General features: G+C 65.2%; 49 protein-coding genes and 3 pseudogenes (1 of these 52 cut by a window edge). 26 read left to right on the top strand and 26 right to left on the bottom strand.

Annotated features, from left to right (window positions below):
- Together proC and A6723_RS28035 are read right to left on the bottom strand one after the other, a co-directional pair.
- Positions 1-221, bottom strand: partial view of a pyrroline-5-carboxylate reductase gene (gene proC, locus A6723_RS28040; protein ID WP_054907820.1) — the 5' portion only. The gene continues 610 nt to the left of window position 1, outside the view; the window shows 221 of its 831 coding nt (coding positions 1-221); the start codon lies at positions 219-221; its stop codon lies off the left edge, out of view.
- 17 nt (positions 222-238) lie between these two features.
- Positions 239-928, bottom strand: a complete 690-nt coding sequence (locus tag A6723_RS28035; RefSeq protein WP_054907834.1) for a YggS family pyridoxal phosphate-dependent enzyme — start codon at positions 926-928, stop codon at positions 239-241.
- A gap of 73 nt (positions 929-1,001) precedes the next feature.
- Here A6723_RS28035 and pilT point away from each other — a divergent pair, with 73 nt between their 5' ends.
- From pilT to A6723_RS28010, 5 genes are all read left to right on the top strand, one after another.
- A complete protein-coding gene (pilT, locus tag A6723_RS28030; protein ID WP_024766758.1) occupies positions 1,002-2,036 on the top strand; it encodes a type IV pilus twitching motility protein PilT in 1,035 nt (344 codons plus the stop codon).
- A 104-nt stretch (positions 2,037-2,140) separates the two neighbouring features.
- A complete protein-coding gene (gene pilU, locus A6723_RS28025) occupies positions 2,141-3,286 on the top strand; it encodes a type IV pilus ATPase PilU (protein WP_024766757.1) in 1,146 nt (381 codons plus the stop codon).
- A gap of 69 nt (positions 3,287-3,355) precedes the next feature.
- Entirely contained in the window at positions 3,356-3,760 is a 405-nt protein-coding gene (locus A6723_RS28020) for a TM2 domain-containing protein (RefSeq protein ID WP_054907821.1), read from the top strand.
- A 224-nt stretch (positions 3,761-3,984) separates the two neighbouring features.
- Complete coding sequence (locus tag A6723_RS28015) at positions 3,985-5,358, top strand: cystathionine beta-synthase (protein WP_054907822.1); 1,374 nt, start codon at positions 3,985-3,987, stop codon at positions 5,356-5,358.
- Complete coding sequence (locus A6723_RS28010; RefSeq protein WP_054907823.1) at positions 5,355-6,524, top strand: PLP-dependent aspartate aminotransferase family protein; 1,170 nt, start codon at positions 5,355-5,357, stop codon at positions 6,522-6,524. The genes A6723_RS28015 and A6723_RS28010 overlap by 4 nt, the downstream gene beginning before the upstream one ends.
- Before the next feature lie 179 nt (positions 6,525-6,703).
- Here A6723_RS28010 and A6723_RS28005 read toward each other — a convergent pair whose 3' ends face one another.
- From A6723_RS28005 to gshB, 7 genes are all read right to left on the bottom strand, one after another.
- Positions 6,704-7,975 carry a dihydroorotase gene (locus tag A6723_RS28005; RefSeq protein ID WP_054907824.1) on the bottom strand — a complete coding sequence of 424 codons (1,272 nt, stop codon included), beginning with the start codon at positions 7,973-7,975 and terminating at the stop codon, positions 6,704-6,706.
- Positions 7,972-8,976: an aspartate carbamoyltransferase catalytic subunit gene (locus A6723_RS28000; protein WP_037013504.1), complete on the bottom strand. Its 1,005-nt coding sequence runs from the start codon at positions 8,974-8,976 to the stop codon at positions 7,972-7,974. The genes A6723_RS28005 and A6723_RS28000 overlap by 4 nt, the downstream gene beginning before the upstream one ends.
- A gap of 45 nt (positions 8,977-9,021) precedes the next feature.
- A complete protein-coding gene (pyrR, locus tag A6723_RS27995) occupies positions 9,022-9,534 on the bottom strand; it encodes a bifunctional pyr operon transcriptional regulator/uracil phosphoribosyltransferase PyrR (RefSeq protein WP_024766241.1) in 513 nt (170 codons plus the stop codon).
- A 118-nt stretch (positions 9,535-9,652) separates the two neighbouring features.
- The gene (gene ruvX, locus A6723_RS27990; protein ID WP_139093088.1) at positions 9,653-10,090 is read right to left on the bottom strand and encodes a Holliday junction resolvase RuvX; all 438 of its coding nucleotides are present in this window, start codon (positions 10,088-10,090) and stop codon (positions 9,653-9,655) included.
- Positions 10,087-10,656 (bottom strand): YqgE/AlgH family protein, encoded by a 570-nt coding sequence (locus A6723_RS27985; RefSeq protein WP_054907826.1) that lies wholly within the window; start codon positions 10,654-10,656, stop codon positions 10,087-10,089. Before A6723_RS27985 ends, ruvX begins: the two co-directional genes overlap by 4 nt.
- Before the next feature lie 75 nt (positions 10,657-10,731).
- A complete protein-coding gene (locus tag A6723_RS27980) occupies positions 10,732-11,625 on the bottom strand; it encodes an energy transducer TonB (protein WP_024766239.1) in 894 nt (297 codons plus the stop codon).
- A gap of 56 nt (positions 11,626-11,681) precedes the next feature.
- Positions 11,682-12,644, bottom strand: coding sequence for a glutathione synthase (gene gshB, locus A6723_RS27975; RefSeq protein WP_054907827.1), 963 nt, complete (start codon positions 12,642-12,644; stop codon positions 11,682-11,684).
- 282 nt (positions 12,645-12,926) lie between these two features.
- Between gshB and pilG the strand changes: the two genes are divergently transcribed.
- From pilG to A6723_RS32760, 13 genes are all read left to right on the top strand, one after another.
- Positions 12,927-13,334 carry a twitching motility response regulator PilG gene (pilG, locus tag A6723_RS27970; protein WP_015475142.1) on the top strand — a complete coding sequence of 136 codons (408 nt, stop codon included), beginning with the start codon at positions 12,927-12,929 and terminating at the stop codon, positions 13,332-13,334.
- A 46-nt stretch (positions 13,335-13,380) separates the two neighbouring features.
- Positions 13,381-13,746, top strand: coding sequence for a twitching motility response regulator PilH (gene pilH / locus A6723_RS27965; protein ID WP_024766237.1), 366 nt, complete (start codon positions 13,381-13,383; stop codon positions 13,744-13,746).
- 54 nt (positions 13,747-13,800) lie between these two features.
- A complete protein-coding gene (locus A6723_RS27960) occupies positions 13,801-14,337 on the top strand; it encodes a chemotaxis protein CheW (protein ID WP_017520132.1) in 537 nt (178 codons plus the stop codon).
- 83 nt (positions 14,338-14,420) lie between these two features.
- A complete protein-coding gene (locus A6723_RS27955) occupies positions 14,421-16,469 on the top strand; it encodes a methyl-accepting chemotaxis protein (protein ID WP_054907828.1) in 2,049 nt (682 codons plus the stop codon).
- A gap of 62 nt (positions 16,470-16,531) precedes the next feature.
- The gene (locus A6723_RS27950; protein WP_054907835.1) at positions 16,532-17,395 is read left to right on the top strand and encodes a CheR family methyltransferase; all 864 of its coding nucleotides are present in this window, start codon (positions 16,532-16,534) and stop codon (positions 17,393-17,395) included.
- A 24-nt stretch (positions 17,396-17,419) separates the two neighbouring features.
- A complete protein-coding gene (locus A6723_RS27945; RefSeq protein WP_065348213.1) occupies positions 17,420-25,849 on the top strand; it encodes an Hpt domain-containing protein in 8,430 nt (2,809 codons plus the stop codon).
- Positions 25,842-26,876, top strand: a complete 1,035-nt coding sequence (locus tag A6723_RS27940) for a chemotaxis protein CheB (protein WP_054907836.1) — start codon at positions 25,842-25,844, stop codon at positions 26,874-26,876. Before A6723_RS27945 ends, A6723_RS27940 begins: the two co-directional genes overlap by 8 nt.
- A gap of 11 nt (positions 26,877-26,887) precedes the next feature.
- Entirely contained in the window at positions 26,888-27,373 is a 486-nt protein-coding gene (locus A6723_RS27935) for a chemotaxis protein CheW (protein WP_054907837.1), read from the top strand.
- Between the two features lie 7 nt (positions 27,374-27,380).
- Positions 27,381-28,181: an AraC family transcriptional regulator gene (locus A6723_RS27930; RefSeq protein WP_054907838.1), complete on the top strand. Its 801-nt coding sequence runs from the start codon at positions 27,381-27,383 to the stop codon at positions 28,179-28,181.
- 74 nt (positions 28,182-28,255) lie between these two features.
- A complete protein-coding gene (locus A6723_RS27925) occupies positions 28,256-28,867 on the top strand; it encodes a LysE family translocator (RefSeq protein ID WP_054907839.1) in 612 nt (203 codons plus the stop codon).
- 95 nt (positions 28,868-28,962) lie between these two features.
- Complete coding sequence (locus A6723_RS27920; RefSeq protein WP_054907840.1) at positions 28,963-31,728, top strand: hypothetical protein; 2,766 nt, start codon at positions 28,963-28,965, stop codon at positions 31,726-31,728.
- A complete protein-coding gene (locus A6723_RS31930; protein ID WP_139093087.1) occupies positions 31,715-32,461 on the top strand; it encodes a hypothetical protein in 747 nt (248 codons plus the stop codon). The genes A6723_RS27920 and A6723_RS31930 overlap by 14 nt, the downstream gene beginning before the upstream one ends.
- Positions 32,462-32,656: 195 nt before the next feature.
- Positions 32,657-33,010, top strand: a complete 354-nt coding sequence (locus tag A6723_RS32760; RefSeq protein ID WP_371914082.1) for a hypothetical protein — start codon at positions 32,657-32,659, stop codon at positions 33,008-33,010.
- Positions 33,011-33,145: 135 nt separating this feature from the next.
- On the opposite strand, the gene A6723_RS27915 is transcribed toward A6723_RS32760, so the two are convergent.
- Positions 33,146-33,865, bottom strand: a complete 720-nt coding sequence (locus A6723_RS27915; protein ID WP_054907841.1) for a 16S rRNA (uracil(1498)-N(3))-methyltransferase — start codon at positions 33,863-33,865, stop codon at positions 33,146-33,148.
- Between the two features lie 67 nt (positions 33,866-33,932).
- Positions 33,933-35,336 (bottom strand): adenosylmethionine--8-amino-7-oxononanoate transaminase, encoded by a 1,404-nt coding sequence (locus tag A6723_RS27910; RefSeq protein WP_024766228.1) that lies wholly within the window; start codon positions 35,334-35,336, stop codon positions 33,933-33,935.
- A gap of 191 nt (positions 35,337-35,527) precedes the next feature.
- Here A6723_RS27910 and A6723_RS27905 point away from each other — a divergent pair, with 191 nt between their 5' ends.
- The 3 genes from A6723_RS27905 (at position 35,528) to A6723_RS27895 (ending at position 38,350) form a co-directional block, all read left to right on the top strand.
- Positions 35,528-37,015, top strand: a complete 1,488-nt coding sequence (locus tag A6723_RS27905) for a flavin monoamine oxidase family protein (protein WP_024766227.1) — start codon at positions 35,528-35,530, stop codon at positions 37,013-37,015.
- A 176-nt stretch (positions 37,016-37,191) separates the two neighbouring features.
- The gene (locus A6723_RS27900; RefSeq protein ID WP_037013760.1) at positions 37,192-37,746 is read left to right on the top strand and encodes a cytochrome b; all 555 of its coding nucleotides are present in this window, start codon (positions 37,192-37,194) and stop codon (positions 37,744-37,746) included.
- Positions 37,747-37,774: 28 nt separating this feature from the next.
- Positions 37,775-38,350 (top strand): YceI family protein, encoded by a 576-nt coding sequence (locus A6723_RS27895; RefSeq protein WP_017520144.1) that lies wholly within the window; start codon positions 37,775-37,777, stop codon positions 38,348-38,350.
- Between the two features lie 51 nt (positions 38,351-38,401).
- On the opposite strand, the gene A6723_RS27890 is transcribed toward A6723_RS27895, so the two are convergent.
- Positions 38,402-38,836 (bottom strand): MarR family winged helix-turn-helix transcriptional regulator, encoded by a 435-nt coding sequence (locus tag A6723_RS27890; protein ID WP_037013774.1) that lies wholly within the window; start codon positions 38,834-38,836, stop codon positions 38,402-38,404.
- Between the two features lie 270 nt (positions 38,837-39,106).
- Between A6723_RS27890 and mexA the strand changes: the two genes are divergently transcribed.
- The 3 genes from mexA to A6723_RS27875 are packed head-to-tail and all read left to right on the top strand — an operon-like array spanning position 39,107 to position 44,894.
- Positions 39,107-40,264, top strand: a complete 1,158-nt coding sequence (gene mexA / locus A6723_RS27885) for a multidrug efflux RND transporter periplasmic adaptor subunit MexA (protein WP_054907842.1) — start codon at positions 39,107-39,109, stop codon at positions 40,262-40,264.
- A gap of 15 nt (positions 40,265-40,279) precedes the next feature.
- Complete coding sequence (locus tag A6723_RS27880) at positions 40,280-43,423, top strand: efflux RND transporter permease subunit (protein WP_054907843.1); 3,144 nt, start codon at positions 40,280-40,282, stop codon at positions 43,421-43,423.
- A gap of 1 nt (position 43,424) precedes the next feature.
- Positions 43,425-44,894 carry an AdeC/AdeK/OprM family multidrug efflux complex outer membrane factor gene (locus tag A6723_RS27875; RefSeq protein ID WP_054907844.1) on the top strand — a complete coding sequence of 490 codons (1,470 nt, stop codon included), beginning with the start codon at positions 43,425-43,427 and terminating at the stop codon, positions 44,892-44,894.
- Positions 44,895-45,143: 249 nt separating this feature from the next.
- Here A6723_RS27875 and A6723_RS27870 read toward each other — a convergent pair whose 3' ends face one another.
- The 14 genes and pseudogenes from A6723_RS27870 to ubiE all read right to left on the bottom strand — a co-directional run bounded on the left by A6723_RS27870 (position 45,144) and on the right by ubiE (position 56,306).
- Positions 45,144-45,572 carry a UPF0158 family protein gene (locus tag A6723_RS27870; protein WP_054907845.1) on the bottom strand — a complete coding sequence of 143 codons (429 nt, stop codon included), beginning with the start codon at positions 45,570-45,572 and terminating at the stop codon, positions 45,144-45,146.
- Positions 45,573-45,666: 94 nt separating this feature from the next.
- Complete coding sequence (locus tag A6723_RS32755) at positions 45,667-46,530, bottom strand: methyl-accepting chemotaxis protein (RefSeq protein WP_371914084.1); 864 nt, start codon at positions 46,528-46,530, stop codon at positions 45,667-45,669.
- Positions 46,525-47,613, bottom strand: a pseudogene (locus A6723_RS32750) (methyl-accepting chemotaxis protein); the annotation flags it as partial. The pseudogene A6723_RS32750 and the gene A6723_RS32755, both read right to left, overlap by 6 nt.
- Before the next feature lie 462 nt (positions 47,614-48,075).
- The gene (locus A6723_RS32745; RefSeq protein ID WP_371914083.1) at positions 48,076-48,789 is read right to left on the bottom strand and encodes a methyl-accepting chemotaxis protein; all 714 of its coding nucleotides are present in this window, start codon (positions 48,787-48,789) and stop codon (positions 48,076-48,078) included.
- 159 nt (positions 48,790-48,948) lie between these two features.
- Positions 48,949-49,989: pseudogene (locus A6723_RS32740) on the bottom strand (methyl-accepting chemotaxis protein); the annotation flags it as partial.
- 186 nt (positions 49,990-50,175) lie between these two features.
- Positions 50,176-50,883 carry a 16S rRNA (uracil(1498)-N(3))-methyltransferase gene (locus A6723_RS27855; protein WP_054907848.1) on the bottom strand — a complete coding sequence of 236 codons (708 nt, stop codon included), beginning with the start codon at positions 50,881-50,883 and terminating at the stop codon, positions 50,176-50,178.
- Positions 50,880-51,674: a twin-arginine translocase subunit TatC gene (gene tatC, locus A6723_RS27850; RefSeq protein ID WP_054907849.1), complete on the bottom strand. Its 795-nt coding sequence runs from the start codon at positions 51,672-51,674 to the stop codon at positions 50,880-50,882. The genes A6723_RS27855 and tatC overlap by 4 nt, the downstream gene beginning before the upstream one ends.
- Entirely contained in the window at positions 51,671-52,183 is a 513-nt protein-coding gene (gene tatB, locus A6723_RS27845) for a Sec-independent protein translocase protein TatB (protein WP_054907850.1), read from the bottom strand. Before tatB ends, tatC begins: the two co-directional genes overlap by 4 nt.
- 3 nt (positions 52,184-52,186) lie before the next feature.
- Positions 52,187-52,435: a twin-arginine translocase TatA/TatE family subunit gene (locus A6723_RS27840; RefSeq protein WP_024766217.1), complete on the bottom strand. Its 249-nt coding sequence runs from the start codon at positions 52,433-52,435 to the stop codon at positions 52,187-52,189.
- Positions 52,436-52,459: 24 nt separating this feature from the next.
- The gene (locus A6723_RS27835) at positions 52,460-52,798 is read right to left on the bottom strand and encodes a phosphoribosyl-ATP diphosphatase (RefSeq protein ID WP_045212901.1); all 339 of its coding nucleotides are present in this window, start codon (positions 52,796-52,798) and stop codon (positions 52,460-52,462) included.
- Entirely contained in the window at positions 52,788-53,201 is a 414-nt protein-coding gene (gene hisI / locus A6723_RS27830; protein ID WP_024766215.1) for a phosphoribosyl-AMP cyclohydrolase, read from the bottom strand. Before hisI ends, A6723_RS27835 begins: the two co-directional genes overlap by 11 nt.
- Before the next feature lie 95 nt (positions 53,202-53,296).
- Entirely contained in the window at positions 53,297-54,904 is a 1,608-nt protein-coding gene (ubiB, locus tag A6723_RS27825; RefSeq protein ID WP_054907851.1) for a ubiquinone biosynthesis regulatory protein kinase UbiB, read from the bottom strand.
- Complete coding sequence (locus A6723_RS27820; protein WP_256233665.1) at positions 54,901-55,527, bottom strand: SCP2 domain-containing protein; 627 nt, start codon at positions 55,525-55,527, stop codon at positions 54,901-54,903. Before A6723_RS27820 ends, ubiB begins: the two co-directional genes overlap by 4 nt.
- The gene (ubiE, locus tag A6723_RS27815) at positions 55,524-56,306 is read right to left on the bottom strand and encodes a bifunctional demethylmenaquinone methyltransferase/2-methoxy-6-polyprenyl-1,4-benzoquinol methylase UbiE (protein WP_054907853.1); all 783 of its coding nucleotides are present in this window, start codon (positions 56,304-56,306) and stop codon (positions 55,524-55,526) included. Before ubiE ends, A6723_RS27820 begins: the two co-directional genes overlap by 4 nt.
- A 150-nt stretch (positions 56,307-56,456) precedes the next feature.
- Between ubiE and A6723_RS27810 the strand changes: the two genes are divergently transcribed.
- A complete protein-coding gene (locus A6723_RS27810) occupies positions 56,457-56,732 on the top strand; it encodes a polyhydroxyalkanoic acid system family protein (protein ID WP_054907854.1) in 276 nt (91 codons plus the stop codon).
- A gap of 169 nt (positions 56,733-56,901) precedes the next feature.
- Positions 56,902-57,033 (top strand): annotated as a pseudogene (locus A6723_RS31925) (phasin family protein); the annotation flags it as partial.
- Between the last annotated feature and the right edge of the window lie 154 nt (positions 57,034-57,187).

Here is a 57,187-nt window from a genome sequence, read left to right as displayed (position 1 = left end):
ACCTGCGGCTTGACCGCCAGGACCACCACGTCGGCGCCGGCCACGGCGCTGGCGTTGTCGCCGACCACGTCGATGCCGTGCTCGGCAGCGATCTTCGCGCGCTGCTCGGCACCCGGGTCGCTGGCGCGGATGCGGCTGGCTTCGACGCCCTTGGCGCGCAGGCCGCCGATGAGACTGGCGGCCATGTTGCCGGCGCCGATGAAGGCAATGCGGGTGCTCATTACGTCTCTTCCTTTATTCAGTGCGAGGCGCCGTAGTCGCGGGCGCCGAACAGGGCGGTACCGATCCGTACCCAGGTGGCGCCTTCGCCGATGGCGGCTTCGAGGTCGTGGCTCATGCCCATGGACAGGGTGTCCAGGCCGAGGTTCAGGGCGTGCATCAGTTCGCGCAGGCGGGCAAATGCAGCGTGCTGCGCGGCAACGTCTTCGGTTGGCTCAGGTATGGCCATCAGACCGCGCAGTTTCAAGTGGGGCAGTTGCGAAATTGCCTGGGCAAGGGCAGGCAGTTCTTCGGGAGAACAGCCGGATTTGCTGTCTTCGCCGCTGACATTCACCTGCAGCAGCACGTTCAGCGGCGGCAGGTTTGCCGGGCGCTGTTCGGAAAGGCGCTGGGCGACCTTCAGGCGGTCCACCGAATGCACCCAGTGGAAGTGCTCGGCGATGGGCCGGGTCTTGTTCGACTGGATAGGGCCGATGAAGTGCCAGGTCAGCGGCAGGTCGGCCAGCTCGACCTGCTTGAGCAGCGCTTCCTGCAGGTAGTTTTCGCCGAAATCGGCCAGGCCTTCGGCATACGCTTCGCGGATGGCGGCGGCGGGTTTGGTCTTGCTCACGGCGAGCAACTGCACCGAGCCAGGCGTGCGATTTTTCGCTTGTTCCGCCTCACGGATTCGTACGCGAACCTTTGCAATATTCTCTGCTATCGTGGACATTACCGTCGCTTTTCCGCCCGGCTGCTGCGAGTTCTGCGGCATTCTACCTGCTTGCTCTTGATTGGGGAGTCCCATGGATATTACCGAGCTGCTCGCCTTCAGCGCCAAGCAGGGCGCTTCGGACCTGCACCTCTCGGCCGGCCTGCCGCCGATGATCCGCGTCGACGGCGATGTTCGCCGCATCAACCTGCCGCCGCTTGAGCACAAGCAGGTTCACGCGCTGATCTACGACATCATGAACGACAAGCAGCGCAAGGATTACGAAGAGTTCCTGGAAACCGACTTTTCCTTCGAAGTGCCGGGCGTGGCGCGCTTCCGGGTCAACGCCTTCAACCAGAACCGCGGCGCCGGCGCCGTGTTCCGGACCATTCCCTCCAAGGTACTCACGATGGAGGACCTGGGAATGGGAGAAGTGTTCAAACGTGTTTCAGACGTGCCGCGCGGCCTGGTGCTGGTCACCGGCCCGACCGGTTCGGGCAAGTCCACCTCGCTGGCGGCGATGCTCGACTACCTGAACAACACCAAGTACAGCCACATCCTCACCGTCGAAGACCCGATCGAATTCGTCCATGAGTCGAAGAAATGCCTGGTCAACCAGCGTGAGGTGCACCGCGACACCCTGGGCTTCAACGAGGCACTGCGCTCGGCCCTGCGTGAGGACCCGGACATCATCCTGGTGGGCGAGATGCGTGACCTGGAGACCATCCGCCTGGCGCTGACCGCCGCGGAAACCGGCCACCTGGTCTTCGGCACCCTGCACACCACCTCCGCGGCCAAGACCATCGACCGTATCGTCGACGTGTTCCCTGCCGAAGAGAAGTCCATGGTCCGCTCCATGCTCTCCGAATCCCTGCAGGCGGTGATCTCCCAGACCCTGCTGAAGAAGATCGGCGGCGGCCGTGTCGCGGCCCACGAGATCATGATCGGCACCCCGGCGATCCGTAACCTGATCCGCGAGGACAAGGTCGCGCAGATGTACTCTGCCATCCAGACCGGCGGCGCGCTCGGCATGCAGACCCTCGACATGTGCCTGAAAGGCTTGGTCGCCAAGGGCCTGGTCACCCGCGATTCGGCGAAAGAAAAAGCCAAGATCCCGGAAAACTTCTAATCCCACCGGGCCGTTCCCGGCCCGGCGCACGGAGCGCGCCACACGCACCCGCTTCGTGATCCGACAGCCCCGTCGTAGTCAGCGTGAACCTGGCGAGAAAGATCATGGAATTCGAGAAGCTGTTGCGCCTGATGGTGGAAAAGGGTGCCTCCGACCTGTTCATCACAGCGGGCGTACCACCGTCGATGAAGGTCAACGGCAAGGTGTTGCCGGTGACCAAGACCGCGCTGTCGCCGGAGCAGACCCGCGAAACCGTGCTGTCAGTGATGAACGAGCAGCAGCGTCGTGACTTCGCCGAGAACCACGAGTGCAACTTCGCCATCAGCGCCCGCGGCGTCGGTCGTTTCCGCGTCAGCGCTTTCTACCAGCGCAACCTGGTGGGCATGGTGCTGCGTCGCATCGAGACCAACATCCCGACCATCGATGACCTGAAGCTGCCGGAAATCCTCAAGAAGCTGGCAATGACCAAGCGCGGCCTGGTGATCTTCGTCGGCGCCACCGGTACCGGTAAGTCCACCTCGCTGGCGGCGATGATCGGCTACCGCAACAAGAACTCCACCGGCCACATCATCTCCATCGAAGACCCCATCGAGTACATCCACCAGCACCAGGGCTGCATCGTCACCCAGCGCGAAGTGGGCCTGGATACCGATACCTTCGAGGTCGCCCTGAAGAACACCCTGCGCCAGGCGCCGGACGTGATCATGATCGGCGAGGTGCGCTCGCGCGAGACCATGGACCACGCCGTGGCCTTCGCCGAAACCGGCCACCTGTGCCTGGCGACCCTGCACGCCAACAACGCCAACCAGGCGCTGGAGCGGATCATCCACTTCTTCCCCGCTGACCGTCATGGCCAGGTGTGGATGGATCTGTCGCTCAACCTCAAGGCCATCGTCGCCCAGCAACTGGTGCCGACCCCGGACGGGAAGGGCCGCCGCGCGGTGATCGAGGTGCTGCTGAACACCCCGCTGGCCGCCGACCTGATCCGCAAGGGCGAGGTCCACGAACTCAAGCCGCTGATGAAGCGCTCCACCGAGCAGGGCATGCAGACCTTCGACCAGGCGCTGTACCAGCTCTATACTCAGGGCGAGATCACCTACGAAGATGCGCTGGCCTACGCCGACTCGGCGAACGACCTGCGCCTGATGATCAAGCTGGGATCGGAAACCGATGCCGACCACCTGACCACCATGACCCAGGGCCTGACCCTGGAGATGAGCGACGACGATCCCAATCGCCGCTTCCGCTGACCTGAAGAGCCCGCCTAGTGCGGGCTTTTCGTTTATTCTGGCTGCCACGCAACGCAACGGGAGAAAGGCATGTCCGCCAACCCTGATACTCACAGCAAGGTCATCGGCTATCTGCTGTGGATCTTCGGCTTCACCGGCTCGCACCGCTTCTATTACGGCAAGCCGATCACCGGCACCATCTGGTTCTTCACCCTTGGCCTGTTCTTCATCGGCTGGATCATCGACCTGTTCCTCATCCCCTCCATGGATGATGCGGCGGACCAGCGCTACCGCGCCGGCGGTATCGACTACAACGTCGCCTGGATCCTACTGACCTTCCTCGGTGTGTTCGGCGTGCACCGCATGTACATGGGCAAGTGGATCACCGGGATCATCTACCTGTTCACCGGCGGCCTGTTCCTGGTCGGCGTGCTGTACGACTTCTGGACGCTGAACAGCCAGATTTCCGAGCGCAACGGGCCGCAGCGCATCTGATCCTTCTTTTTATGTAGGAGCGAGCTTGCTCGCGAACCGCCCCAGCCTCGGTGCTCGGGATGTTCGCGAGCAAGGACTGGGCGTTCCCCTCGCTCCTGCGAAAAGCCAATGCCGCTCTCTTTCGTCGCGCCGCCTGGCGCGAGCTGTGCCTCCCGCCTAAGGTCAGGAGGACAGTAGCAGGCGCCGCCGGGCGATCCCCATGGCGCCCAGAAGGAGTGGCTGCCATGAGCAACGAATCCCGCCCCGCCGTACTCGACCTGATCGGCAATACCCCCATGGTCCGCGTCACGCGCTTCGATACCGGACCCTGCACCCTGTTCCTCAAACTCGAATCGCAGAACCCCGGCGGCTCCATCAAGGACCGCATCGGCGTCGCCATGATCGAGGCCGCCGAGCGCGATGGCCGGCTCAAGCCCGGTGGTGTGATCGTCGAAGCCACCGCCGGCAACACCGGCCTGGGCCTGGCGCTGGTGGGTCGCGCCAAGGGCTACCGGGTGGTGCTGGTGGTGCCGGACAAGATGTCCACCGAGAAGGTCCTGCACCTGCGCGCCATGGGCGCCGAGGTGCACATCACCCGCTCCGACGTCGGCAAGGGCCACCCCGAGTACTACCAGGACGTTGCTGCGCGGCTGGCCAAGGACCTGCCGAACGCGTTCTTCGCCGACCAGTTCAACAACCCCGCCAACCCGCTAGCGCACGAAACCGGCACCGCCCCGGAAATCTGGGCGCAGGCCGGTCACGACCTCGACGCCGTGGTGGTCGGCGTCGGCTCCGCCGGCACCCTGACCGGCCTGACCCGGTTCTTCCAGAAGGTCCAGCCGGACCTGGAAATGGTCCTGGCCGACCCGGTGGGCTCGATCATGGCCGAGTACTCGCGCTCCGGCGCCATCGGCACGCCCGGTTCCTGGGCGGTGGAAGGCATCGGCGAAGACTTCGTGCCCTCGATCGCCGACCTCTCCAGCGTGCGCCACGCCTACTCCATCAGCGACGAGGAAAGCTTCAGCACTGCCCGCGAGCTGCTGCGCAACGAAGGTATTGCCGCCGGTTCGTCCACCGGCACGCTGCTGGCCGCTGCACTGCGTTTCTGTCGCGAGCAGAAGGAGCCCAAGCGCGTGGTCAGCCTGGTCTGTGACACCGGCACGCGCTACCTCTCGAAGATCTACAACGACCAGTGGATGACCGACCAGGGGCTGCTGCAGCGCAAGCGCTACGGCGACCTGCGCGACATCGTCGCGCGGCGCTTCGAGGAGGGCAGGGTGGTCGCCGTCGGCCCCGGCGACACCCTGCTTACCGCCTTCCAGCGCATGCGCCTGGCGGACATTTCACAGCTCCCCGTGCTCGACGGCCAGCGCCTGGTCGGCGTCATCGACGAGTCCGACATCCTGCTGGGCGTACATGACGACCCGGCGCATTTCCGCAGCGATGTCGCCAGCGCCATGAGCACCGCCCCGGAAACCCTGGCGCCCGGCGCCAGCCTCAAGGAACTCGAAGCCGTGCTGGCACGCGGGCTGGTGGCGATCATCGCCGACGCCTCGAGCTTCCACGGCCTGATCACCCGATTCGACCTGCTCAACCATCTACGGAGGACCCTCGCATGAGCCAGCACGACGACCGCCTCGGTTTCGCCACCCGCGTGATCCACGCCGGGCAGGAGCCGGACCCTTCCACCGGGGCGATCATGCCGCCGATCTACGCCAACTCCACCTACCGCCAGGATAGCCCCGGCGTGCACAAGGGCCTGGACTACGGGCGCTCGCACAATCCCACGCGCTGGGCGCTGGAGCGCTGCGTGGCGGACCTGGAAGGCGGCAGCAAGGCGTTCGCCTTCGCCTCGGGGCTGGCGGCCATCTCGGCGGTGCTGGAGCTGCTCGACGCCGGCTCGCACATCGTCTCCGGCAATGACCTGTATGGCGGCACCTTCCGCCTGTTCGAGCGGGTACGGCGGCGCAGCGCCGGGCACGATTTCCACTTCGCCGACCTTTCCCAGCCCGGCGCGCTGGAGGCGGCACTCACCGACAAGACGCGCATGGTCTGGGTGGAAACCCCGAGCAACCCGCTGCTGCGCCTGACCGACCTGGCCGCTATTGCCCGCACCTGCCGCGAGCGCGGCATCCTCTGCGTGGCCGACAACACCTTCGCCAGTCCGTGGATCCAGCGGCCGCTCGACCTGGGCTTCGACATCGTCGTGCACTCGACCACCAAGTACCTCAATGGCCACTCCGACGTCATCGGTGGCATCGCCATCGTCGGCGACAACCCCGATCTCGCCGAGCGCGTGGGCTTCCTGCAGAACTCCGTCGGCGCCATTGCCGGGCCGTTCGACGCGTTTCTCACCCTGCGCGGCGTGAAGACCCTGGCGCTGCGCATGGAGCGGCACTGCGCCAATGCCCTCGACCTGGCGAAGTGGCTGGAACAGCAGCCGCAGGTGAAGCGCGTGTATTACCCCGGACTGGCCTCGCACCCGCAGCATGAGCTGGCGCGCCGGCAGATGAAGGGCTTCGGCGGGATGATCTCGCTGGACCTGGATACCGACCTGGCCGGCTCGCGGCGCTTCCTGGAGAACGTCCAGTTGTTCGCCCTGGCAGAGAGCCTGGGCGGCGTGGAAAGCCTGATCGAGCACCCGGCGATCATGACCCATGCCAGCATCCCGGCGGAGAACCGCGCGGCGCTGGGGATCGGGGACTCGCTGATTCGGCTATCGGTGGGTGTGGAAGACGTGGAAGACCTGCGCGCCGACCTGGCCAGGGCGCTGGCGATGATCTGACGCGGCGGTCAATCGGCGTATAACGCGAAGCGTTATACGCCCTACGTCTGATTCTCCGCTCCGGAGTGCTTTTCGTAGGAGCGAAGCCGCGCACGCCTGCTCCACCCATCCTACGTTCTGCTGACATACCAAAGGGAAAGCCCGCCAATCGGCGGGCTTTTTCATGGAGCAGTGGAGCTTTACACCGCGTGGACGATATGCCCGTCCACCAGTGTGCAGCGCACCACGCCCGGCAGGCAGTGGCCGAGGAATGGGCAGTTCTGGCCGCGGGAGTGCCAGGTTTCGCCCGCCAGGGTCTGGCCGTCGGCTTCGAACAGCACCACGTCGGCGGCGGCGCCGATCGCCAGCTTGCCGGCCGGCAGGCGCAAGGCGGCGGCCGGGCCGCTGGACAGGCGCGCCAGCAGGGTCGGCAGGTCGAGCAGGCCGTCCTGTACCAGGGTCATGGCCAGCGGCAGCAGCAGTTCGACGCTGCTGATGCCCGGATCGGTCGCGGCGAACGGGGCGTTCTTCGCGTCCTGCTCGTGGGGCTGGTGGTGGCTGGCGATGGCCTGGATCACGCCGCTCTTAACCGCTTCGCGCAGGGCTTCGCGGTCCTTGTGCGAGCGCAGCGGCGGCTGCACGTGGTAGAGGCTGGAGAAGTCCGCCAGTGCTTCGTCAGTCAGGATCAACTGGTACAGCGCCACGTCGGCGGTCACCGGCAGGCCGCGGGCCTGGGCCTGGGCGATCAGCTCAACGCCGCGGGCGCTGGTCAGCTGGCTGAAGTGCGCGCGTACGCCGGACTGTTCGACCAGCAGCAGGTTGCGCGCCAGGGCCACGGTCTCGGCGGTTTCCGGGATGCCGGCCAGGCCGCGGAAGCTGGCGGTCGGGCCTTCGTGGGCGATGCCGCCTTCGGCCAGGTCGTGGTCCTGGGAGGTGAAGATCACCGTGAGGTCGAAGGTCGCCGCGTACTCCAGCGAGCGCAGCAGCACGCGGTTGCTCGCCATCGGCGCCAGGCCGTTGGTGAAGGCCACGCAGCCGGCATCGCGCAGTGCGACCAGCTCGGACAGCTGCTCGCCGGCGAGGCCTTTGGTCAGCGCGCCGATGGGGAAGACCTTGGCATTGCCGGCTTCACGGGCGCGATCGAGGATCAGCTCGGCGACCGCGGAGGTGTCCAGCACCGGCTTGGTCTGTGGCGGGAAGCACAGGCTGGTGACGCCACCGGCGGCGGCGGCGCGGGTTTCGCTTTCGATGTTGCCCTTGCGGCTGTAGCCCGGCTCGCGCAGGGCGACGCTCAGGTCGACCAGGCCGGGCGCGGCGATCAGGCCGGCGGCGTCGATTTCCTGGGCGGCGTGGAAGCCTTCGGGCGCGTCGCCGATGGCGATGATGCGGCCGGCCTCGATGTGCAGGTCGCAGACCTTGTTCAGGCCGCTGGCCGGGTCGATCAGGTGGGCGCCACGAATACTGACGGTCATTGCGCGTCCTCCTGTTCCAGCTGGCGTTGGGCGTTCTGGCCGCTCATGGCCATGGACAGCACGGCCATGCGGATGGCGATGCCGTAGGTGACCTGGTTGAGGATCACCGACTGTTCACCGTCGGCCACGGCGGAGTCGATCTCCACGCCGCGGTTGATCGGGCCGGGGTGCATGACGATGGCATCGGGCTTGGCCAGCTTCAGGCGCTTCTGGGTCAGGCCGTAGAGCTTGAAGAACTCGCCTTCGCTGGGCAGCAGGCCGCCGGCCATGCGCTCGCGCTGCAGGCGCAGCATGATCACCACGTCGACGTCCTTCAGGCCTTCGTCGGCGTTGGTGAAGACCTTCACCCCGTACTGCTCTTCCAGGCCCACCGGCAGCAGGGTGCGCGGGGCGATCACACGGATGTCCGGGCAGCCGAGGGTCTTCAGCGCCAGCATGTCGGAGCGCGCCACCCGCGAGTGCAGGATGTCGCCGACGATAGCCACCGAGAGGTTTTCGAAGTCTCCCTTGTGGCGGCGGATGGTGAGCATGTCGAGCATGCCCTGGGTCGGGTGGCCGTGGCGGCCGTCGCCACCGTTGATCACGGCGACGTTGGGGCTGACGTGCTCGGCGATGAAATGTGCGGCGCCCGAGTCGCTGTGGCGCACGACGAACATGTCGGCAGCCATGGCCTCGAGGTTGCGCAGGGTGTCGGTGAGCGTCTCGCCCTTGCTGGTCGATGAGGTCGACACGTTCAGCGAGATGACGTCGGCGGACAGGCGCTGCGCGGCCAGTTCGAAGGTGGTGCGGGTGCGCGTGGAGTTCTCGAAGAACACGTTGCACACGGTCTTGCCGCGCAGCAGCGGGACCTTCTTCACCGCGCGGGCGCCGACTTCGAGGAAGGAGTCGGCAGTATCGAGGATTTCAGTCAGCAGTTCGCGGGACAACCCGTCGAGCGAGAGGAAGTGGCGCAGCTGGCCCAGGTCGTTGAGCTGCAGCGGGCGCTTGGCGTCGGTCGGCATGTGGCAGGCCCTGAAAGTTGGGGGTGGATGTCCGGGCGCGCGGGGTTACAGCGCGGGGCTGAGAAGCGTGCGCTCGAGGACGAGTGGTGCGGGACCGCGCAATTTTACCCGCTCGTTGGGTGCCAATGACAGGGTTTCGCCGACGACATCCGGGCGAATCGGCAGTTCGCGCTTGTTCAGGTCCACCAGGCTGACCAGGGTCACGCTGGCCGGGCGGCCGTAGTCGAACAGCTCGTTCAGCGCGGCGCGGATGGTCCGGCCGCTCATCAGCACGTCGTCCACCAGGATCAGGTGCTGGCCGTCGATCTCGAAGGGCAGTTCCGACGGACGGACCTGCGGGTGCAGGCCGCTGCGGGTGAAGTCGTCGCGGTAGAAGGAGACGTCGAGGATGCCGAGGATCTCGTCGCTGCCCAGTGCCTTGAGCAGTTCCTGGGCGACCCAGATGCCGCCGGTGTGGATGCCGACGAAGCGTGGCGAGTCGATGCCGCGCTGCGCGAGGTAGTTGCGCAGGTCGGTGGCCATGCGGGGAATGAGTTCGGCGGGGCTTGGCAGGGTCATGACGTCTCCGGTTCGGTTGGCGAGGCCACCCGGCACGGGCGGCCATCGGGGCGGACCGTTCCGGGAAGGAGTGGTCCGGCAAGCTTAGCGGCTTTGGCCCAAGGAGCTCTGCCGCAGGTCAAGCAGGGGTGTTCTCCGCCAGCCAGCCCTCCAGCAGCAGGGCGGCGGCCAGGGCGTCGACCGGGCGCTCGCGGTAGCCGCCCGTCTGGCCCTGGGCCAGGCGTTCGCCCTTGGCGGCGTAGGTGGTCAGGCGTTCGTCATGGGTGTGCACCGGCAGGTTGTAGCGGCCGTTCAGGCGCCGGGCGAACTTTTCGGCGCGTTCGCTCATCTCGCTGGGGGTGCCATCCATGTTCAGCGGCAGGCCGACGACGATGGCGTCGGGTTGCCATTCCTTGATCAGGGCTTCCACGCGGTTCCAGTCCGGCACGCCGTTCTGTGCCTTGAGCACGCAGAGTTCGCGGGCCTGGCCGGTGATGGCCTGGCCGACGGCGACGCCGATCTGCTTGGTGCCGTAGTCGAAGCCCAGGAGCAGGCGCAGGGGTTTGTTGCTCATCAGGCGTGCCCGGCCTGGGCGGTGAGCAGGCTGAGGTTGATCCCCAGGCGCTCGGCGGCCGCCGACAGGCGCTGTTCGGCCGGCACCTCGAAGAGTACCGCAGGGTCTGCCGGGCAGGTCAGCCAGGCGTTGTCGGCCAGTTCGGCTTCCAACTGGCCGGCTTCCCAGCCCGCGTAACCGAGGGTGATCAGGTGCTGGGCGGGGCCGCTGCCGTCGGCGATGGCGAACAGCACGTCCTGGGAAGTGGACAGCGACAGCTCGCCCAGTTCCAGGGTGGCCTGGTAACTGCGTCCGGCGGGGTGCAGGACGAAGCCGCGGTCAGTCTGTACCGGCCCGCCGCTGTAGATGGTCATGCCCTGGCAGCGCACCGGCGGCAGTTCGTCCGGGCGCAGCTGTTCGAGCACGTCGGCGAGGCTCAGGCCGCTGGGGCGATTGATGACCAGGCCCATGGCGCCCTGCTCGTTGTGTTCCACGAGGTAGGTGACCGTCTGGGCGAAGTTGGAGTCCGCCATGTGCGGCATGGCGATGAGGAAATGGTGCTTGAGGTAGCTGGCGGCTGTGCTTTTCATGCCGGCTAGTTTCAGGCCTGGGGGCCAAAGGGACAAGACTTGAAAGCGCCGGCTGAGGTCGGCGGGCGCGCCGGATCAGTTGCTGGACAGGCGATCGCCGCGCTCAAAGCGCCAGGTGCGGATGATTTCCAGGCGGTCGATGTCGTTCAGGTCGCCGGAGAAGGGCGCGAAAGGCGCGGCCAGGCGCACGATGCGCTGGGCGGCCTGGTCCAGGGTGGGCTGGCCGGAGGATTCCAGCACCTGGACTTCATACAGGGAGCCGTCGCGGTTGATCGACACCAGCAGGCGCAGGCTGCCGTAGATGCGCTGGCGGCGGGCTTCGTCCGGGTAGTTGAGGTTGCCGATGCGCTCGATCTTCTTGCGCCATTCCTCTTTATACCAGGCGCCCTTGTCGCGCATGGTCGAGGCGGCGCTCAGGCGGTGGATGCGCGGGCGCTTGGCGTAGGCCTGCTGCTCGCGGGCGAGGTCGGCTTCGAGGCTGGAGATTTCCGCCGAGAGCTGGCTGGAGTCGAACTGCGGCGCCGGCTTGGCGACGGTCTCGGCCTTGGGCGTCTGCTGCTTGGTCTGCACCTTGTCCGGGCGCGGGGTGCGGGTGGCGACGGCGGCCTTGGGCGCTTCCGGGCTCTTGGCCTGGCGCGGGGTGGCTGGCGGGGCGACCTTCTTGACTTCGGTGTCCTGGAACGGTGCCTGCTCGGTGGTCTTGGGGACCGCCTTGTGTTCCAGGGTGCCGCTGCCCTGCTGGTTCATCTGGGCAAGGTAGTCGGCTTTCTCCGGCGCCTTGTCGCTCTTGAAGCTGGCCAGGGTGATTTCCAGCGTCTTGCTCAGCTGGCTGGGCATGGGCATGGTGAAGCCCACGCCCAGCAGCACGGCCACGTGCAGGATGGCCGCAACGAACAGGGTGAAACCCAGACGGTCCGCCGGACGGACGCCGGAGGACACGGGGAAGTCTTGGTGGGTTGCAGCGTTCATTGCGGGTCGCGTAGGCCAGGGTGGGGCGGAAGTCTGCCGACGAGGCTTATAAAAGTCTATGACGCACTGCGCGCCTTGAGCTTTTCGTCGATGACTGCCATCAGTCTCTCACCGATGCGCGTGTCGTAGGCCGCATCGATCTCGCGGATGCAGGTCGGGCTGGTGACGTTGATCTCGGTGAGGTTCTCGCCGATGACGTCGAGGCCGACGAACAGCAGGCCGCGCTTGCGCAGCTCCGGGCCGACCTCCCCGGCGATCCAGCGGTCGCGCTCGGTCAGCGGCTGGGCCACGCCGCGGCCGCCGGCGGCCAGGTTGCCGCGGGTCTCGCCCTGGGCAGGGATGCGCGCCAGGCAATATTCCACCGGCTCGCCGTCGATCATCAGGATGCGCTTGTCGCCGTCCTTGATGGCCGGCAGGTAGCGCTGCGCCATGACCTGCTCCTGGCCGTGGCGGGTCAGGGTCTCGAGGATCACCGAGAGGTTCGGGTCGCCTTCGCGGTGGCGGAAGATCATCGATCCGCCCATGCCGTCCAGGGGTTTGAGAATGATGTCACGATGCTGTGATGCAAACTCGCGCAGAATGTCGGACCGGCGGCTCACCACCGTCGGCGGCGCGCACTGCGGGAAGAGGGTGGCGAAGTATTTCTCGTTGCAGTCGCGCAGGCTCTGCGGCTTGTTGACCACGAGTGTGCCGGCGGCTTCGGCCTGTTCCAGCAGGTAGGTGGAGTAGACGAACTCGTTGTCGAAGGGCGGGTCCTTGCGCATCAGGATCACGTCCAGTTCCGACAGCGGCTGGTCGACCTCCTCTTCCAGTTCGAACCAGTGGGCCGGATCGTAGAACACCTTGAGCGGGCGCATGCGACCGCGGGCGACGTTCTCTTTCTGGTAAAGATCCTGCTGTTCCATATAGAACAGTTGCCAACCACGGGCTTGGGCAGCCAGCAGCATGGCCAGCGAGCTGTCCTTCTTGAAACTGATCTGCGCGATGGGGTCCATCACGATCCCGAGGCGTACGCTCATGGGATGTCCTCCTGGGGGAGTCTGTTGGGCTTGGGGCTGCGACGCAGAGCCGCGCCGAAAAGGCTGAAAATGGACGCTCAGGGTGGCGCTGGATGTGCGCTCGGTCAAGGAAAAAGCCTGCTTGTTCCGGGTCTTATGGCCTGAATTTGCTGGGCGTGGTAAAGATTCTGACGATTGTGGTAAAAGGTTCCCACGATTGGGTCGCAGCCCGACGGTGGCAGGGCGCTAGCGCACTGAAATAAAAAGCGGAAAAAACGACTCACCGAGATGGTAAGGGCGAACATGGAACAGCATTCCGACGGTTTGAAAGTAATGGTGATCGACGATTCCAAGACGATTCGTCGCACGGCTGAAACCCTGCTGAAGAAGGTCGGCTGCGATGTCATTACAGCCATCGACGGCTTCGACGCGCTGGCCAAGATCGCCGATACCCATCCCAGCATCATCTTTGTCGACATCATGATGCCGCGCCTGGATGGCTATCAGACCTGCGCCCTGATCAAGAACAATAGTGCCTTCAAATCCACGCCGGTGATCATGCTGTCCTCCAAGGACGGCCTGTTCGACAAGGCCAAGGGTCGCATCGTCGGTTCCGATCAGTACCTCACCAAGCCCTTCAGCAAGGAAGAACTGCTCGGCGCGATCAAGACCCATGTGCCCGACTTCACCCCGGTGGAGCACGCTTCCTGAAGTCCGGCGCGAGCGCCGGTGACGCCTATTCCGTATGGGGACCACAATGGCTCGAATTCTGATTGTTGATGACTCGCCGACCGAGATGTACAAGCTGACCGCGATGCTGGAAAAGCACTCGCACCAGGTACTCAAGGCCGAAAACGGCGCCGACGGCGTGGCCCTGGCTCGCCAGGAAAAGCCGGACGTCGTCCTGATGGACATCGTCATGCCCGGCCTGAACGGCTTCCAGGCGACCCGTCAGCTGTCCAAGGACCCGGAAACCAGCGCCATTCCGGTGATCATCGTCACCACCAAGGACCAGGAGACCGACAAGGTCTGGGGCAAGCGCCAGGGCGCTCGCGACTACCTGACCAAGCCGGTGGACGAAGAAACACTGCTCAAGACCATCAATTCGGTGCTGGCCGGCTGATACAGCCGTACCTGCACGTACCGAACATAATTATTAGAGAAGGCCAGGGCCGGCATGGCGGAAGTCCAGAGTCCTTTCGAGGTTCTCGTCCAGATCGATCAGCGCTGTCGGCAGCTGGCTGCGGGCCTGCCCGCCCAGCGCGAGGTGGTGCAGAGCTGGAACGGCATCGGCTTTCGCATGGCTGGGCGCCTGTTCGTGGCGCCCATGGGGGAGGTCGGCGAGGTTCTTCACGAGCCGCGCTACACACTGCTGCCCGGCGTCCGTGACTGGGTGAAGGGGGTCGCCAACGTGCGCGGCCGCCTGCTGCCGATCATGGACCTGTGCGGCTTCCTCGGCGCGGAGCTGTCGCCTCTGCGCAAGCAGCGGCGCGTGCTCGTCGTGGAACACCAGGAAGTCTTCGCCGGCCTCATCGTCGATGAGGTGTTCGGCATGCAGCACTTCCCGGTGGATACCTTCTCCGAGCAGTTGCCGCCCCTCGAAGCGGTCCTGCAGCCCTTTATTCATGGCGTCTTCCATCGGGAGCAACCCTGGCTCGTGTTCAGCCCGCATGCGCTGGCTCAGCACCCGGGGTTCCTGGATGTCGCCAGCTAGAGTTTGACCGGTTGGGCCGGCATTGCCGGCCCTTGTTGTGACATGGAAACCGTAATCGTGGTGGGTCCAGGCGGGGGCCGAATATGAAAAATATAAAGGCAGGCAGTCTTTTCTCGGGGGCGCGTAGCAGCTCGCTGATCCTCGGACTCTTCGTGGTCCTGATCGTGGCGATCGTCTTGCTGTTCGCCAACTTCGCTTACCTGAACAAGCAGGCGGACCACGACAAGCAGTACATCGGCCACGCCGGCGAGCTGCGCGTGCTGTCCCAGCGTATCGCCAAGAACGCCACGGAAGCCGCGGCGGGCAAGGGCGAGGCGTTCAAGCTGCTCAAGGAAGCGCGCAACGACTTCGAGAAGCGCTGGAACATCCTTTCCAAGGGTGACGAAAGCACCGGCCTGCCGCCGAGCCCGGATTCGGTACAACCGCAGATGGCGGATGTGCAGAAGGACTGGGACACCCTGCGCAAGAACGCCGACTCCATCCTCGCCAGCGAACAGACCGTACTGTCCCTGCACCAGGTGGCCGCGACCCTCGCCGAAACCATCCCGCAGCTGCAGGTGGAGTACGAAGAGGTCGTCGACATCCTGCTGGAGAACGGCGCCCCGGCCGACCAGGTCGCGGTAGCCCAGCGCCAGTCGCTGCTGGCCGAACGTATCCTCGGCTCGGTGAACAAGGTGCTCGCCGGTGACGAGAACTCCGTGCAGGCCGCCGACAGCTTCGGCCGTGACGCCAGCCTCTTCGGCCGCGTACTCAAGGGCATGAAGGAAGGCAACGCGGCGATGAGCATCTCCAAGGTGACCAACGCCGAGGCCGTTGACCGCCTCAACGAGATTGCCGAGCTGTTCGAATTCGTTTCCGGCTCGGTGGACGAGATCCTCGAGACCTCCCCGGAACTGTTCCAGGTCCGTGAGGCTGCCAACACCATCTTCGGCGGTTCGCAGACCCTGCTCGACAAGGCCTCCAACCTCGCCAACGGCTTCGAGAACCTGGCCGAAGGCCGTGTGTTCAACCAGGTCGCCAGCGTGGCGCTGGGCATCCTCGCCCTGGGCGCGATCATCCTCATCGGCCTGGTGATGGTGCGTGAAACCAACCGCCGGCTGGCCGAGACCGCCGAGAAGAACGAACGTAACCAGGCGGCGATTCTGCGACTGCTCGACGAAATCGCCGACCTCGCCGACGGTGACCTGACGGTAGCCGCGACCGTGACCGAGGACTTCACCGGTGCGATCGCGGACTCCATCAACTACTCCATCGACCAGCTCCGCGAGCTGGTGGAAACCATCAACCTGACAGCCGTGCAGGTGGCCGCCGCCGCCCAGGAAACCCAGGCCACCGCCATGCACCTGGCCGAGGCTTCCGAGCACCAGGCCCAGGAAATCGCCGGCGCCTCCGCTGCAATCAACGAAATGGCCGTGTCCATTGACCAGGTATCGGCGAACGCCTCCGAGTCCTCGGCGGTAGCGGAACGTTCCGTAGCCATCGCCAACAAGGGCAACGAAGTGGTGCACAACACCATCACCGGCATGGACAACATCCGTGAGCAGATCCAGGACACCTCGAAGCGGATCAAGCGCCTCGGTGAATCGTCCCAGGAGATCGGTGACATCGTAAGCCTGATCAACGACATTGCCGACCAGACCAACATCCTCGCCCTGAACGCCGCGATCCAGGCGTCCATGGCGGGCGACGCGGGCCGCGGCTTCGCCGTGGTAGCGGACGAAGTACAGCGACTGGCGGAACGTTCCTCCGCGGCGACCAAGCAGATCGAAGCGCTGGTGAAGACCATTCAGACCGACACCAACGAAGCGGTGATCTCGATGGAACAGACCACCTCCGAGGTGGTACGCGGTGCCCGCCTGGCGCAGGACGCCGGTGTGTCCCTGGAAGAGATCGAGAAGGTATCCAAGACCCTGGCAGCGTTGATCCAGAACATTTCCAACGCCGCCCGTCAGCAGGCCTCCTCCGCTGGCCACATTTCCAACACCATGAACGTGATCCAGGAGATCACCTCGCAGACCTCCGCCGGTACCACCGCCACCGCGCGCAGCATTGGCAACCTGGCCAAGATGGCCGGCGAGATGCGTCACTCCGTATCCGGCTTCAAACTGCCGGACACCGCCGAACAGGCCTGAGCAGAGGAGGTGCGCTGCTCTTCACCGGGTAGCGCATGACAGTCTTGAGCGAGGGGCGCGACATGCAGGCAAGTGGCGTCTGGTCGTTGCAGCCGTTGGCCGACATGTCGGCCGCGGACTTCCGCGACTGGCAGGCACTGTTGGAAGACCGGACCGGTGTCGTCGTCAACGAACAACGCCGCGCCTTCCTGCAGACCAGCCTGGGCGCGCGAATGCGCGAACTGGGCATCGCCGACTACGGCACCTACTACCGACAGGTCACCGATGGCCCGCGCGGCGCCGTCGAGTGGTCGAACCTGCTGGACCGCCTCACCGTTCAGGAAACCCGTTTCTTTCGTCACAAGGCTTCATTCGAAGTGCTGGAAGGCTTCCTCCGCCAGCGCCTCGAACAGGTCGGCCCGAGCCGGCCGCTGGCCTTGTGGAGCGTCGGCTGTTCCAGTGGCGAGGAGCCCTATTCCCTCGCCATGGTGGCCGCCAAGGTACTCGAAGACGCAGGTCTGGCGCCGCTGTTCGGCGTGACCGGCACCGACATCAGCCTCAATGCCCTGAACCGGGCGCGCGAGGCGCGCTACGCGGCACGCAGGCTGGAGGACATCGACCCGGAACTGGCCACGCGCTACTTCAGCGCGCAGGATGACGGTCGATACGCAGTGATACCCGATCTCGCCGAGCGCGTCTGTTGCGCCCGGCTGAATGTGCTGGAACTGGCCAAGGCGCCAATGTCCGGCATGGACGTGATTTTTTGCCAGAACCTGCTGATCTATTTCCGCCGCTGGCGGCGGCGGGACATCCTCAATCGCCTGGCCGAGCGGCTGGCGCCTGGGGGACTGCTGGTGATCGGAGTGGGCGAGGTGGCCGATTGGCACCACCCGCTGCTCGAACCGGTCGCCGATGAGCGCGTTCTGGCCTTTACCCGGAAGGGATGACACAGACACATGAGTGGAGTGGCTATGGGTGATCGGCACGATTATGTCGCCCTGGAATGGGTAAAAGGCGAGATTGCCGAAACGCTCAAGCAGGCGCGGCAAGCCCTCGAATCCTACGTCGAGAATCCCCAGGACCCGACGCGGATGGGCTTTTGCCTGGCCTATATCCACCAGGTGCGTGGCACCCTGCAGATGGTGGAATTCTACGGCGCGGCCCTGCTCGCCGAGGAAATGGAGTACCTGACCCAGGCGCTGATCGACGGCAAGGTCTCCAGCCAGAGCGAAGCGCTGGAAGTGCTGATGCAAGCCATCCTGCAGTTGCCGGCGTACCTGGAACGCATCCAGAGCGCCCGCCGCGACCTGCCGCTGGTCGTGCTGCCGCTGCTCAACGACCTGCGCACCGCCCGCGGCGAAAAGCTGCTGTCGGAAACGAGCCTGTTCTCCCCCGACCTTTCCCAGTCCTCGCCGGTGCTGCCGGTGGACGCCCTGGCGCGCCTGCGCACCGCCGAACTGCCGGCGCTGCTGCGCAAGCTGCGGCAGATGCTGCAGGTCGCCCTGGTCGGCGTCATCCGCAACCAGGACCTGCCGACCAACCTGGGCTACCTGGCGCGCGTATTCGCCCGCCTCGAATCGCTGTGCAAGGACGCCCCGCTGGGCCGCCTGTGGGTGATCGCCTCGGCGATGATCGAAGGCCTGGCCAACGGCAGCATCGCCAACGGCACCTCGGTGCGTAACCTGCTGCGCCAGGTCGACCGCGAATTCAAGCGCCTGGTCGACCAGGGCGCCGACGCCATGAACCAGGCGGCGCCGGAAGAACTGATCAAAAACCTGCTGTTCTACGTCGCCAAGGCCTCCGACCAGTCGCCGCGCGTGCGTGCGGTGAAGGACGAGTACCGCCTCGATGACGCCCTGCCGGGTGCCGCCCTGGTGGACGAGGAACGTGCCCGTCTCGCCGGCCCTGACCGCGACGCCATGCGCTCGGTCGTTGGCGCGCTGTGCGAGGAACTGGTGCGGGTCAAGGACAGCCTCGACCTGTTCGTGCGCAGCGACCGCAGTGGCGTGAACGAACTGGGCAGCCTGCTGGCGCCGCTCAAACAGATCGCCGATACGCTTGCCGTACTGGGCTTCGGCCAGCCGCGCAAGGTCATCCTCGACCAGATCGAGGTGGTCAGCGCGCTCGCCCACGGCCAGCGCCAGCCCAACGACGCCACCCTGATGGATGTCGCCGGTGCGCTGCTGTATGTCGAAGCGACCCTGGCCGGCATGGTCGGCCCGAGCGAAGAGCCGGGCAGCGAAGAAAATGTCCTGCCGACCACCGACGTCGAGCAGATCCATCAGGTGGTGATCAAGGAAGCGCGCAATGGCCTGGAATTGGCCAAGGACGCGATCATCGAGTTCATCGCCTCGCAGTGGAACCACGAGCACCTGGCCCGCGTGCCGGAGCTGCTGACCCAGGTTCGCGGCGGACTGGCAATGATCTCCCAGGAACGTGCGGCGAAACTGCTGGAAAACTGCAACCGCTACATCCAGGAACAACTGCTGGTGCGCCAGGCCGTGCCGGACTGGCACAGCCTCGACACCCTGGCCGACGCCATCACCAGCGTCGAGTACTACCTCGAGCGTCTCTCGGAAGACCACAACACCCAGGGCGACATGATCCTCGACGTCGCCGAGGAGAGCCTGGACAGCCTGGGCTACTCGCTCAAGCCGCGCCCGTCGATCCTCGACGCCGAGCCGAGCGCCCACGTCCCTGCGCCCCTGGACAACCCGCTCGACGAGATCGACGTACTGGCCGCGCAGCCGCTGGCCGAGCCGAGCGAAGCGGTCCCGGTGGAAGACGTCCCTGAGTTGGCCGCGCCGGTGGAAATCGCCGACAGCTTCGAGCCCGCGAGCTTCGATGTCACCCCGACCGAGGAATCCGCGCTCGAACTGCCTGCCGAGCTTGCCCCGACAGAAGAGCTGGCTCCGGTGGACGAACCGGTCCTGGACCTTGCCGACCTCGATACGCCCCAACCTGTTGCGGACACTGAAGAGAGCTTCACCTTCGAATCGCTGGAGCCCGTTGTCGAGCCTGCCGCCGGGGAGCAACCCGCACTGCCGGCCGACTTCGACCTCCCGGCCGAGCTAGAAGCCCAGCCTGCTGGCGATGCCGAAGCGAGCTTCACCTTCGAACCCCTGGAGCTGGACTCCGGCCTGCCCGCTGCCGAGCCTAGCGCCGAACCGAGCGCCTGGACTCTCGACGAGGCCACGCCGCTGGCTGCCTCGGCTGAACTGCCCGGCGCGACCCTGGAGCCGGAAAGCCTCAGCTGGGATATCGAACTGGAGCCGGCCGCACCGATCACCGACACCACCCTGGCCGATGAAGGCTGGTCGCTGGACGACAGCCACAAGGCCGACAGCATCGAGTTCACTCTCGAAACGCTGGAAGAGGCGCCCGCGCAACCGCTGGCCGATGAGCTGAGCTGGAGCCTGGACGATGCCCTCCCGCTGGCCGAGACGCCGCGATTCGACGAGCCCGCGCAGGCAGAGCCGGTAACGACCGAACAATCCTGGGAATCGCTGGACCTGTCCGGCACCCCGAGCGAAGCTCCGGCCACTCCGGAACTGCTCGACGACTTCGCCAGCCTGCCGACGCTGGAGGCCACTCCGGCTCCGGTGGACGAGCTGACCTGGGACATGGAGTCGCTGACCCCGGCCGGCGACAAGCCCGCCGAGGAAGACTGGTTCAGCATCGACCTGAGCCAGCCGACTGCCGAGTCGCCCGCACCGTCGCTGGAGCTGGACGAAAGCTTCGCCAGCCTGGAAACGGTCGAACCCGCACCGCTGATAGCCCTGGACGACCTGAGCTTCGACGCCCAGCCTGCCACCGATGAGCCGTCCAGCGCCGAAACCTCGCTGGTCAGCGATGACAACTGGACCCTGGGTGAGCTGAGCGAACCGACCGCGCTGGACGCTGGCGTCGACTTCAGCCTCGACGCGCCACTTGAGCTGGAAGCGCTGGAACCGCTGGTTGAGCCCCAGGCGCCCGCCGTCCAGGCAGAAGCCTGGAGCGACGAGAACATTGCCGAGCTGGACCTGCCGGAAGTCGAGCTGCCCAGCCCGCCGGCCGAGCCCGAAGTCGTCGCCGAGGCACCGGCCAAGCCGCTGTCCCTGGCCGAAGTCATGGCCGCCCCGGTATCGGCGATCAACCCGCCGGCCCAGGACGTACCGCCCAGCCTGCTGCCGCCGCCCGCCGATGAAGAACCCATCGACGAAGAGCTGCGCGAAGTCTTCATCGAAGAAGCCGGCGAAGTGCTGGAAACCATCGGCGAGCACCTGCCGACCTGGCTGGCCAACACCGACGACCGCGACTCGCTGACCGAGATTCGCCGCGCCTTCCATACCCTCAAGGGCAGTGGCCGGATGGTCCGCGCGCTGGTGATCGGCGAGCTGGCCTGGTCCATCGAGAACTTGCTCAACCGCGTGCTCGACCGCAGCATTGCCGCCTCGCCAGCCGTGCTGCAGGTGGTCCAGGATGTGGTCGCGCTGATGCCCGAACTGGTCGAGGAATACGCCGCCAGCGCCCAGCGCCAGCGCGACGACGTCGACCGCCTGGCCGCTACCGCCCACGCCCTGGCCAAGGGGCAGCCGGTGCCGCCGCCCGGTGGCGGGCTGCCGGAGTCGGCGCCGCAGGTCGAGGACATCACCCCCGAGCTGGCAAAGGTCGAGGAGATCGCTGCCCAGGCTGCCAACGAAGGGCTCGACGAGAGCCTCGATCCGCAGTTGCTGGAGATCTTCCGCAACGAAGCCGAAGCCCACCTGGAGACCCTGGTTGGTTTCCTCGCCGATTGCGCGCAGCAGCTGCCGCAACCGGTGACCGACGACCTGCAACGCGCCCTGCACACCCTCAAGGGCAGCGCGCACATGGCCGGCATCCTGCCGATCGCCGAAATCGCCACGCCGCTGGAGCGGCTGGTGAAGGAATTCAAGACCAACCTGCTGCAGGTCGACCTGCGCGAGGCGGAGCTGCTGCACGCCGCCGAAGGCCTGTTCCGCGTTGGCCTCGACCAGCTCGTCGGAGGTCGCCCGCTGGCGCCCATCGAAGGCAGCCCGGAACTGCTGGCGCGCATCGCGCAGGTTCACCAGGAACGCCTGGAGGCTGCCGAGGCCAAGCGCCGTGGTGAAAGCGGCGAGGGCAGCGGCAACGATCCGCAATTGATCGGCATGTTCCTCGCCGAGGGCATGGACATCCTGCTCGACGCCGAGGACCTGCTGCGCCGCTGGCGCGAGCACCCGCAGGAGCGCCACGAACTGGGCGCCCTCTATGACGAGCTGGAAACCCTCAGCCGTGGTGCGCAGATGGCCGAGCTGCCACAGATGGCGGAACTCGCCGATGCGCTGCTGGCAGTCTATGGCGCCGTGCGCCAGGGTCGCCTGGAAACCGGCGACGCCTTCTTCTCCGCCGCCGAAACCGCCCACGAGGCGCTGATCGGCATGATGGACCAGGTGGCTGCGGCGCTGCAGGTCAGTGCCCGCCCGGAACAGGTCGAAGCGCTGCATCGCCTGCTGGATGCACCGGTGGCGGTCGTCCAGGACGAGCCGTCAGAAGAGGCCCCGGATGTCGAGTTCGTCGACCTGGAAAGCCTGACCGCCGAGGACTTCCCCGCCGAAGACGAGGAGTTCCTCCTCGACAGCCGCCCGGTGGACGACGACAACCTGCCCGACGGCCTGAGCTGGTCGCCGCGCAGCGATAACGACGGTGCCCCGCGTGGTGCCGCCGACGACGATGACGATGACGTCATCACCGCCGAAACCCCGCACGCCCATCCCGCGCCGCAGCAACCGCCGCGTGCGCTGGACGAGGAAATGGTGGCCATCTTCCTCGAAGAGGCGGTCGACATCCTCGACAACGCCGGCCAGGCGCTGGACCAATGGCTGGCCTCGCCCGAAGGCCTCGCTGCGCTTTCGACCCTGCAACGCGACCTGCACACCCTCAAGGGCGGCGCGCGCATGGCGGAAATCCGCGAGATCGGCGATCTGTCCCACGAACTCGAATCACTCTACGAAGGCCTGCTGGACCATCGCTTCCAGCACAGCCAGCCGTTGGGCGACCTGCTGCGCACCTGCCACGACCGCCTGGCGACCCAGCTAGATCAGTTGCAGGCCGGCCAGGCGCTGACCGACCCGGCCGACCTGGTGCAGACCATCCGCACCTTCCGCCAGAATCCGGCCGCTGGGCTGGACGCACCGCAGGCGCTGGCTGCGCAGCCGCAGCTGGACGCTGCGGCGGATGAGAGCGAGGCCGAGGGGCTACTGGAAACTACTGCCCCGAACGATGCCGATATCGAGCTGGAACTGCCCGCCGAGGCCGAGCCGTTGGCCGCTAGCGCCGAGGAGCTCCAAGCGACCGATCTCGAAAGCACCGAACTTGAGAGCATCGATCTCGAAGGCACTGAGCTTCAATCCGAAGCCGAGCCGGAATCGGCCGCTGCGCCCGAAGACATCGACCTGCAGGGCTTCCTCGAAGAGGCCGAAGCCGAGACCGCCGAGGAGCCGGCTGCCATCGAGCCTGTCACCGCTGCCGCGGCGCCTGCCCCCGAGGCGACAGGTGTGCAGGACAGCGAGTACGAGCTTGACCCGGACCGCGACCAGGAACTGGTGGAAATCTTCCTCGAGGAAGGCTTCGACATCCTCGAAAGCTCCTCCGGCGCACTGACGCGCTGGATGGCCAACCCCGACAACAGCGTCGAGCTGGAAGCGCTGCAACGCGACCTGCACACCCTCAAGGGCGGCGCGCGGATGGCCGAGATTCGCCCCATCGGCGACCTCGCCCACGAACTGGAATTCCTCTACGAGGGCCTCTGCGGCGGGCGCCTGCGCGCCAGCCCGACGCTCTTCGAATTGCTGCAGCGTTGCCACGACCGCCTCGCAGAGATGCTCGAGGCCGTCCAACAGCACCGCCGGGTGCCGGGAGGTGAATCGCTGATTGACGCGATCCACCGATTTCGTGCCAACCCCGAAGAACAGCTGAGCATCCCCAGCAGCGTCAGCCTGCACGCAATCAGCTCCCCGCACGCCGCGCCCGAAGGCCCGGAAGCCGACATCCTGGATATCTTCCTGGAAGAGGCCGATGACCTGCTCGAAGGCATGGAGCAGGCGCTGGGACGCTGGGACGCCGAGCGCGAGAACGGTGCGCTGGATGAGCTGCTGCGCATTCTGCATACCCTCAAGGGTGGTGCGCGCCTGGCCGGCCAGACCAGCCTCGGCGACCTGGCCCACGACCTCGAACAGCACCTGGGTGAAGCCCAGCAGCAGGGCGCGCCCTGGCCGGAAAGCCTGTTGCTGGACGTCCAGTCCGGCTTCGAAGGCCTGCAGGCCGAGGTCGACCAGTTGCGCCTGCACCTGGGTGAAGTCGAGAGCGCCGAAAGCCAGTTCGAGGAATCCATCGACGAAGAACCGGTTGCCGAACAGCCGGCCCCGGTGAACCTGCCGGTGCTGCCGGAAGCCATCATGGCCGCAGCCGTACCGCAGCGCCTCGATGCGCCGGTGGTGCTGCCCTTCGTTCGCCGTGCCCAGGAAGCCGCCCAGGAAGCCGCTGCGCGCCGTGCGCCGCAGGAACTGGTGAAGGTGCCCGCGCAACTGCTCGAAGGGCTGGTCAACCTCGCCGGTGAGACCTCCATCTTCCGCGGCCGCGTCGAGCAGCAGGTGAGCGACGTCGGTTCGACCCTGGGCGAGATGGACGCGACCATCGAGCGGGTCCGCGACCAGCTGCGGCGTCTGGATACCGAAACCCAGGCGCAGATCCTCTCGCGCCACCAGGCCGACGCCGAGCGCGCCGGCTACGAAGATTTCGACCCGCTGGAAATGGACCGCTACTCGCAGCTGCAACAGCTCTCCCGCGCGCTGTTCGAGTCCGCTTCCGACCTGTTCGACCTCAAGGAAACCCTGGCCGCGAAGAACCGCGACGCCGAGACCCTGCTGCTGCAACAGGCGCGGGTCAACACGGAGTTGCAGGAAGGCCTGATGCGCACCCGCATGGTGCCGTTCGACCGCCTGGTGCCGCGCCTGCGGCGGATCGTCCGCCAGGTGGCGAGCGAGCTGGGCAAGCAGGTCGAGTTCGTGGTCAGCAACGCCGAAGGCGAGATGGACCGCACCGTGCTCGAACGCATCGTCGCGCCGCTGGAGCATATGCTGCGCAACGCGGTCGACCACGGCATCGAGTCCGGCGAGGCGCGCCGCATCGCCGGCAAGCCGGAGCAGGGCACCATCCGCCTGACCCTGGGCCGCGAGGGTGGCGACATCCTCCTGACCCTCGCCGACGATGGCGCCGGCATCCGCCTGGAAGCGGTGCGCCGCAAGGCCATCGAGCGCGGCCTGATGACCGATGACAGCGAGCTGAACGACCACGAGGTGCTGCAGTTCATCCTCGAGGCCGGCTTCAGCACCGCCGAAAAGGTCACGCAGATCTCCGGCCGGGGCGTGGGCATGGACGTGGTGAACTCCGAGGTGAAACAGCTCGGCGGCTCCATGAGCATCCAGTCCAGCGTCGGCGAAGGGACGAAGTTCGACATCCGCCTGCCGTTCACCGTGTCGGTGAACCGCGCGCTGATGGTGCTTTCCGGCGAGGACCTCTACGCCCTGCCGCTGAACACCATCGAAGGTATCGTGCGGGTCTCCCCGTACGAGCTGGAGGCACTCTACGAACAGGCCGCCGCCGACGAGTCCGGCGCCGCGCCGAGCTTCGAATACGCCGGCCAGAGCTATGAACTGAAGTACCTCGGCGACCTGCTCAACAACGGCCAGCATCCCAAGCTGGTCGGCCAGTCGCTGCCGCTGCCGGTGATCCTGGTGCGCTCGGCGGACCACGCCGTGGCAGTGCAGGTGGACGCCCTGGCCGGCTCGCGCGAGATCGTGGTGAAGAGCCTCGGTGCGCAGTTCGCCGGCGTCAGCGGCATCTCCGGCGCGACCATCCTCGGTGACGGTCGCGTGGTGGTGATTCTCGACCTGCTGGCGACCATCCGCGTGCTCCACGCCCAGCTCATCCAGCACGCGCCGCGCCGCCAGCTGGCAGGCCCGAGCGTGGCGGAAATCGAGCACCAGCGCCCGACCCTGGTCATGGTGGTGGACGACTCGGTCACCGTGCGCAAGGTCACCAGCCGCCTGCTGGAACGCAACGGCATGAACGTGCTCACCGCCAAGGACGGGGTGGACGCCATCGCCCAGCTGCAGGACCACAAGCCCGACATCATGCTGCTGGACATCGAGATGCCGCGCATGGACGGCTTCGAGGTGGCCACCCTGGTGCGCCACGATGAACAGCTGAAGGACCTGCCGATCATCATGATTACCTCCCGTACCGGCGAGAAGCACCGCGACCGTGCCCTGGCCATCGGCGTCAACCAGTACCTGGGCAAGCCGTACCAGGAATCCGAGCTGCTGGAGAATATCCACAAGCTGGTGAAGGCCCATGTCTGAGCAGAGCACGCCGCGCATTGCGGTGATCGCCGATACTTCGCTGCAGCGCCACGTGCTGGCACAGGCGTTGGCCGGCCACGGTTACCAGGTGGTGCTCAACGCCGATCCGGCGCGCCTTGAGAGCGACCAGCTGGACGCCTGCGAGACCGACCTGTGGCTGGTGGACCTGGCGCAGCAGGAAGACTCGCCGCTGGTGGACAACCTGCTGGAACAGTCGCGCGTGCCCGTGCTGTTCGGCGAAGGCCACGCGCCGGAGCGGCATTCCGAACATTACCCGCGCTGGGAACGCCGGCTGGTGTCCAAGTTGCGCAAGCTGGTGGGCGACCCCAGCGCCGGCGTGGGCCGCAGCCTCGCGGCGCTGCTCGACGAAGCGCAGCGGCCCACCCGCGTGACGCTGCCCGATGACCTCGCCGCTTCGCCGCTCAAGGCTGGTGAACCCGCCGCGCAGGTCTGGCTGCTCGCCGCCTCGCTCGGCGGCCCGGCCGCGGTGAAGACCTTCCTCGATGCGCTGCCCGGCGGCCTGCCGGTGGGCTTCCTGTATGCCCAGCACATCGATGCCTCGTTCGAGGCGAATCTGCCCCAAGCCGTCGGCCGCCACAGCCAGTGGCACGTCAACAGCGTGCGTGATGGCGATCCGGTGCGTTGTGGCGAAGTAGTGGTGGTACCGATTTCCCGCGAGCTGGGCTTCGACGATTCGGCGCGCATGCACGTGCAGGACCGCAGCTGGCCGGAACCCTACAGCCCGTCCATCGACCAGATGATGCTCAATCTCGCGCAGCAATACGGTGAGCGCTGCGGCGTGATCGTGTTCAGCGGCATGTGCAGCGACGGCAGCGCCGCCGCGGCCTACGTGCGCCGCCAGGGCGCGCCGATCTGGACCCAGCGCGCCGACAGCTGCGCCTGCTCCAGCATGCCCGACAGCCTGCGCGAAGGCGGCTACAGCACCCTCTCCGGCGACCCGCGCGAACTCGCGGCGGCGCTGGTCAATCACCTCGCCGAGCAATGCGTCGGCGCAGTCACGCAGTGAGATAAGGCCCGATGAGTGATCTCCCCGTCGCCAATGCCGGCGTTGCCAATGCCGCCCCCAGCAGCCTGACCGGCCTGCTGGTGCCGCTGGCCGACCGCAACCTGCTGCTGCCCAACGTGGCCGTGGCCGAGCTGATCACCTACCGCGCCCCGCACCCGGTGGACGGCTTGCCGTCCTGGTACCTGGGCCAGGTGGCCTGGCGCGACCTGCGCCTGCCGCTGCTGTCCTTCGAGGCGGCCTCCGACGGCCAGGCCGAAGTCGGTTCCGGCGCGCGGGTGATCGTGGTCAACGCCCTGGGCGGCCGACCCAATGTGAAGTTCTTCGCGCTGCTGGTGCAGGGCATCCCGCGCTCGCTGAAGGTCGGCAGCGACCTCAAGCGCCTCGACGTGCCGCTGGCCCCGCTGGAGCTGGACGCCGTTGACCTGGGCGACGCCCAGGCGCGCATCCCCGACCTGGCCGCGCTGGAGCAGAAGCTGGCCGACTCCGGCCTGATCTGAGCCCACCATGAGCGGCGGCCTGCGCCTTGCCCAGCTGGGAGATCAACCCGGTTTCGAGGTCGCCGGCGCCACCCTTGGCGGCCATCGTTTCGAGCGCCACAGCCACGACGAATTCGTCATCAGCGCCAACCTGCGCGGCGAGGAAAGCGTCTGGCTGGATGGCCGCACCTTCGACGCCGGCCCCGGTTGCGTCACCTGCTACAACCCCGGCCAGATCCAGGGCGGCGGCGTTGCCGAAGGCCAGCCCTGGCAATTCGTCAGCCTCTATGTGGCCCCCGACCAGCTGGCGGCGATGCTCGGCCTGCAGCGCCTGGAGTTCGAACGCCCCACCGGGCGCCTGCCGGCCCTTGCCGGCATCATGGCCGATGCGGTGGCGCGTGCGCTGGGCGACGACACCTTCGTTCGCCAGCGCGGTGAGGAACGCCTGACGCTGCTGCTCGCCGAGATCGCCCGTGCCATGGGGGTGCGCCTGCCGCAACCTGCTGTCGAGAGCGGTGGGCGGATCGCGGACCTGCAGGGCTGGCTGGCGGCCGACCTGGCGCGGCAACCCAGCCTCGACGAGATGGCGACCTACCTCGGCCTGTCGCGTTTCCACCTGCTGCGCAGCTTCCAGAAGCAGGTGGGCCTGAGCCCCCGGCAGTGGGCAATGCAACTGCGCACTCGTCGGGCCCAGGCCTTGTTGCGCGCCGGCCTGCCGGCCACCGAGGTGGCCCACGAGCTGGGCTTTGCCGACCAGAGCCACCTGAACCGGCATTTTCGCGCGGCCTACGGTGTGTCGCCGGGCAGCTTCCAGCGCGCCCTGCGCTGAGCAATCCGGTTCAAGTGCGAGGGCCGGTGCCCAGGCAAACTTGCCTCAACGTCACCCTGTTCGAGAGCTGATCCATGACCCTGTTCTTCGCCGCGCTGCTGTTCGGCATTGTCTTCTGCCTGTCTCCCGGCGCCGTGCTTGCCGAAACCCTGCGCCGTGGCCTGAAGGGCGGCTTTCGCCCGGCGCTGCTGGTGCAGTTCGGCTCGTTGATCGGCGATGCGGTGTGGGCGCTGATCGGCCTGACCGGGCTGGCGCTGTTGTTCGGCCATGAAACCTTGCGCCTGCCGCTGACCCTGGCCAGCGCCGCGTACCTGGCCTGGCTGGGTGTACAGAGCCTGCGCGATGCACGCGAGGTCGGCGTGGTGGAAGAGGGCGATACCGGCGAGCACAACGCCGGGGCCTTCGCGTCCGGGGCCATGCTGTCGCTGTCCAACCCGAAGAACATCGTCTACTGGGGCGCCCTCGGCGGCGCCATGGCCGGATTGGTCGATGGCGTGCCGTCTCTGGCGGATTCGCTGGTGTTCTTCGCCGGATTCATGACTGCCTCGGTGCTCTGCTGCTTCCTCTGCGCCGGCCTGGTCGACTGGTTGCGGCGCAACGCCTCGCCACGCTGGCATCGGGTCAGTCATGCGCTTTGCGGTGTGGTGTTGCTGGTGCTGGCGGGGTTGGCGTTGCGCGGCGTCTGACGCCGCTTCGCTACCGGCTTTGGGAAGCGTCCGAATAGCTGGCCCTTGCCTAAATTGTTCCCATGCAGGTCCCCTTTCGGACAAGGACGCCTGCCATGCTCCAGTACCTGCTCGACCTCTACGAGGGGCTCAAGGACGTATACCGCAATCGCCGTGATCCGCCTGGTGCGATGCCGAAGCGTCCGGCCGAATCGCCACCATGGCCTTCGGCACCGAGCCCGGCGGGACCGACCCCGGCCAAGCCCCTTCCGGCGTCCGCCCGTCCGGTACCGAGTAACCTGCCCGCGCTGAAGCACTGGTCTCATCCCTTCCGTGACAAATCCGATCCGCTGACGCAACTGACCCATCTGTCCAAGGCCGGTGCCGGCTATTACCCGGTCGGCCGCAATGGCATGTGGCACGGCGGTGTGCACTTCGATCCGGGCACGGCTGGGGTCATCGATCAATCCTCCATCCGCTGCATCGCGGATGGCGAAGTGGTTGCCTACCGGATTCCAGCCACTAGTCCGAAAACCACCTATTTCCCGGCGCGCGGCGTCACGGTTGAAGCACCTTTCGCCTCCGCGTTCGTGCTGGTGCGTCATCGTCTGGCGGCGCCGGCCATAGCGGGGAGCACCGATACGCCGCCGCAACTGGTTTTCTACAGCCACTACATGCATCTGGATGACTGGACGAGTTACCGGGCTGACCCTTCCAGAACACTTCCGGCCTTCTGGCGCGCGGGTAGCTATCGGGTCAAGGCCGATACCACGGATCGCGGACCACTGGGTGCCGCGGTCCAGGGTGAAGCCAAGCTGAGCGGTAAAGTGTTGGCGACTCTCCCCCGCGGCACGTCTGTGCGGATTGCCTACTACGACCTGGCATTCTTCCGACTGGAAAGCGTGCAGGGAGCGGACGTTCCCGAGCTGGCCGAGCCTATCAGAACCGGCCGCGCCTTCATGCGGACCTGTGACGTCGAGCGCGTCGACGGAGGCGATCGCGTAACAAGCAACGCGCTGGGCCAGCAACAGTACGACGGGCTCAACATCCATGCTGCCGCCAAAGCGCAAAGCGACGTCCTGGCAATGCTGCCGCGCGGTGCCGAGATCGTCATCAGCGGCGAAGGCGACTATCGCAAGCTGGAAAGCGTCATTCCAGGCGGCCCGGACGACGCCGGGTTCGGTGCCGATGCCTATGAGACCCCGCATGGCTATGTGCGACTCTCCGCGCTGGAGCCGATCATCGCCCCCCAGCAATTGGACACCGTCGTTGTTCTCGATGTGCCCATCCCGATCAAGGCTGGCGAGTTGATTGGCCACATCGGCTCCTACCAGAGCCAAGGCACGACTTCGCCCATCCGCAAGCTGCACCTGGAAACCTTCACCGCCCAGAACCTGCCGGAGTTCTTTGAAGCCAGCCGCGCCTGGGCGCAGCGCCTGCCAGAACAGGAGCAGACCTGGCTGAAGCTGCCAAGGGGCACTCCGGTTATTGCCCCACGGGAGAACGGGCCGCCGGCGCTGGGCGAGAACGGCACGCCCTGTGGCAATGACCTGCTGGTACCCCGCAGCCTGCTCGATGGGCTACCCGCTGAAAACAAGCGCGTTGTGACCTCGGACGGAGCCCCGACCTACAACTGGTATCGGCTTGAAGGGCTGCTCAACGATGAGGACGGCAAGCCTCTGGATGGCTGGGTCTGCGAAAAGATAGGCGTCATGACCTGGGTAAGCCCCTGGCACTGGGAGGGCTACGACATCATCCACGACTATGGACCGATGGATCGTAGTCTGGCCTACCGCCTGAACATCGAAGGTCGGCTGGAGGAGGAAGACCAGGAGCGCTTCCGTCCGCGAATTGACGCCTGGGACCAGGGGCCGGTGCAAAGTCGTCTCTACGCCATCATCGACAACAACCGCGACGGCCAGCTCGGCACCGACGAAATCCGCGCCGCCCTGAGCATTCCTGCCCGCGCTCAATCCATTTCGCAACTGGTCATCCGATTCGAAAACGAATGGCACTACCGCCCACAAAAGCTGGATGACCTCGACGAGGTATTCGGCCATACCACCTCGACGCCCCATTTGAACTGGGTCGCCGAGAAGGGGCGAGTCAAACAGCTCTGTTGGTGGAGCGAGGTGGCGGGGAAAGTTGGGCTGCCGGAGGATGGGAAGGTTTACCACCTGCACCCGATAGGGCTGGTGGCGGCCTTCAAGAAGCCTCGGGAGAACACCTACCGGATTTATCAGGACGGCACGATAGAGCGGTATATGTCACCGGAGCAGAAGCCTGACTCTGCTCGGTATATCTATTTGGATAAAGAGGGTGTTGAGCATGACTTTGGGGTGTTTAAGGCGATAGAAGCCGATAAGTGGAAGAGAGAGGGAATGCGAGACGTTGGAAAGGTGCTTTTGATTGATATAAGCGATTTGGGGTCTAATTCGGCAAGGAAATTCGGGTTTAGGTTTGTTGATACACCGAGAAAATATATGAGTATGCCTGCTCTGGCTAGCTTGATAGGCGTTCTTATGGATGTTCGATTCAATGACGTTGTATGCACTGGGTTTAGCTTAAGGGATGGCTCTCCTGGAGATGAAAGTAAATCTCATATAAATGGCCAAAATGGAGATTTTCGGTTTCTACGGCTGGACCGGAGCGGAGGTAGTCTGCATCTTTCTGTTGAGCCAGAGGCTTTGGATGAGTTGCGGGAAATGGCTTTCATTGAGGCTCTCTACAAATTTGGATGGAAGCAAATGCTGGCGTGGGAGTATACGCTTAATGGTGTTAGGAAGCTTCTCCCAAGGACGGCCCATTATCCAGGTCATCACCATCATTTACATGTTGGTAGGTATCAGCCAATAATTAAGGATGTGAATGATGAAATATGATTGCACGATATTATTGATTTTTCTGGCTATGGTGCTTCTAGCTCCGAGTCAGGTGACGGCCTCTGAAAATGCGCATGGATCAGTAGGGCTGTGTGGAGAAAGTTTAGAAGCTCTGTCAGTCCCGTTTAAAGGTCCAGTAGGGATTAGCTCGTACAGATTGTTTAATGGTTATCCGCCCGTGGGCTCGAGAGAGACTCGGCTCGATAAGGTTCTGAAGAAGCTAAATTCAAACGTAAAAGTGGTAGATGTCTCATCTGCATGCTTTCAGAGAGAAATGCTGAGTTCAGCTGTGCTGTATGCGCAGGGAAGTCTTCGGAAGGTTTTGAATAGTGAGTTGCTCCCGATTCGAGTTCTCAAGCTGGACAAAGGGTATCTGATGCTATTTCTTTATCCTGGATATATAGAGCAGGATGAAACAGGAGAGGAATTGGCAGTCGGCATCGCAGAGTTTGAGCAAAGTGGTGAGTTGAAGCGTGTGATTGAGAGGGTTTCTTCATGGGCGGGGAATGAGGGTACGCTGCTTTTACGTGAATCTTGCTTATATATGGAGTCCATATCATTGGTTGATAGAAGGGCTTATCCCGATGAGGTGACTGAGCAAGGTCGCGTTATGAGCTATGAGTTGATGTTTGATATTTCAAAATCTATGAGGTATTTATTTTTTAATGAGGATGCTTCGCCGGGTGGATATGAGTGTCCTAGCGGTTCATATATCAAGTTGAATAAGAAATAGGAAATTCTGTATTTGGAAAGGTTTTATTGATCTTGAGATGTAGCGGGCGTCTGTGTAAGTAGTTCACGAAAAAGCTCGCTCCTGCGAAGAGTGGATGTTCTATTCAGGTCCTCGCTGGATAACTTTAACAACAATATTTGACGGTAAAGTAGTTGATTATTTAAGGCTTTCTAGTTAAAGGATGTTTGTGGGGTTATGAATTCAGCTAATTTACTCTTGGTGCTTTTTTTATTGGGCTCTTCTAATGTTTTTGCGGTTGATTGTCAAAAAAATATAACTGCACACTCCGATATGGTTGCATGCGCGCGCAATCATCTAGTGGAGAATGAGTCTTTAATAGGGAAATTGATTCGAGAGAAGGGAGGTAGCTATGAGATTTCGGAAGGGTACTATGATTCGCAGAGGAAAAGTATTCATGATAGATGCATGATTTACTCTGGTCTTGGCGGGCAACGATCAGAAATTCTTGAGGCTCAATGTGAGGTGGATGAAACTAAAAGGCTTTTTGATCTGATTGAGTCATATATACGAGATTCGGATGCTGATTAAGAAAATGGGTTGCTAGCATCAGGTCGCATCGATCCTTTGTGGTATCGATTCGCAACTATGCGCGACATCGGTACTCCCGGCTTCCCCTCATACTAGCTTTCCAGGAGAGGGTCGAGCCTAGGTTAAAACGTGACCTTAGAAATCCCCCCACAACTGCTGCGCCACGCTCAGCGCCACCACTGGCGCCGTCTCGGTCCGCAGCACGCGTGGCCCCAGTCGCGCGGCATGGAATCCAGCCGACTTCGCCTGCTCCACCTCCGCATCGCTCAACCCACCTTCGGGGCCGATCAGGAAGGCCAGGCTCGACGGCCGGTCATGGCTGGTCAGCGGCTCGGCCACCGGGTGCAGCACCAGCTTGAGCTGTGCTTCGCAGCTCTCCAGCCATTCGGCGAGGGTGACCGGTGCATTGAGCACCGGCAGCACCGAGCGGCCGCACTGCTCGCAGGCGCTGATCGCCACTTGGCGCCAGTGGGCCATGCGTTTGTCGGCGCGTTCGTCCTTCAGGCGTACTTCGCAGCGCTCGCTGACGATCGGGGTGATCTCGCTGGCGCCCAGTTCGGTGGCCTTCTGGATCGCCCAGTCCATGCGCTCGCCACGGGACAGGCCCTGGCCGAGGTGCACGCGTAGCGGCGACTCGGCCTGGCCGGCGAAGGCTTCGCGCAGCTCTACGCGGACGTTCTTCTTGCCCACTTCGATCAGCTCGCCCAGGTATTCCTGGCCGGAGCCGTCGAACAGCTGCACGGCATCGCCGGCGCTGTGGCGCAGCACGCGACCGATGTAATGGGCCTGGGCTTCGGGCAGCTCGTGCTGGCCGAGGGAGAGCGGGGCGTCGATGAAGAAGCGGGAGAGGCGCATGGCGATATCGGGCAGATAAAGGGGGAAGCGGCAAGCTTAAAGCTTTCGGCCTGCCGCTTGTAGCCGATCAGCCCGGATCGCGGTGATCGGGGAAGCGTTCGCTGACCGCCACGCTGACACTGTCGCGGGTGGCGATGTCGATGCCTTCGCTGGCGACCTCGGCAAGGAAGTCGATCTGCTCGGGGGTGATGATGTACGGCGGCAGGAAGTACACCACGCTGCCCAGCGGGCGCAGCAGCGCGCCGCGTTCCAGGCCGTGCTGGAAGACCTGCAGGCCGCGGCGCTCCTGCCAGGGATAGGCGGTTTTCGTCGCCTTGTCCTGGACCATCTCGATGGCGAGGATCATGCCGGTCTGGCGGATTTCCGAAACGTGCGGGTGGTCGGCCAGGTGCGCGGTGGCGCTGGCCATCTTCGCCGCCAGGGCCTTGTTGGCCTCGATGACGTTGTCCTGCTCGAAGATGTCCAGGGTCGCCAGGGCGGCGGCGCAGGCCAGCGGGTTGCCGGTATAGGTGTGCGAATGGAGGAAGGCGCGCAGGGTGCTGTAGTCGTCGTAGAACGCCTGGTAGACCTTGTCGGTGGTCAGCACCGCGCTCATTGCCAGGTAGCCGCCGGTCAGCGCCTTGGAGAGGACGAGGAAGTCCGGGGTGATGCCAGCCTGTTCGCAGGCGAACATGGTGCCGGTGCGGCCGAAGCCGACGGCGATCTCGTCGTGGATCAGGTGCACGCCGTAGCGGTCGCAGGCCTCGCGCAGCAGCTTGAGGTAGACCGGGTGGTACATGCGCATGCCGCCGGCACCCTGCACCAGCGGCTCGACGATCACCGCCGCGACTTCCTTGTGGTGTTGCTCCAGCGCCTGCTCCATCGCGGCAAACATCGTCCGCGAGTGCTCTTCCCAGCTCACGCCCTCGGGGCGCAGGTAGCAGTCGGGGGTCGGCACCTTGATGGTGTCCATCAGCAGCGACTTGTAGGTCTCGGTGAACAGCGCCACGTCGCCTACCGACATCGCCGCCACCGTTTCGCCGTGGTAGCTGTTGGTCAGGGTGATGAAGCGCTTTTTCTCCGGCTGGCCGAGGTTCTGCCAGTAGTGGTAGCTCATCTTCAGCGCCACTTCGATGCCGGCCGAGCCGCTGTCGGCATAGAACACCCGGGAGAAGCCGGCCGGCGCCAGGCGCAGCAGGCGCTCGGAGAGTTCGATGACGGGCTGGTGGCTGAAGCCGGCGAGGATCACGTGCTCCAGCTGGTCGACCTGGTCCTTGATGCGCTGGTTGATGCGCGGATTGGCGTGGCCGAAGACGTTGACCCACCAGGAGCTGACCGCATCGAGGTAGCGCTTGCCTTCGAAGTCCTCCAGCCAGATGCCCTCGCCGCGGCGGATCGGGATCACCGGCAGGCGCTCGTGATCTTTCATCTGGGTGCAGGGGTGCCACAGCACCTCGAGATCGCGCTGCATCCACTCGGCATTCAGGCCCATGGCCGGCTCCTTAAATTGATGGCTCTTCTGACGGTCGGCTCGCTCTGGTCGGCAAGCCTATTCAATGCTCCTGAGATGAACAAGGACACGTCCTACGACACATGTTGTAGGCAGCCGACCAAGACAGCTATTCGGCTTTCGGGCGCTCACGTATGCTTCGCGCCTTTGCACCAATTCGGGGAAGTCTGGCGATGAAAATGGGATGGCTGCGCGCTGCCGCGCTGCTCGCTCTGGGCGTGTTCAGCGTAGTGGCGCTGGGCAAGGACAAACAACCGACCGCCATCGTGGTGGGCGGCGGACTCGCCGGCCTCTCCGCGGCCTACGAGCTGCAGCAGGCGGGCTGGCAGGTGACCCTGCTGGAAGCCAAGCCGCAGGTGGGTGGCCGCTCGGGCCTGGCCACCAGTGAGTGGATCGGCAACAAGAAGGCCCAGCCGACCCTCAACGGCTACCTGGACACCCTGAAAGTGAACTCGGTGCCGGCGCCGGAATTCGTCCGTACCCCGAGCTACCTGATCGACGGCCTCTACTACAGCAGCGCCGACCTGAAGACCAAGATGCCGGCCGTCGCCGCGGACCTCGAGCGCTTCGAGAAGTCGCTGAACGATCTGTCCGCCTCGATCGACGACCCGCTCAACCCGCTGGCGAACAAGACCCTGTTCGCCCTCGACCAGCTCACCGCCGCACGCTGGCTGGACAAGCTGAACCTGTCGCCGACCGCGCGCCTGCTGGTCAACCAGCGCATCCGTTCGCATTACGACGAACCGTCGCGCCTGTCGCTGCTCTACCTCGCCCAGCAGGGCCGTGTGTACCGCGGCGTCGACGACCGTGATCTGCGCGCGGCACGCCTGCCCGGCGGCAGCCAGGTGCTGGCCCAGGCCTTCGTCAAGCAGATCAAGACCATCAAGACCAACGCCAAGGTCACCGCGATCAGCCAGGACAAGGACGGCGTGACCGTCAAGGTCGGCCCCACCGGCTACAGCGCCGACTACCTGGTACTGGCCGTACCGCTGCGCGCCCTGGGCAATATCACCCTGACCCCGGGCCTGAACGAGAAGCAGCTGGCGGCGCTCAAGGGCACCAACTACGGCTGGCGCGACCAGATCCTGATGAAGTTCAAGCGCCCGGTGTGGGACGACAAGTCGCGCCTGTCCGGCGAGATCTACAGCGACCAGGGCCTGGGCATGATCTGGGTCGAGCCCGCGACCAAGGGCGGCGCCAACGTGCTGATCAACCTGTCCGGCGACAATGCTCGCGTGATGCAGGCCTTCGGTGATCGCCAGCTGTCGGAGCAGGTGCTGATCCGCATGAACAAGTACTACCCGAAGATGCGCGGCGCGTACGACGGCTATGAAATGCGCCGCTACAGCACCGACGTCGGTACCGGCGGCTCCTACCTGGCCTATGGTCCGGGCCAGATCAGCCGCTTCTGGCGCGTCTGGGAAACCCCGGTTTCCCGCGTCGCCTTCGCCGGCGAACACACCGATGCACTCTATCCGGGCACCATCGAAGGCGCCCTGCGCAGCGGCAAGCGCGCCGCCAGCCAGGTCCGCGACCTGTACGCCGGCAAGACCCCGGTGCTCGAAGGTGCGGCACTGGTTGCCGACAACAAGCCGGCGGCCAGCGACAAACCGGCCGAGAAAGGCGAGAAGAAGGGCATCATGTCCTGGCTGCCGTTCTGATCCAGAGCGCTCCATCCACAATGCCGGCGAAAGCCGGCATTGTCGTTTCTGGCTCTGGCACGGTCGTTTCAGGAGATGACCTATCTTGTCAGTCGATGTTTCAAAGCAGATTTTTCTGCTTTTCTTCGATGGATTAGCCGCTAGTCTTGAATTCCCGTTTTCAAGGATGTGTATCGATGCAATGGCGTAATTCCCCCGCACGCTACGGACTGGTCAGCCTGTTCCTGCACTGGGGCAGCGCGCTGGTGGTCTTCGGCCTGTTCGGCCTGGGCCTGTGGATGCGTGAGCTGGACTACTACGACACCTGGTACCACCGCGCCCCGGAAATCCACAAAAGCATCGGCATCCTGCTGGCCATCGCACTGATCGTGCGTGTGCTCTGGCGCTTCATCAGCCCGTCGCCGCCGACCCCGGCCAACCACGGCAATCTCACCCGCCTGGCCACCAAGCTCGGCCACCTGGCGCTCTACGCGCTGCTGTTCGCCGTGATCATCGCCGGCTACCTGATTTCCACCGCCGAAGGCAAACCCATCAGCGTGTTCGGCTGGTTCGACGTGCCCGCCACCCTGAGCGGCATCACCGACCAGGCCGACATCGCCGGTGCGATCCACCTGTACCTGGCCTGGGCCCTGGTCGTCCTGGCCGTGCTGCACGCCCTGGCGGCGTTCAAACACCATTTCCTCGACCGCGATGCCACGCTGGTGCGCATGCTCGGTCGTGCTGCGAAATAACACCTCACCCCAAAGGGAGATTGCTTCAATGCTGAAGAAGACGTTCGCCGCTCTGGCGCTGGGTACCGCACTGTTCTCCGCTGGCCAGGCCATGGCCGCGGACTACAAGATCGACAAGGAAGGCCAGCACGCCTTCATCGAATTCCGCATCAAGCACCTGGGTTACAGCTGGCTGTACGGCCGCTTCGACGATTTCGACGGTGCCTTCACCTTCGACGAGAAGAACCCGTCCGCCGACAAGGTCAAGGTGACCATCAACACCAACAGCGTGAACTCCAACCACGCCGAGCGTGACAAGCACCTGCGCAGCCCGGACTTCCTCAACGTCTCGAAGAACCCGACTGCAACCTTCGAATCCACCGCCGTGAAGGCTGATGGCAAGAATGCCGAGATCACCGGCAACCTGACCCTCAATGGCGTGACCAAGCCGGTCACCATCAAGGCTGAACTGATCGGCCAGGGCGATGATCCGTGGGGCGGCTACCGCGCCGGCTTCCTCGGCACCACCACCCTCAAGCTGAAGGACTTCAACATCCAGCGCGACCTCGGCCCGGCTTCCCAGGAAGTCGAGCTGACCCTGTCGGTCGAAGGGGTGCGTCAGTAAGACGCAGGACTGTGAAAACGCCGGCGAATGCCGGCGTTTTCGTTTGTAGCCTTAGTCTCCCCGGCCTTGCAGGCATTGCCGCAGAAGCTGGGTGAGGGTGCGCTGTTCTTCGTCGTCCAGCGGCGCGAACAGACTGTCATGGGTTCGTGCGAGGATGGCCTGGGTGCGCTCGTCGATGCGGCTCCCGGCCTCGGTGAGGAACAGCTGGAAGCTGCGCTGATCGTCCGGGTTGCGCTCGCGGCGAACCAGGCCGAGCGTCTCCATTTCACGGATCTTGCGGGTCACCAGCGCCTTGTCGCGGCACATCTTGCGCCCCAGGCTCTGCAGGCTCTGGCCCGCATCGGCGCCGATCAGCTCGAGCAGGCGGATGTCTGGCGGGGTGAGGTCGATGCCCTCGGCGCACAGTTCGTCCTGGAGGCTCTCGCGCAAATGATCGAGCACCTTCATCAGGGTCTGTGGCAGGTCGGGATTCAGGGTATGGGTCATCGGCTCGGTCACGGTAAACCTTGTGTAAATCAGGTTGATCAGCTCAACCATTTTTTCGTATTTTAGTTGATGTTATCAACTTTGTTCGTCGCCGCGACTGCCTTGCGGGAAACCTACTGCGATATCGGCCTTTGGCTAAAACGTTTCAGTAGTTTTCCCTCAGGGCTTTCGGACGTTTACAAACACAGCTGAATGTAAGTATTTTTGCCAGCTTTTCCGGACCGGCAAGCCCACAGCCAAACCGGATGCTTTGCTCACGAGGACAACGATATGCAACGAAAGCCAGCCATGCGCGCCCTGGTCCCGGCCCTGCTCGTCGCCATGGCCACTCTTGCCGGCTGCGACAAAGCCCAGGCCCCGCAGGAGAAGCAGATCCCCGAAGTCGGTGTGGTGACCCTGCAGCCGCAGGAAGTGACCCTGAGCACCGAACTGCCGGGTCGCACCACCGCGTATCGCATCGCCGAAGTTCGCCCGCAGGTGAACGGCATCATCCTCAAGCGCCTGTTCAAGGAAGGCAGCGACGTCAAGGAAGGCCAGCAGCTGTACCAGATCGACCCGGCCACCTATGACGCGACCCTGCAGAGTGCCCAGGCCAACCTGGTGTCCACCCAGCAGCAGGCCGAGCGCTACAAGGAACTGGTGAAAGACGAGGCGGTGAGCAAGCAGCAATACGCCGACGCCCAGGCCGCCTACCTGCAGGCCAAGGCTACGGTGGACAGCGCGAAGATCAACGTGCGCTACACCAAGGTCTACTCGCCGATTTCCGGCCGTATCGGCCGCTCCAGCGTGACCGAGGGCGCCCTGGTGCAGAACGGCCAGGCCACCGCACTGGCTACCGTGCAGCAGCTGGACCCGATCTACGTCGACGTCACGCAGTCTTCCACCGCGCTGATCCGTCTGCGCCGCGAGATGGCCGCCGGGCAACTGGAGAAGGCCGGCGACAATGCCGCCAAGGTCAAGCTGTACCTGGAAGACGGCTCCGAATACCCCATTGAGGGCAAGCTGGAGTTCTCCGAGGTCTCGGTCGACCAGGGCACCGGCTCGGTGACCGTGCGCGCCATCTTCCCCAACCCGAAGAAGGAACTGCTGCCGGGCATGTTCGTCCATGCGCAGCTGGAGGAGGGCATCAAGAAGCAGGCCATCCTCGCGCCGCAGCAGGGCGTCACCCGTGACTTCCGTGGCATGGCGACTGCCCTGGTGCTCAATGGCGAAGACAAGGTCGAGCTGCGCACCCTCAAGACCGAGCGCACCGTTGGCGCCTACTGGCTGGTCAGCGATGGCCTCAAGCCCGGCGACCGCCTGATCACCGAAGGCCTGCAGTACGTCCAGCCGGGCGCCCAGGCCAAGGCCGTACCCGCGAAGAACGTGGCGCCCACCGCTGGTGCCGCCGACAAGCCCGCCGCCGCTGAACCGGCCAAGCAGGGTTAATCAAGGGGATTCGTAATGTCGAAGTTTTTCATTGACCGGCCCATTTTCGCCTGGGTAATCGCCCTGGTGATCATGCTGGCGGGCGGTCTGTCGATCCTCAAGTTGCCGGTGAACCAGTACCCGGCCATCGCGCCGCCGGCCATCGCCATCCAGGTGAGCTACCCGGGCGCCTCCGCCGAGACGGTGCAGGACACCGTGGTGCAGGTGATCGAGCAGCAGATGAACGGTCTCGACCATCTGCGCTACATCTCCTCGGAGTCCAACTCCGACGGCAGCATGACCATCACCGTGACCTTCGACCAGGGCACCAGCCCTGACATCGCCCAGGTCCAGGTGCAGAACAAGCTGCAGCTGGCCACCCCGCTCCTGCCGCAGGAAGTGCAGCAGCAGGGCATCCGCGTGACCAAGGCGGTGAAGAACTTCCTGATGGTGGTCGGCGTCGTCTCCGAAGACGGCAGCATGACCAAGGAAGACCTGTCGAACTACATCGTCTCGAACATCCAGGACCCGCTGTCGCGGACTGCCGGTGTGGGCGACTTCCAGGTGTTCGGTTCGCAGTACGCCATGCGTATCTGGCTGGACCCGGCGAAGCTCAACAGCTTCCAGATGACTCCGGGCGACGTGAAGACGGCGATCCAGGCGCAGAACGTGCAGATCTCCTCCGGCCAGCTGGGCGGCCTGCCTGCGGTCAAGGGCCAGCAGCTCAACGCCACGATCATCGGCAAGACCCGCCTGCAGAGCGCCGAGCAGTTCAAGGAAATCCTCCTCAAGGTCAACGCCGACGGTTCCCAGGTTCGCCTGAAGGACGTTGCCGACGTGGCCCTGGGCGGCCAGGACTACAGCATCAACGCCCAGTTCAACGGCAAGCCGGCCTCCGGTATCGCGATCAAGCTGGCTACCGGCGCCAACGCGCTGGACACCGCCAAGTCGATCCGCGCCACCCTGGCCACGCTGGAGCCGTTCTTCCCGCAGGGCATGAAGATCGTCTACCCGTACGACACCACCCCGGTGGTCTCCGCCTCCATCCATGAGGTGGTGAAGACCCTGGGCGAAGCGATCCTGCTGGTGTTCCTGGTGATGTACCTGTTCCTGCAGAACTTCCGCGCCACGCTGATCCCGACGATCGCCGTGCCGGTGGTACTGCTGGGCACCTTCGGTGTACTTGCCGCCTTCGGCTTCTCGATCAACACCCTGACCATGTTCGGCATGGTGCTGGCGATCGGCCTGCTGGTGGACGACGCCATCGTGGTGGTGGAAAACGTCGAGCGGGTGATGGCCGAGGAAGGCCTGTCGCCCCGCGAGGCGGCGCGCAAGTCCATGGGCCAGATCCAGGGCGCGCTGGTGGGTATCGCCATGGTGCTGTCGGCGGTATTCCTGCCGATGGCCTTCTTCGGCGGCTCCACCGGGGTGATCTACCGGCAGTTCTCCATCACCATCGTCTCGGCCATGGCCCTGTCGGTGATCGTGGCGCTGATCCTCACCCCGGCGCTCTGCGCCACCATGCTCAAGCCCATCGAGAAGGGCGACCATGGCGAGCACAAGCGCGGCTTCTTCGGCTGGTTCAACCGCAAGTTCCTCGCCACCACCCATGGCTACGAGCGCGGCGTCACCTCGATCCTCAATCACCGCATGCCGTACCTGCTGATGTACGTGCTGATCCTCGGCGGCATGGTCTACCTGTTCACCCGCATTCCCACGGCGTTCCTCCCCGACGAGGACCAGGGTGTGCTGTTCGCCCAGGTGCAGACCCCGGCCGGTTCGTCCGCCGAGCGCACCCAGGTGGTGGTGGACTCGATGCGCGAGTACCTGCTCGAGAAGGAAAGCAGCTCGGTGGCCTCGGTGTTCACCGTGACTGGCTTCAACTTCGCCGGCCGTGGCCAGAGCTCGGGCATGGCGTTCATCATGCTCAAGCCCTGGGAAGAGCGTCCGGGCGCGGAGAACAGCGTGTTCGCGCTGGCCCAGCGTGCGCAGATGCACTTCTTCAGCTTCAAGGACGCGATGGTGTTCGCCTTCGCCCCGCCAGCGGTACTCGAACTGGGTAACGCCGTGGGCTTCGACATCTTCCTCCAGGACCAGGCTGGCGTCGGCCATGAAGTGCTGATGCAGGCGCGCAACCAGTTCCTCGGCATGGCCTCGCAGAACCCCGCGCTGCAACGCGTGCGCCCCAACGGCCTGAACGACGAGCCGCAGTACAAGCTGCTGATCGACGACGAGAAAGCCAGTGCGCTGGGCGTCTCGCTGGCGGACATCAACACCACCGTGTCGATTGCCTGGGGCTCGAACTACGTCAACGACTTCATCGACCGCGGTCGGGTGAAGAAGGTCTACCTGCAAGGCCGCCCGAATTCGCGGATGAGCCCGGAAGACCTGGACAAGTGGTACGTGCGCAACAGCTCCGGGGAGATGGTGCCGTTCAGCGCCTTCGCCACCGGCGAATGGAGCTATGGCTCGCCGAAACTGGCGCGCTACAACGGCGTCCCGGCCATGGAAGTCCTCGGTGAGCCGGCCCCGGGCCGCTCCACCGGTGAGGCGATGGCTGCGGTCGAGGAGATGGTCAAGCAGCTGCCCAAGGGCGTCGGCTACTCCTGGACCGGTCTGTCCTACGAGGAACGCCTGTCCGGTTCGCAGGCTCCGGCGCTCTATGCCCTGTCGCTGATCGTGGTGTTCCTCTGCCTGGCGGCGCTGTATGAAAGCTGGTCGATCCCGTTCTCGGTGATGCTGGTGGTGCCGCTGGGCGTCATCGGTGCGCTGCTGGCGACGTCCATGCGCGGCCTGTCCAACGACGTGTTCTTCCAGGTGGGCCTGTTGACGACCATCGGCCTGTCGGCGAAGAACGCGATCCTCATCGTGGAATTCGCCAAGGAACTGCACGAGCGCGAGGGCAAGCCCATCGTCGCGGCCGCTATCGAGGCGTGCCGGATGCGTCTGCGCCCGATCGTCATGACCTCCCTGGCGTTCGTCCTCGGCGTGTTGCCGCTGGCGATCTCCACCGGTGCAGGCTCCGGCAGCCAGCACGCGATCGGTACCGGCGTGATCGGCGGCATGGTCACCGCGACCATCCTCGCGATCTTCTGGGTACCGCTGTTCTATGTGGTGGTCAGTACCCTGTTCAAGGACAAGCAGTCCAAGGAACAGGAAGCCATTGAGAAGGGGCATTGATATGAGAAAGTCCTTACTGTTGCCCTCTTTGCATTTGGCGATAGCGGCCGGTGTGTTGTCCGGCTGCTCGCTGATCCCCGACTACGAGCGCCCCGAGGCGCCCGTGGCCGCGGCTTACCCGCAGGGCGATGCCTACGATGCGGCGCAACCGGCCAACGCCGGCGCCGACATCGGCTGGCGCGAGTTCTTCAAGGACCCGCAACTGCAGCGACTGGTCGAAGTGTCGCTGGAAAACAACCGCGACCTGCGCGTCGCCGCACTGAACATCGAAGCCTACCGGGCGCAGTACCGCATCCAGCGGGCCGACCTGTTCCCGGCGGTGGATGCCAGCTTCGACGGCTCGCGCCAGCGCCTGCCGGCGGACCTGTCGCAGACCGGCAGTTCGATGATCAGCAGCCAGTACGGTGCGACCCTGGGCATCACGTCCTGGGAAATCGACCTGTTCGGCCGCCTGCGCGCCTTGCGTGACCAGGCGCTGGAGCAGTACTTCGCCACCGAAGAGGCGCGTCGCAGCACCCAGACCAGCCTGGTGGCCAACGTCGCCAACGCCTACCTGACGCTGCGCGCCGACCAGGCCCAGTTGCAGCTGACCCGCGACACCCTCGGCACCTACCAGAAGAGCTACGACCTGACCAAGCGCAGCTACGACGTCGGTGTCGCTTCGGCGCTGGACCTGCGCCAGGCGCAGACCTCGGTGGAAAGCGCGCGGGCGACCCTGGCGCAATACACCCGCCTGGTGGCGCAGGACCAGAATGCCCTGGTGCTGCTGCTCGGTTCCGGCCTGCCGGCGGACCTGCCGCAAGGCCGTGGCCTGGGCGACGAACTGCTGGCCACCGTGCCGGCGGGCCTGCCCTCCGACCTGCTGCAACGCCGCCCGGACATCCTCCAGGCGGAACACCAGCTCAAGGCGGCCAACGCCAACATCGGCGCGGCGCGGGCGGCGTTCTTCCCGAACGTCAGCCTGACCGCGAACGCCGGCACCATCAGCCCGGACCTCGGCGGCCTGTTCGACGGCGGCTCCGGCACCTGGCTGTTCAAGCCGTCGATCAGCTTGCCGATCTTCAACGCCGGCAGCCTGCGCGCGAGCCTGGACCTGGCCAAGGTGCAGAAGGACATCAACATCGCGCAGTACGAGAAAGCCATTCAGACGGCGTTCTCCGAGGTGGCTGATGGTCTTGCCGCCCGTGGCACCTTCAACGAGCAACTGCAGGCGCAGCGCGCGCTGGTGGACGCCAGCAGCGAGTACTACCGCCTGGCCGACAAGCGCTACCGCACCGGTGTGGACAACTACCTCACCCTGCTCGATGCGCAACGCTCGCTGTTCAGTGCCCAGCAACAGCTGATCTCCGACCGCCTCAACCAGCTGACCAGCGAGGTCAACCTGTACAAGGCCCTCGGCGGCGGCTGGCAGGCCACGGCAGCTCAGGCCAAGCCGATCTCCAGCGAGGCCCCTGAAGGCCGGTTGTTCTGATCGGAAACAACAACGCCGCCCTTCGGGGCGGCGTTTTTGTTTGGGGGTAGGCGAGGGCTACACGTAGGGCGGATAACCCGGAACGGGTTATCCGCCGCTGAAGGGAAAGGGGATTGGTTTGCTGCCGGCCGAAACCCTATGTGTCAGCCGGCACGGATAGCTCCCTCTCCCTTCAGGGAGAGGGCGGGGGAGAGGGTAGGTAGGGCTTTACGCAGGAGGTCCCTGCTAGCGAGCACGTATGGCGCGCCCTTACAGGTGAGCGCTGCGCGTCGCCGGCTGGATCTGGTTGTCCGCCAGCCAATCCAGCGCGCACTCGCGCAGTCGTTCGCCCTGGTAGACATACCAGGCCTGCAGCAGCTCGGGATAACCCATCAGCACATGACGGAAGGCCTTGAACGGCTTGCGCCCTTCGATGGCGTTGGCCAGGGCGGAATAGGCGTGCGGCTCGGGCACTTCGCGGAGGAATTCGCGCATCAGCTCCAGCGACTGGCCGCTGCTCAGCGGCTCAATGGGCAGCAGGCGTTCCGGCTCGCGGTGCAGCAGTTCGGCCAGTTCAGGATCGGGGTCTTCTTCGGGAATCAGCAGCACCTGGCCGCTGAACAGATCGAGGTAGTGATCGATACCCTGGGTGTCGAGCGCGAAGGCGAGTTCGTCGAGGTCGATGGTCAGCGGGCGCATGGTCACTCTCCCTATATGGCGAGTGACCGATCCTACGCCATGCGCATGACAATTGTCCCGCCGGCCGGTGCGGGTGCACCGGCCAGCGGAGGCCTCACAGGCGGAAGCGCCCTACCTGCAGCTGCAGCTCGTTGCCCAGGCGCGCCAATTCGGTGCTGGAACTGGCAGTCTGTTCGCTGGCGGCGGCCGACTGGTCGGCGATCTCGCGCACCTGCACCACGCTGCGGTTGATCTCCTCGGCGACGCTGCTCTGTTCCTCGGCGGCGGAGGCAATCTGCAGGTTCATGCCCTGGATGTCGGCCACGGTGCGGGCGATCACGCCCAACGCCTCGCCGGCGCGGCGGGTCAGTTCCACCGAACTGCCGGTCAGGCGGCGGCTGTCGTCCATGCGCGTCACTGCTTCCTGGGCGCCGCGTTGCAGGCCGGCGATCAGGCCTTCGATCTCGGCGGTGGAGGACTGGGTGCGCTGGGCCAGGCCGCGCACCTCGTCGGCGACCACGGCGAATCCACGCCCGGCTTCGCCGGCACGGGCGGCCTCGATCGCGGCGTTGAGCGCCAGCAGGTTGGTCTGCTCGGCGACCGACTTGATCACATCCAGCACGCTGCCGATCTTTTCGCTTTCCTTGCGCAGCAGCTCCATGGCCTCGGCGGAGCGATCCACTTCGATGGCCAGGCGGTCGATCTGGTTCACCGCGTCCTGTACCACCTGGTCACCCTGGCGCGCTTGCTGGTCGGCCTGTTGTGCGGCGGCGGAGGCCTGCTCGGCGTTGCGCGCGACTTCCTGCACGGTAGCGGCCATTTCGTGGATGGCGCTGGCGACCTGCTCGGTTTCCACGCGCTGGCTGTTCACCCCGGCGCGGGTCTGCTCGGTGACGGCGGAGAGTTCGTCTGCGGCGGTGGCCAGTTGGCTGACGCTGCCGCCGATGTGGCCGAGCAGCTGCGACAGGCTTTCGCGCATGCGCATCATCACGCGCTGCAATTGGCCCAGCTCGTCGCTGCGCTGCAGGTTGAGGTCACGGGAAAGGCCCTGGGACAGGTCGCCCTGGGCAATGCGCTCGGCCAGCTCCAGCGCCTCATGCAGCGGGCGGACGATCTGGCGGTTGATGGCCCAGCCCGACAGCATGCCGAAGGCGAGCGCCAGGATGGCGATGAGAATCTGCCGGGTCCTGGCGGCGGCGGTCTCGGCGTCGTTGCGCGCGAGGGTGTCGTCGTAAAGGTGGGTGGCGGCTGCGAGCAGCGCTTCGCTGGCGCCGTTCAGGCCCTTGCGTGCTTGCAGCGTGGCGTTGACGCCGTCGCGGAAGTGTTCGATGCCGCTGCGGTAGTTCTGCAGGTCTTTCAGGGCCGTGCTCAGGCCGTCGGCGGCGATGGCTGGTAACTGGTTCTGCAGCGCGGAGCCGGTGTCGCGCAGCTTGTCGAAGGCGGCGAAGGCGGCCTGTTCGGCATTGGCGGACTGCTCGAAGACGTAGCCGCGCACTTGGTAGCGCACCACCAGCAGTTGCTGGTGCAGTTGGCCGACGGCCTGGGCGCTGTGCAGCAACTGGCTATCGCCGGGTTGCTCGGCGAGCAGGTCGAAGAGCTGCTTGTCCAGTGCCTCGAAGGCCTGCAGGGCGCTCTGCGCGCTGCCTACCAGCGTGCTGCGGGCCTGGGTGCGCTGGTCCACGGCGCGGGTCAGGGCGCTGAAAGCTTCGCGGTATTCGCTCACCGCCTGGCGTGCGGCGCTCAATTGTCTGGCATCGATATCGCTGCCTTTCAGGCGCTGCTCGATCAGCTCCAGCATCTTCGTGCTGTGCTGCTCGACGCGCTCGGCCTGGCTGCGGTCGCCGCCCAGTTCGAACTGCAGGCGGGCGAGGTTGGCCTGCTGGCTGAGGTCGTTGAGTTCGGTGATGGTCGCCATCTGCTGGCCGCGCTCGGCCTGGTTGCTCAGGCTGTGCAGGCCGCTGAGCAGCACCAGCAGGGTGAGGAAAAGGAGGATACCGAAGCCCACCACCAGCTTGAGGCTGACGTTGAGACGTCCCAGCTGTACTACTAGCCAATCGTACATGTCGAATACTCCAGGCAGGCGTCGCCACGGGATCGACGGCCTGTGGCAGGCAACAACAAAAGATCGGAGGCGAGGTGGAATTGTCGGGACGCATCTTCGTGCGTCAGAGGCTATCGGCGGCAGCTACAGAAACTGAAGGTGCGAATTCGTCGCGGGGTTTCTCGCGTGGCGCGAGAGCTCTTGTAGGGGCGAGCTTGCTCGCGAACTGATCCCGCAGCGGGGTTTGTTCGCGAGCAAGCTCGCTCCTATAGGTGGAATCCGTGCATGGGAATGCCCTCACCCTAACCCTCTCCCAAAGGGAGAGGGGACCGTACGGTGAAGGGTGAAACCGTTGCATCAGCCGGCACGGATGGCTCCCTCTCTCTGGGAGAGGGCTGGGGTGAGGGGGAAGTACCAGTGCCGATGTCCGGTCTGGAGAAACAAAAAGGCCCGCATTGCGCGGGCCTTTTCATCACGGAAGGATCAGACGCGGAAGCGGCTGACCAGCACTTGCAGCTCGTTGCCCAGCCGCGCCAGCTCGACGCTGGAGGCGGCGGTTTCCTCGCTGGCGGCGGCGGTCTGCTCGGAGATGTCGCGCACGTTCATCACGCTGCGGTTGATCTCCTCGGCCACTGCACTCTGTTGCTCGGAAGCGGCGGCGATCTGCTGGTTCATCGACTGGATGGTCGACACGGTGCGGGTGATGGCGCCCAGGCGCTCGCCGGCGCGGCGGGTCAGGTCGACGGTGCTGACGGTCAGGTCGCGGCTGGTCTCCATCATCTGCACGGCCTGCTGGGTGCCGCTCTGCAGGCCGGCGATCAGCTCCTCGATCTCCTCGGTGGAGGACTGGGTACGCTGCGCGAGGCCACGCACCTCGTCGGCCACCACGGCGAAACCACGCCCGGCGTCGCCGGCGCGGGCGGCTTCGATGGCGGCGTTGAGCGCCAGCAGGTTGGTCTGTTCGGCCACCGCCTTGATCACGTCCAGTACGCTGCCGATCTTTTCGCTTTCGCGCTTGAGCTTGAGCACCGACTCGTTGGTGCGGCCGACTTCGCCGGCCAGGCGGTCCATCTGGTTCACCGCTTCGTTCACCGCGCCTTCGCCGTCGCGGGCCTGGCGGTCGGCGGCGGAGGCGGCCTCGGAAGCCTCCTCGGCGTTGCGCGCGACTTCCTGCACAGTGGCGGCCATTTCGTTCATGGCGGTGGCGACCTGGTCGGTCTCGGTCTTCTGGTTGTTCACCCCGGCGCTGGTCTGCTCGGTCACCGCGGACAGTTCCTCGGCGGCGCTGGCGATCTGCGTCACGCCGTCGTGGATGTGGCTGATCAGCTCGCGCAGGGACAGGTTCATGCGCTGCATGCTCTTCTGCAGCTGGCCCAGTTCGTCGTGGCGGGTGGTGGGGATGTCACGGCTGAGGTCGCCGTCGGCGATGCGCTCAGCGTGGCCCAGCACGTCGCGCAGCGGATTGACGATCTGCCCGGTGATGATCCAGGCGGCGATGCTGCCCAGCACTAGGGCGATCAGCGCAGCCAGGCCGAGCAGGGTCTTGGCCTGGGTGACGCCTGCGTCGCGCTTGGCGGTCTGGGTGGCGGTCAGCTCGTTGCTCAGCTTCTCGATCTGCTGGCCGGAATCGCGCATGCGATCGCGGGCGGCCTGGCTGTCGTTCACTTCGTTGCGGTAGTTGGTCAGCGCGTTGCGGTAGGTTTCCAGCGCATCGAGGGTGGCGCGGAAATCGCCGTTCAGCTCGGCCGGTGAGGTGCTCATGTCGCTCTTCACGGCGTCGATCAGCTGCTGCAGCGCGGCGAAGGCGGGTTGTTCGAGGTTCTGTGCGTCGGTGCTGGTGTAGGCCATCACCTGCAGGCGCGCCTGCATCACGGCACGGCCCAGGCCGGAGAGGTCCTGCAGGTGCTGCAGACCTTCGGCGCTGCCGGTGCCGACCAGCTTCTGCTCGGCCTTCTGCAGGCCTTCGCTGACGGCGCCGGCGGACTTGATCAGCACCTGCTTGGCGGCGTCGCGTTCCTCGAAGGACTTCAGCAACTGGGCGTAGAGCTTGCGGTACTCCACGCTCAGCTCATGCTGCTGGTCAATGACGCGACGGTCCTCGGCCTCGGTGAACTTCTCGTTCAGCGAACGATGGCGCTGATCCAGCTTGTCCAGCGTATCGAGTACCAGCTTGGCGTCTTCCGGCGCGCGGGTGGACTGGAATTTCAGGCGGGCGATGCGCAGGTCCTTGGCGATCGCGATCAGCTCGGAGATCTCGCCGAGCTTGTCGCCACGGCTGATCACATTGCCCAGGTTGATCCAGCCGGTAAGGGCGATCAGCAGGGTGAGCAGCAGCACCAGGCCGAAGCCCGATGCCAGTTTGAGTTTGACACTGAGGTTGTTGAACCAGCGAAACATGAAGGCGGCGCTCCAGGGGTTGTACGAGGCCGGTACGCATGGCTGAGCGGGAAATGCGCAGAGTGGGGGACGACCGGTAGCCCAGATATCGGCTTCGCTGCCTGGAACTGAAGTGTTTCGAGTTATTTTTCTGACTGGTGGTTCACGCTGGAGGCCGCGTGGTTACTGGCTTTGCGCCAGTTCGACTTAGAACAGTCGTGCCAGAAGAGCGGTCACGGCGGTCTCGACGCGCAGGATGCGTTCGCCCAGTTGCACGGGGTTCAGGCCGGCCTCGCGCAGCTTGTCGACCTCGTAGGGAATCCAGCCGCCTTCCGGGCCGATGGCCAGGGTCACCGGTTCGCTCAGTGCCCGCGGGCATTCCGGCCAGGGGCCCGGGTGGCCGATCAGGCCGAGACTGCCGGCAGCGAGGGCGGGCAGGCGATCCTCGACGAAGGGCTTGAAGCGCTTCTCGATGATCACTTCGGGCAGCACGGTGTCGCGTGCCTGTTCGAGGCCGAGGATCAGTTGCTCGCGCACTGCTTCGGGTTCGAGGAAGGGCGTCTGCCAGAAGCTCTTTTCCACCCGGTAGCTGTTGAGCAGCACCAGGCGCGGCACGCCCATGGCGGCGACGGTCTGCAGCACGCGGCGGAGCATCTTCGGGCGGGGCAGGGCGAGCAGCAGGGTCAGCGGCAGCTTGGCCGGCGGGGGCTGGTCGAAGCTGACCTGCAGTTCGGCCTCGTTCGGTTCCAGGCGCAGCAGGCGGCCTTCGCCCATCAAGCCGCCGAGGCGGCCAACGCGCATGCGGTCGCCGCTTTCGGCGCGATGGACTTCCTGCATGTGGGTCAGGCGGCGGTCGCGCAGGATCACGCGATCCGCCGCAACGAAGTCGGCGTCGTCGAGCAGCAGCAGGTTCACGGGCGGGTGGCCGGTGGCTGGTCGCCCTTGGACTCTTCTTCCTCTTCCGGACCGCGCTTGCGGATCAGGTGGCTGAACAGCACGCCGGCCTCGAACAGCATCCACATCGGCACTGCCAGCAAGGTTTGCGACAGCGGGTCCGGCGGGGTGAGGACCATGCCGACGACGAAGCAGCCGATGATCACGTAGGGGCGGATCTTCTTCAGGTAGGCCACGTCGACCACGCCGATCCACACCAGCAGCACGGTGGCGACGGGAATCTCGAAGGCCACGCCGAAGGCGAACAGCAGGGTCAGGAAGTCCAGGTAGCTGTTGATGTCGGTCATCGGCGTCACGCCTTCCGGGGCCTGGCCGAGGAAGAAGTGGAACATCAACGGGAATACCAGGAAGTAGGCGAAGGCCATACCGGCGTAGAACAGCACGATGCTGGAGGCCAGCAGCGGCAGGGCGACGCGCTTCTCGTGCTTGTACAGGCCCGGCGCGATGAAGCCCCAGACCTGGCCGAGGATCACCGGCATAGCGATCAGCACGGCGACGATCATGGTCAGCTTCAGCGGTGCGAGGAAGGCCGACGCCGGGTCGATGGCGATCATGGTCGCGCCTTCGGGCAGGAAGCGCCGCAGCGGCTCGGAGGCCAGGGCGTAGATCTTCTGCGAGAAGTACAGCAGGCCGATGAAGATCACGAAGATCGCCACCACGCAGCGCAACAGGCGCGTACGCAGTTCGGTCAGGTGCGAGACCAGGGGCATTTCCTGGTCTTGTTCGGGCTGGTCGGGTTTTTCGGCGCTCATGGGGTACGCGGCGTCTCGGAAGAAGCGGGCGGCTGGCTTGCGGCAGTCGGTTGGCTCGGCTGGTCGGCTTCTGTCGCCTGCGGCGCAGCAGGTGTCGCTTGCGTAACGGCAGGCGGAGCAATCCCCGCGCCCGGCAGGCTGTTCAGCCGGCTATTGGGCGCAATGGTCGGCGCCGCGGGCGGTTCAGCGGGCGCGTCCTGGCTTTCGGGCTGGGCCGGCTGCTGCGGATTGAAGGCTTCCCGGGCCTGGTCTTGCAGGTCGGTCAGCGGCGCCATCAGCTTCTTGGCTTCCTGTTCCATCTGCAGGATGTGCTCGTTGTGCAACTGGCGACGGATTTCATCCGCGCCCAGCTCGCGCTCCACTTCCGTCTTGATGGCGTTGAAGCTGCGCTTGAGCCGGCCGATCCACAGGCCGGCCGTGCGCGCGGCGCCCGGCAGGCGGTCGGGGCCGAGCACCAGCAGGGCGACGAGCCCTACCAGCAGCAGTTCGCTGAAGCTGATACCGAACATGAATCAGTCCTTGCGCGCCGGCTCTTCGACCTTGTGCGCCTGGGCGTCGATGGTGTGCGGCTGGTTCAGCGGCGGAGTGCCGGCAGCGGCGTTCGGGTCCTTCTTCTCGTCTTCCTCGGTGTTCATCGCCTTCTTGAAGCCCTTGATGGCTTCGCCGACGTCCGAGCCGAGGTTCTTCAGGCGCTTGGTGCCGAAGACCAGGACCACGACGATCAGGATGACGACCCAGTGTTTCCAGTCAAAGATGCCCATCTTGTTCTCCTCGAATTGTTCGTATCAGGCTGACGGTTGGCGCGCGGCTTTTTCGTCATGCCCGGAAAGACCGAAGCGGCGGTCCAGCTCGTCCAATACTGCCTGCGGGTGCTGGCCAAGGGCGGCGAGCATCACCAGGGAGTGGAACCAGAGGTCGGCCGTTTCGTAGATCAGGTCCGTGCAGTCACCGCTGGCGGCGGCGTCCTTGGCGGCAAGAATGGTTTCAACCGACTCTTCGCCAACCTTCTCCAGGATCTTGTTCAGGCCCTTGTGATACAGGCTGGCCACGTAGGAGCTGTCCGGTGCGGCATTCTTGCGCGCTTCGAGGACTTCCGCCAGACGGGCGAGGGTATCAGTGCTCATGGGGTTTTCCTGTACCTACGTGGGAGTAGATGGCATCCGGGTCCTTGAGGACCGGGTCGACGGTCTGCCAGGCGCCGTTCTCGAACACCCGGTAGAAGCAGCTCTCGCGGCCGGTGTGGCAAGCGATGCCGCCCAGTTGCTCGACCATCAGGATCACCACGTCGGCGTCGCAGTCCAGGCGCAGTTCGTGCAGTTTCTGCACGTGCCCGGAGTCCTCGCCCTTGCGCCAGAGCTTGCCGCGCGAGCGCGACCAGTAGATGGCGCGGTTCTCGGCGGCGGTGAGGGCCAGAGCCTCACGGTTCATCCAGGCCATCATCAGCACGCGGCCGGTGCGATGGTCCTGGGCGATCGCCGGCACCAGTCCATCGGCATTCCACTTGATTTCGTCCAGCCAGTCTTTCATCTCGGGTTCCGTACAGCGGGCACGCGCGGTGCCCAGAGCCACTTTGTAAGCCACTTCGTATAGCGGTTAAGTGTGCCAGCCACCGCGGCGACTGGCTATCGGCGCAGAATCAGATACAGACCACCGGCCAGCATCGCCCAGGCTGGCCAGGCCGCGAGGCTGTGGGTGGCAAGGCCGGTTTCTGCGGCGCCGGCGACCAGCACCGCGCCAATCAGTCGCGCCGGCCAGGCGCTGGCCATGCCGGCCTGGGCACCGGTCAGGCGTGCTTCGGGCTGCGGCTCGCGGGACAGGCGCTCCAGCGTATCGCGGGTCATCTGCGCCAGGTGCGGCAGTTGTTCGATGTGCTGCTGGGCGTTGCGCAGCAGGGTGCCGGGGCTGACGCGATCACGCATCCAGCGCTCCAGGAAGGGCTGCGCGGTGGTCCACAGGTCCAGCTCCGGGTAGAGCTGGCGGCCCAGGCCTTCGATGTTCAGCAGGGTCTTCTGCAGCAGCACCAGCTGCGGCTGCACTTCCATGTTGAAGCGTCGCGCGGTCTGGAACAGGCGCAGCAGCACCTGGCCGAAGGAGATGTCCTTGAGCGGCTTCTCGAAGATCGGCTCGCACACGGTGCGGATCGCCGCCTCGAAATCGTTGACCTTGGTTTCCGCCGGCACCCAGCCCGAGTCGATGTGCAACTGGGCGACCTTGCGGTAGTCGCGCTTGAAGAAGGCGATCAGGTTGCGCGCCAGGTAGTCCTGATCCTCGTCGGTAAGGCTGCCGACGATGCCGCAGTCCACCGCGATGTACTGCGGGCTCCAGGGCGTGCGGGTGCTGACGAAGATGTTGCCGGGGTGCATGTCGGCGTGGAAGAAGCTGTCGCGGAACACCTGGGTGAAGAAGATCTCCACGCCGCGCTCGGCCAGCGCCTTGAAGTCGGTGCGCTGGTCGCGCAGGGTTTCCAGGTCGGTCACCGGAATGCCGTAGATGCGCTCCATCACCAGCACCTTGGGGCGGCACCAGTCCCAGTAGACCTGGGGCACGTAGAGCAGCGGCGAGCCTTCGAAGTTGCGCCGCAGCTGCGAGGAGTTGGCCGCTTCGCGCAGCAGGTCCAACTCGTCGTAGATGGTCTTCTCGTAGTCGCTGACCACTTCGGCCGGGTGCAGGCGGCGGGCGTCGGCGGAGATGCGCTCGGCGGTGCGCGCAAGGATGTGCAGCCAGGCGATGTCGGAGCGGATTACCGGTTCGAGGTTCGGGCGGATGACCTTCACCACCACGTCCTCGCCGGATTTCAGCTGCGCGGTGTGCACCTGCGCCACCGAGGCGGAGGCCAGCGGTTCGCGCTCGAAGCGGGAGAACACCTGCTCGATCTTCGCGCCGAGCTGCTGTTCGATGAGTGCCACGGCCTGTTCCGGCGGGAAGGGCGGCACCTTGTCCTGGAGGAAGGCCAGCTCCAGCGCGATGTCGTCAGGCAACAGGTCGCGGCGGGTGGAGAGTATCTGGCCGAACTTGATGAAGATCGGCCCGAGGTCTTCCAGCGCCAGCCGGATGCGCGCGCCCCGGCTGAGCTCCAGCGGTTTGCGCGGCAGCCAGCGCCAGGGCAGCAAACCGCCCAGCAGGCGCAGCCACCACGGCAGGAACGGCAGTTCGAGGACCATGTCGTCCAGGCGGTAGCGGATGGCTACGCGCTGGATGCGCAGCAGGCGGCGGAAGGCGAGCAGCTTCATGCGTCGGGTTTGATCTTCTGGGTCAGGCGGGTGATCCGCGCGTCGAGGCGGTCGAGGGACATCTTCAACTGGTCCAGTTCGGCGAAGCGTGCTTCGGCTTCGTGCTGGCCGACCAGGCTGCGGCTCTCCTCGGCGAGGTAGTCGGCGAGGCTCAGGCGCAGGCTTTCCAGGCTGTCGCCGGCCCAGGCCATGCCGCCGCGCAGGCGCGCGCCGAGCAGGTGCGCGGGCACCGGGCCGAGCCAGCGGGAGACTTCATACTCCCAGTCCAGCTCCAGGCTCTGGAGGATATCGGCCAGCTCCAGCAGCATCGCGCTGTCGCCGCCCATGGTCACTTCAGGGCTGTGCAGGACGCGGGTCTTGTCCTTGGCCAGCGCCAGTTGCAGCAGGCTGCCGGCCGGCGCGACGAGGGTGCAGTCAGCCTGCGCCTCGTGGTGCGCGGCGAGGTGCAGGCCGTCGGCGTCGGGCAGGATGAACAGCCTGAGCGCGGGCGCCTGGCAGTCCACCTCCAGCACCTTGCCGGCGAGCCGGCCAAGGCGCTTCAGCGCCACGCCATCGAGCCGCAGCACGCGGTTGACGGGGGCTTCGGCGCTGGCCAGGGCGGCCTGCAGGAGCAGGGTCATCAGGGCTTGATGCCGCGGTGCAGGGCGACCACGCCGCCGGTCATGTTGTGGTAGGTGACGCGGTCGAAGCCGGCCTCCACCATCATCGACTTCAGCGTTTCCTGGTCGGGGTGCATGCGGATCGATTCGGCCAGGTAGCGGTAGCTCTCGGCATCGTTGGTCACCAGCTTGCCCATCAGCGGCAGCAGGGTGAAGGAGTACGCGTCGTACGCCTTGGACAGCAGGCTGCTGGTGGGCTTGGAGAACTCCAGCACGAGCAGGCGGCCGCCGGGCTTGAGCACCCGCAGCATGGAGCGGATGGCTTCGTCCTTGTGGGTGACGTTGCGCAGGCCGAAGGCGATGGTTACCGCGTCGAAATAATTGTCGGGGAACGGCAGCTTCTCGGCGTCGGCCTGGACGAAGTTGACGTTGCCGGCGACGCCGCTGTCGAGCAGCTTGTCGCGGCCGACCTTGAGCATCGAGGCGTTGATGTCGGCCAGCACCACTTCGCCGGTCGGGCCGACCAGGCGGGAGAACTGGCGGGTCAGGTCGCCGGTGCCGCCGGCGATGTCCAGCACCCGGTTGCCGGCGCGCACGCCGGACAGCTCGATGGTGAAGCGCTTCCACAGACGGTGGACGCCGCCGGACATCAGGTCGTTCATCAGGTCGTACTTGGCGGCGACCGAGTGGAACACCTCGGCGACCTTCTCGGCCTTCTCGCTCTCGCGCACGGTCTTGTAGCCGAAGTGCGTGGTGGGATCGGCGCTGTCCTGGCCGGCTTGGGGCTTGCGCGGTTCGCTCATGGCGTTTCTACCCTGGAAGTCAGTGGCGGGCATTCTAACAGGATGCGAAGAAAACGCCGCCCCGCTCGCCACCGCAAGAGGGGCGCCGGGGTGCGGCGATACGGCGCGGCGCGTATCATCTGGATAGTCAGTCACTCGCGGAGTTCCAGCATGTCCCGTATCCACGTCGAACGTTCCCACTCCCTCGGCCTCGAAGCCGCTCGCGTCAAGGCGGAGAAGCTCGCCGACAAGCTCGGCCGCGAGCACGGCGTGAGCAGCGAGTGGCAGGGCGACACCCTGCTGTTCAAGCGCAGCGGCGTGGACGGGCGCATCGAAGTGGGCGCGGACAAGGTCGCGGTCGACGTGAAGCTGGGCCTGATGCTCTCGGCCATGGGCGGCCTGCTCAAGGGCGAGATCGAGCGCGCCTTGGACAAGGCGCTGGCCTGATACCTTTCGGCCCCGCTCCCTGCGGGGCCAAGCCGCTTTCGGGCGGCGCCGGCTTTCCTGCAAAGCCTGGTATGTGTTTTCTAATTTTCCCCGATACCTTGGCCCACAGTCCCGCCTTTCGCGGGCAGCTGTTCGACATCATCGAATCAGAACCCTGTGAGGTGCCACCATGGCCAAGGCTGTCAGCAAGAAGAAAGTCGTAGAACTCGAATCCTCCCTCTACTCCGATGCCAAGCACTACGCGCGGCAGATCTGGCTCGCGGGCCTGGGCACCTACGCCAAGGTGGGCCAGGAAGGCAGCCTGAATTCATAGAATAAGCGCAACGCTTGAAACGAGAGGCAGAGAGCCAGCCACCGGTAGAATCCAGGCTCTCACACCGAAGGATTCAAGCGCAGATGACTACGCATTACCGGCAGCTGACTCAGGGACAACGTTACCAGATTGAGGCTGGCTT

The sequence above is a fragment of the Pseudomonas sp. AU11447 genome (genome assembly GCF_001672555.2).
GTDB lineage: Bacteria > Pseudomonadota > Gammaproteobacteria > Pseudomonadales > Pseudomonadaceae > Pseudomonas > Pseudomonas nitroreducens.
The sequence above is the reverse complement of the archived record's forward strand: the minus strand, read 5'-3'. Positions and strand labels throughout refer to the sequence as shown.

Bases quoted from the DNA above. Each gene is read 5' to 3' on its own strand.
- A6723_RS27890 (WP_037013774.1), bottom strand. From the start codon at position 38,836: ATGACCCATACCCTGAATCCCGACCTGCCACAGACCCTGATGAAGGTG.
- ubiE (WP_054907853.1), bottom strand. From the start codon at position 56,306: ATGAGCGAACCGCGCAAGCCCCAAGCCGGCCAGGACAGCGCCGATCCC.
- A6723_RS31930 (WP_139093087.1), top strand. From the start codon at position 31,715: ATGATGAAATATGATTGCACGATATTATTGATTTTTCTGGCTATGGTG.
- A6723_RS27910 (WP_024766228.1), bottom strand. From the start codon at position 35,336: ATGGGCCTGAATGCCGAGTGGATGCAGCGCGATCTCGAGGTGCTGTGG.
- A6723_RS27945 (WP_065348213.1), top strand. From the start codon at position 17,420: ATGGGTGATCGGCACGATTATGTCGCCCTGGAATGGGTAAAAGGCGAG.
- pilU (WP_024766757.1), top strand. From the start codon at position 2,141: ATGGAATTCGAGAAGCTGTTGCGCCTGATGGTGGAAAAGGGTGCCTCC.
- pilH (WP_024766237.1), top strand. From the start codon at position 13,381: ATGGCTCGAATTCTGATTGTTGATGACTCGCCGACCGAGATGTACAAG.
- tatB (WP_054907850.1), bottom strand. From the start codon at position 52,183: ATGTTCGGTATCAGCTTCAGCGAACTGCTGCTGGTAGGGCTCGTCGCC.
- A6723_RS27930 (WP_054907838.1), top strand. From the start codon at position 27,381: ATGAGCGGCGGCCTGCGCCTTGCCCAGCTGGGAGATCAACCCGGTTTC.
- A6723_RS28020 (WP_054907821.1), top strand. From the start codon at position 3,356: ATGTCCGCCAACCCTGATACTCACAGCAAGGTCATCGGCTATCTGCTG.
- A6723_RS27895 (WP_017520144.1), top strand. From the start codon at position 37,775: ATGCTGAAGAAGACGTTCGCCGCTCTGGCGCTGGGTACCGCACTGTTC.
- A6723_RS27870 (WP_054907845.1), bottom strand. From the start codon at position 45,572: ATGCGCCCGCTGACCATCGACCTCGACGAACTCGCCTTCGCGCTCGAC.
- A6723_RS27905 (WP_024766227.1), top strand. From the start codon at position 35,528: ATGAAAATGGGATGGCTGCGCGCTGCCGCGCTGCTCGCTCTGGGCGTG.
- A6723_RS27960 (WP_017520132.1), top strand. From the start codon at position 13,801: ATGGCGGAAGTCCAGAGTCCTTTCGAGGTTCTCGTCCAGATCGATCAG.
- A6723_RS27940 (WP_054907836.1), top strand. From the start codon at position 25,842: ATGTCTGAGCAGAGCACGCCGCGCATTGCGGTGATCGCCGATACTTCG.
- A6723_RS28000 (WP_037013504.1), bottom strand. From the start codon at position 8,976: ATGCCGACCGACGCCAAGCGCCCGCTGCAGCTCAACGACCTGGGCCAG.
- A6723_RS27810 (WP_054907854.1), top strand. From the start codon at position 56,457: ATGTCCCGTATCCACGTCGAACGTTCCCACTCCCTCGGCCTCGAAGCC.
- A6723_RS32745 (WP_371914083.1), bottom strand. From the start codon at position 48,789: ATGAACGAAATGGCCGCCACTGTGCAGGAAGTCGCGCGCAACGCCGAG.
- pilT (WP_024766758.1), top strand. From the start codon at position 1,002: ATGGATATTACCGAGCTGCTCGCCTTCAGCGCCAAGCAGGGCGCTTCG.
- gshB (WP_054907827.1), bottom strand. From the start codon at position 12,644: ATGAGCGTACGCCTCGGGATCGTGATGGACCCCATCGCGCAGATCAGT.
- A6723_RS32760 (WP_371914082.1), top strand. From the start codon at position 32,657: ATGAATTCAGCTAATTTACTCTTGGTGCTTTTTTTATTGGGCTCTTCT.
- A6723_RS28005 (WP_054907824.1), bottom strand. From the start codon at position 7,975: ATGACCGTCAGTATTCGTGGCGCCCACCTGATCGACCCGGCCAGCGGC.
- A6723_RS27925 (WP_054907839.1), top strand. From the start codon at position 28,256: ATGACCCTGTTCTTCGCCGCGCTGCTGTTCGGCATTGTCTTCTGCCTG.
- pilG (WP_015475142.1), top strand. From the start codon at position 12,927: ATGGAACAGCATTCCGACGGTTTGAAAGTAATGGTGATCGACGATTCC.
- A6723_RS27840 (WP_024766217.1), bottom strand. From the start codon at position 52,435: ATGGGCATCTTTGACTGGAAACACTGGGTCGTCATCCTGATCGTCGTG.
- A6723_RS28015 (WP_054907822.1), top strand. From the start codon at position 3,985: ATGAGCAACGAATCCCGCCCCGCCGTACTCGACCTGATCGGCAATACC.
- A6723_RS27900 (WP_037013760.1), top strand. From the start codon at position 37,192: ATGCAATGGCGTAATTCCCCCGCACGCTACGGACTGGTCAGCCTGTTC.
- A6723_RS32755 (WP_371914084.1), bottom strand. From the start codon at position 46,530: ATGCGCGAAAGCCTGTCGCAGCTGCTCGGCCACATCGGCGGCAGCGTC.
- pyrR (WP_024766241.1), bottom strand. From the start codon at position 9,534: ATGACCCTGCCAAGCCCCGCCGAACTCATTCCCCGCATGGCCACCGAC.
- A6723_RS27920 (WP_054907840.1), top strand. From the start codon at position 28,963: ATGCTCCAGTACCTGCTCGACCTCTACGAGGGGCTCAAGGACGTATAC.
- A6723_RS27875 (WP_054907844.1), top strand. From the start codon at position 43,425: ATGAGAAAGTCCTTACTGTTGCCCTCTTTGCATTTGGCGATAGCGGCC.
- A6723_RS27915 (WP_054907841.1), bottom strand. From the start codon at position 33,865: ATGCGCCTCTCCCGCTTCTTCATCGACGCCCCGCTCTCCCTCGGCCAG.
- A6723_RS27880 (WP_054907843.1), top strand. From the start codon at position 40,280: ATGTCGAAGTTTTTCATTGACCGGCCCATTTTCGCCTGGGTAATCGCC.
- mexA (WP_054907842.1), top strand. From the start codon at position 39,107: ATGCAACGAAAGCCAGCCATGCGCGCCCTGGTCCCGGCCCTGCTCGTC.
- hisI (WP_024766215.1), bottom strand. From the start codon at position 53,201: ATGAAAGACTGGCTGGACGAAATCAAGTGGAATGCCGATGGACTGGTG.
- A6723_RS28010 (WP_054907823.1), top strand. From the start codon at position 5,355: ATGAGCCAGCACGACGACCGCCTCGGTTTCGCCACCCGCGTGATCCAC.
- A6723_RS27985 (WP_054907826.1), bottom strand. From the start codon at position 10,656: ATGAAAAGCACAGCCGCCAGCTACCTCAAGCACCATTTCCTCATCGCC.
- A6723_RS28035 (WP_054907834.1), bottom strand. From the start codon at position 928: ATGTCCACGATAGCAGAGAATATTGCAAAGGTTCGCGTACGAATCCGT.
- A6723_RS27955 (WP_054907828.1), top strand. From the start codon at position 14,421: ATGAAAAATATAAAGGCAGGCAGTCTTTTCTCGGGGGCGCGTAGCAGC.
- A6723_RS27835 (WP_045212901.1), bottom strand. From the start codon at position 52,798: ATGAGCACTGATACCCTCGCCCGTCTGGCGGAAGTCCTCGAAGCGCGC.
- A6723_RS27950 (WP_054907835.1), top strand. From the start codon at position 16,532: ATGCAGGCAAGTGGCGTCTGGTCGTTGCAGCCGTTGGCCGACATGTCG.
- ubiB (WP_054907851.1), bottom strand. From the start codon at position 54,904: ATGAAGCTGCTCGCCTTCCGCCGCCTGCTGCGCATCCAGCGCGTAGCC.
- A6723_RS27980 (WP_024766239.1), bottom strand. From the start codon at position 11,625: ATGAACGCTGCAACCCACCAAGACTTCCCCGTGTCCTCCGGCGTCCGT.
- tatC (WP_054907849.1), bottom strand. From the start codon at position 51,674: ATGAGCGCCGAAAAACCCGACCAGCCCGAACAAGACCAGGAAATGCCC.
- A6723_RS27935 (WP_054907837.1), top strand. From the start codon at position 26,888: ATGAGTGATCTCCCCGTCGCCAATGCCGGCGTTGCCAATGCCGCCCCC.